The sequence below is a fragment of the Streptomyces sp. NPDC058469 genome, from assembly GCF_042721125.1.
In the GTDB taxonomy this organism is placed as follows: Bacteria; Actinomycetota; Actinomycetes; order Streptomycetales; family Streptomycetaceae; genus Streptomyces.
The window spans coordinates 1-42,057 of the sequence record NZ_JBHXME010000096.1 but is presented as its reverse complement, the minus strand read 5'-3'; the positions used below and the strand labels follow the sequence as shown (position 1 = coordinate 42,057).

At 66.9% G+C, this 42,057-nt stretch carries 31 protein-coding genes and 1 pseudogene; 14 read left to right on the top strand and 18 right to left on the bottom strand.

Going from position 1 to position 42,057, the window contains the following annotated elements; translation table 11 throughout:
• Positions 1 to 686 precede the first annotated feature (686 nt).
• The 3 genes from ACFWP5_RS33005 to ACFWP5_RS32995 form a co-directional block, all read right to left on the bottom strand.
• A complete protein-coding gene (locus ACFWP5_RS33005; protein ID WP_384164903.1) occupies positions 687 to 2,030 on the bottom strand; it encodes a tetratricopeptide repeat protein in 1,344 nt (447 codons plus the stop codon).
• Positions 2,027 to 3,907 (bottom strand): alpha/beta fold hydrolase, encoded by a 1,881-nt coding sequence (locus tag ACFWP5_RS33000; RefSeq protein ID WP_384164900.1) that lies wholly within the window; start codon positions 3,905 to 3,907, stop codon positions 2,027 to 2,029. The genes ACFWP5_RS33005 and ACFWP5_RS33000 overlap by 4 nt, the downstream gene beginning before the upstream one ends.
• A gap of 619 nt (positions 3,908 to 4,526) precedes the next feature.
• Positions 4,527 to 4,694 carry a hypothetical protein gene (locus tag ACFWP5_RS32995; protein WP_384164897.1) on the bottom strand — a complete coding sequence of 56 codons (168 nt, stop codon included), beginning with the start codon at positions 4,692 to 4,694 and terminating at the stop codon, positions 4,527 to 4,529.
• A 137-nt stretch (positions 4,695 to 4,831) separates the two neighbouring features.
• On the opposite strand from ACFWP5_RS32995, the gene fxsT reads away from it, so the two are divergent.
• Positions 4,832 to 7,417, top strand: a complete 2,586-nt coding sequence (gene fxsT, locus ACFWP5_RS32990; RefSeq protein WP_384164894.1) for an FxSxx-COOH system tetratricopeptide repeat protein — start codon at positions 4,832 to 4,834, stop codon at positions 7,415 to 7,417.
• A gap of 7 nt (positions 7,418 to 7,424) precedes the next feature.
• On the opposite strand, the gene ACFWP5_RS32985 is transcribed toward fxsT, so the two are convergent.
• A complete protein-coding gene (locus ACFWP5_RS32985) occupies positions 7,425 to 7,625 on the bottom strand; it encodes a hypothetical protein (protein WP_384164892.1) in 201 nt (66 codons plus the stop codon).
• A 335-nt stretch (positions 7,626 to 7,960) separates the two neighbouring features.
• Here ACFWP5_RS32985 and ACFWP5_RS32980 point away from each other — a divergent pair, with 335 nt between their 5' ends.
• Positions 7,961 to 9,583, top strand: a complete 1,623-nt coding sequence (locus ACFWP5_RS32980; protein ID WP_384164889.1) for a serine/threonine-protein kinase — start codon at positions 7,961 to 7,963, stop codon at positions 9,581 to 9,583.
• 159 nt (positions 9,584 to 9,742) lie between these two features.
• Here the strand turns inward: ACFWP5_RS32980 and ACFWP5_RS32975 are convergent, their stop codons facing one another.
• Complete coding sequence (locus tag ACFWP5_RS32975) at positions 9,743 to 10,663, bottom strand: hypothetical protein (RefSeq protein ID WP_384164886.1); 921 nt, start codon at positions 10,661 to 10,663, stop codon at positions 9,743 to 9,745.
• 408 nt (positions 10,664 to 11,071) lie between these two features.
• On the bottom strand, positions 11,072 to 11,623 hold the full coding sequence (locus ACFWP5_RS32970) for a hypothetical protein (protein WP_384164883.1): 552 nt from the start codon (positions 11,621 to 11,623) through the stop codon (positions 11,072 to 11,074).
• A gap of 731 nt (positions 11,624 to 12,354) precedes the next feature.
• On the opposite strand from ACFWP5_RS32970, the gene ACFWP5_RS32965 reads away from it, so the two are divergent.
• Complete coding sequence (locus tag ACFWP5_RS32965; RefSeq protein WP_384164881.1) at positions 12,355 to 13,080, top strand: hypothetical protein; 726 nt, start codon at positions 12,355 to 12,357, stop codon at positions 13,078 to 13,080.
• 538 nt (positions 13,081 to 13,618) lie between these two features.
• Here the strand turns inward: ACFWP5_RS32965 and ACFWP5_RS32960 are convergent.
• Positions 13,619 to 14,962 (bottom strand): hypothetical protein, encoded by a 1,344-nt coding sequence (locus tag ACFWP5_RS32960; RefSeq protein WP_384164878.1) that lies wholly within the window; start codon positions 14,960 to 14,962, stop codon positions 13,619 to 13,621.
• Positions 14,963 to 14,996: 34 nt separating this feature from the next.
• Positions 14,997 to 15,206 (bottom strand): helix-turn-helix transcriptional regulator, encoded by a 210-nt coding sequence (locus ACFWP5_RS32955; RefSeq protein WP_384164875.1) that lies wholly within the window; start codon positions 15,204 to 15,206, stop codon positions 14,997 to 14,999.
• A 1,360-nt stretch (positions 15,207 to 16,566) separates the two neighbouring features.
• On the opposite strand from ACFWP5_RS32955, the gene ACFWP5_RS32950 reads away from it, so the two are divergent.
• From ACFWP5_RS32950 to ACFWP5_RS32900, 11 genes are all read left to right on the top strand, one after another.
• Entirely contained in the window at positions 16,567 to 17,559 is a 993-nt protein-coding gene (locus ACFWP5_RS32950) for a hypothetical protein (RefSeq protein ID WP_384164872.1), read from the top strand.
• A 68-nt stretch (positions 17,560 to 17,627) separates the two neighbouring features.
• A complete protein-coding gene (locus tag ACFWP5_RS32945; protein ID WP_384164869.1) occupies positions 17,628 to 17,984 on the top strand; it encodes a pilin in 357 nt (118 codons plus the stop codon).
• Positions 17,985 to 18,367: 383 nt separating this feature from the next.
• The gene (locus tag ACFWP5_RS32940) at positions 18,368 to 19,921 is read left to right on the top strand and encodes a hypothetical protein (protein WP_384164866.1); all 1,554 of its coding nucleotides are present in this window, start codon (positions 18,368 to 18,370) and stop codon (positions 19,919 to 19,921) included.
• The gene (locus ACFWP5_RS32935) at positions 19,918 to 21,018 is read left to right on the top strand and encodes a PrgI family mobile element protein (protein ID WP_384164863.1); all 1,101 of its coding nucleotides are present in this window, start codon (positions 19,918 to 19,920) and stop codon (positions 21,016 to 21,018) included. The genes ACFWP5_RS32940 and ACFWP5_RS32935 overlap by 4 nt, the downstream gene beginning before the upstream one ends.
• 65 nt (positions 21,019 to 21,083) lie before the next feature.
• Positions 21,084 to 22,907, top strand: coding sequence for a VirB4 family type IV secretion system protein (locus ACFWP5_RS32930; protein ID WP_384164861.1), 1,824 nt, complete (start codon positions 21,084 to 21,086; stop codon positions 22,905 to 22,907).
• Between the two features lie 94 nt (positions 22,908 to 23,001).
• On the top strand, positions 23,002 to 23,805 hold the full coding sequence (locus tag ACFWP5_RS32925; RefSeq protein WP_384164858.1) for a hypothetical protein: 804 nt from the start codon (positions 23,002 to 23,004) through the stop codon (positions 23,803 to 23,805).
• Positions 23,720 to 26,350, top strand: coding sequence for a helicase HerA domain-containing protein (locus ACFWP5_RS32920; protein WP_384164855.1), 2,631 nt, complete (start codon positions 23,720 to 23,722; stop codon positions 26,348 to 26,350). Before ACFWP5_RS32925 ends, ACFWP5_RS32920 begins: the two co-directional genes overlap by 86 nt.
• Before the next feature lie 92 nt (positions 26,351 to 26,442).
• Positions 26,443 to 27,492 (top strand): replication-relaxation family protein, encoded by a 1,050-nt coding sequence (locus tag ACFWP5_RS32915; RefSeq protein ID WP_384164852.1) that lies wholly within the window; start codon positions 26,443 to 26,445, stop codon positions 27,490 to 27,492.
• Between the two features lie 6 nt (positions 27,493 to 27,498).
• Complete coding sequence (locus ACFWP5_RS32910; RefSeq protein ID WP_384164849.1) at positions 27,499 to 28,692, top strand: NlpC/P60 family protein; 1,194 nt, start codon at positions 27,499 to 27,501, stop codon at positions 28,690 to 28,692.
• A gap of 152 nt (positions 28,693 to 28,844) precedes the next feature.
• Positions 28,845 to 33,920 carry an AAA family ATPase gene (locus ACFWP5_RS32905; protein ID WP_384164846.1) on the top strand — a complete coding sequence of 1,692 codons (5,076 nt, stop codon included), beginning with the start codon at positions 28,845 to 28,847 and terminating at the stop codon, positions 33,918 to 33,920.
• The gene (locus ACFWP5_RS32900) at positions 33,917 to 34,771 is read left to right on the top strand and encodes a serine peptidase (protein ID WP_384164843.1); all 855 of its coding nucleotides are present in this window, start codon (positions 33,917 to 33,919) and stop codon (positions 34,769 to 34,771) included. The genes ACFWP5_RS32905 and ACFWP5_RS32900 overlap by 4 nt, the downstream gene beginning before the upstream one ends.
• A 77-nt stretch (positions 34,772 to 34,848) precedes the next feature.
• On the opposite strand, the pseudogene ACFWP5_RS32895 reads toward ACFWP5_RS32900, so the two are convergent.
• From ACFWP5_RS32895 to ACFWP5_RS32850, 10 genes and pseudogenes are all read right to left on the bottom strand, one after another.
• Positions 34,849 to 34,991: pseudogene (locus ACFWP5_RS32895) on the bottom strand (transposase); the annotation flags it as partial.
• Positions 34,992 to 35,081: 90 nt separating this feature from the next.
• Positions 35,082 to 35,582, bottom strand: coding sequence for a hypothetical protein (locus ACFWP5_RS32890; protein WP_384164840.1), 501 nt, complete (start codon positions 35,580 to 35,582; stop codon positions 35,082 to 35,084).
• A gap of 1 nt (position 35,583) precedes the next feature.
• The gene (locus tag ACFWP5_RS32885) at positions 35,584 to 35,823 is read right to left on the bottom strand and encodes a hypothetical protein (protein ID WP_200710602.1); all 240 of its coding nucleotides are present in this window, start codon (positions 35,821 to 35,823) and stop codon (positions 35,584 to 35,586) included.
• Between the two features lie 68 nt (positions 35,824 to 35,891).
• Positions 35,892 to 36,371: a hypothetical protein gene (locus tag ACFWP5_RS32880; protein WP_384164837.1), complete on the bottom strand. Its 480-nt coding sequence runs from the start codon at positions 36,369 to 36,371 to the stop codon at positions 35,892 to 35,894.
• Between the two features lie 259 nt (positions 36,372 to 36,630).
• Entirely contained in the window at positions 36,631 to 37,137 is a 507-nt protein-coding gene (locus ACFWP5_RS32875) for a hypothetical protein (RefSeq protein ID WP_384164834.1), read from the bottom strand.
• A 99-nt stretch (positions 37,138 to 37,236) separates the two neighbouring features.
• On the bottom strand, positions 37,237 to 37,542 hold the full coding sequence (locus ACFWP5_RS32870) for a hypothetical protein (RefSeq protein ID WP_384164831.1): 306 nt from the start codon (positions 37,540 to 37,542) through the stop codon (positions 37,237 to 37,239).
• Positions 37,543 to 37,611: 69 nt separating this feature from the next.
• Positions 37,612 to 38,058, bottom strand: coding sequence for a DUF4262 domain-containing protein (locus tag ACFWP5_RS32865; protein ID WP_384164828.1), 447 nt, complete (start codon positions 38,056 to 38,058; stop codon positions 37,612 to 37,614).
• A gap of 26 nt (positions 38,059 to 38,084) precedes the next feature.
• Complete coding sequence (locus ACFWP5_RS32860) at positions 38,085 to 39,269, bottom strand: DUF932 domain-containing protein (protein WP_384164825.1); 1,185 nt, start codon at positions 39,267 to 39,269, stop codon at positions 38,085 to 38,087.
• An 869-nt stretch (positions 39,270 to 40,138) separates the two neighbouring features.
• On the bottom strand, positions 40,139 to 41,080 hold the full coding sequence (locus ACFWP5_RS32855; protein WP_384164822.1) for a restriction endonuclease: 942 nt from the start codon (positions 41,078 to 41,080) through the stop codon (positions 40,139 to 40,141).
• A gap of 211 nt (positions 41,081 to 41,291) precedes the next feature.
• Complete coding sequence (locus ACFWP5_RS32850) at positions 41,292 to 41,837, bottom strand: hypothetical protein (protein WP_384164819.1); 546 nt, start codon at positions 41,835 to 41,837, stop codon at positions 41,292 to 41,294.
• Positions 41,838 to 42,057: the final 220 nt, after the last annotated feature.

Below are 42,057 nucleotides of genomic sequence, written 5' to 3'. Positions count from 1 at the left end.
CCCCCGGGCCATGCACTCGACAAGGGGAGGTAGTCATGCCAACTCCGAAGGCCGGTAACCCCGTTGCGGGGCTACGAAGACGGTAATGGGGGGGGAACGAACCCCCTGGCCACGAGGTTGGGGACTCAGCGGGCTCAGGAGAACTCACGGGATGTCGCACAGGCAGTGCGTCGCACATCCGGAGCATGTCCTGAACGACCGCCCCCTCGGCTGAGGCGCCGAGAGGCTTAGACCACCGTTAGCGCCCGTCCTCTGTCGATCACGCCCGAGAGCGAGAGCGACGGACGGTGAATATTCTGGCCAACGATTTCAATAACCGCTGCAACACTGTAGGTGGCTCCGCCAGGGCAGCGATACGCACCTTCGTGAAGGCCGTCAGTTAGCCAGCAGAACTGGAACCCAAACCGTGGGCCAGGTCAACCTGTCACCCAAACCTGCAGCAGACCCTCCATCACGCGCAGCCACAAACGGACACACCGACCCACACGCGCAGCCGTAACAGAAGGCTCCGAGCCGTGCGCGGCCGCTGGCGGGCCTCAGCCCACTCGCATATCGCTGCGGTGACGGCCGTCATATAAATACGATCAACGCCCGGCCGTACGACGGGCTGAAGCCCGGGCGGCGTCGACCTCACCGGCGTTGGTCAGGAGCCGCTCGCCTTGCCTAGAGCAAGCTTGGCCCGCACTTCAGCGCGGTTCTGTGACACGGTTCGGGTCGATATGGTTCTCAACTCCGCACGGACACGGCAGCAGGACCTGCCCGTCCGAAGACGGCCGTGGCCGCAGCATCCGCCAGCCTTTGCGGAAAACCGTGACGAATTGCAGGGCTGTTTTGGGGCTGGCGCCGGACTCATGGCGAAGGTACAGATGTGCACTGCGTAGGAGAATCTGCGGAACATGGGGCCACGCGCGCTGATAGATCCTCAGTCGCAGTAGTTCCGCCAAAAGCACCAGCTCGATCCGCGGCTCGCGGGTGGCGCGGGACTTTGCAACGAATCTCTCCAGGATTTCTTCTGCAGTCTGGACGTTCCCTTGACGCCGGTGGAAGCGTGCTCGCGTGCCAGCCAGAAGGGTCCTGCCGTTGCTGTCGTGATCGACTCTGTCGAAAGCCTGCTCGGCCTGATCTAGATGGTATGCGGTGTCTTCGAGGGTTCCATGATCGACGAGGATCTCCGCCACGCGCTGGTGGTAAAAGCCGTGGCTGGCGATGTAGCCGTCGTGTTGGCTGTCGGCTTCAGCGAAGAGCTCGATGGCCCGGTAGTGGTCGCCGCTGTCTGCTGCCAGTCGGCCTAGGTAGTGGTGAGCCGCGGCCATGGCCTGCTGAACGTGCGGGTCGTTGGGAAAGTCCCGCGCGCTCGCGACAGCGTTCTCGAAGTGCTGGCGGGCCATACGGGGATGGCTGTAGTAGTAAGTGAGGCCCAGGCTCCTCTCGAAGTCAGTGCGGAATATCTGCAGCTCCTGATTGATGAGAGGCCCGCATATCTGCAGAACCTTGCGCGCCTGCGCGTATTGACCGATGTCGACGTGGAAGCGGGCCAACGTCAGCAGGGCGGTGACTTGCTCTTGGGGTTGTTGCGCAGTGTCTACGGCACGTTCGATGTAGTGCCGACGATCGGCTGAACCGTTGAGCACGCCAGCCTGGAAACGGGCGGCGGCAAGGTACTGCGGGGAGACGCTTGCCCCGCGTTGTTCCAGGATGTCGATGAGCTGCAGGGCTTCTCGCAGGAAGTCGTTGTGTCCTCGAAATCCCTCGGTTTCGTCTTCAGCATCGTCCTGCTGCAGGCCGGCTGCCCCAATCGTCAACAGTGCTTCGAAGGAGAGATCAAGCAAAGTTGTCAGATCCTGCGTCTGGCATCGTCGCTGCACGACGAGCGCGAGTCTGACCAGGTTGACCAGTTCCATGAGTTCGGAGCGTTGCCGAAAGCGCTCGGGGGAAGCCATCGCCTGGTGGATCCGGTCGGCCCACTGGCGGCGTCCGGCATCTGCGATTCGCTCCGCCCAGCGCCCGGCCGCTGGGGTGTCGTCGCTCATGAAGCCACACCCTCCTGCTTGGGCACGATGTACTCGTACAACAGGCTGTGAATGGCGTAGCGCGTGTGCTTGGCCGAGGGCTGGACCAAGCCAAGGCGGTGGGCATGTTCCAGAACGTGGTCGAACTGCTCCTCGTCGAGGCCGGGGTTCTCCTCACGCAGCACGTCGTAGGTCAGCGAACCCCCTCGCCCGCGGGTGCAGAAGGCGAGCATGAGGTTGGAGGCTTCTTCTGGTGATGTGCGCAACGCGAGTTCGTCGAGTGACTGGTCGTAGAGCCAGTGCCGCACGTCGTTGCCCGTCCGGCGTGCGGCGTCGGTGAGTTCATCGATGATGCGCGGCAAGGAACGTGCCGTCTCTCCGTAGCGTCTAGAGATCAGCTTGACGAGGAAGGGATTGCCCTGCGTGATGTCGAAGATAGGGCGCAGCTCCTCGTTGCGAGCGTGCGCAAGGTCGGAGGATGTGTTGCCGGCCACGAGCCGGACCAGGTCGTAGGTGGTGGCCTCGTTCAGAGGTTTGACACGGGTGTTTCGCACGTCAAGGTCGGACCGGCTGGAGGTGGCTTCCCATCGGCTGGTCGCAACAATCTTGTGCGGTCGGCTCAGTCCGAGGGCGCGCAGCCGTTCGATAACCCGGTCAGCGGCATGGACGAGTTCCAGGTTGTCGACGATCAGGAGAAGGCGGTGATGCGGAGGCAGGCAGCTGATGTGCGTGCGGAGCTCCTCTTCGACGATCATCTTGTCGAGGAGTTCCAGACCCAGTTGAGCCGCGATCGTCTCAAGAACGTTGTGCCAATAGATGGAGCTGATGGCATTGGTTGTGGCGTCGATCTGCGAAAAATCGGTGTTCCGTGCCGAGGCCCAGATCACGGCCGTGAACGCTCCGGAGGCGATCGCTTGCTCGACGGCGGCGTAGGTGACGGCTGTCTTGCCCAGGCCTCCCGGGCCGGTAACAGCGAGGGCTGAGGGGGCGGCCGTGCTGGTCATGGAGGAGGCGATCTCACCGATCACGTCTTCAACGTTGATCAGTTGCTCCGGCATCATGTTGGTGTAGCTTCTCCAGCCGGTCAGGGCCCCAGGAGTCGCGGCTTCTGCAGCCACCTGGCGGCGTGCGCTGGTGATACCGCTGGCGCGCGGTGTGTCAGATCCTGTGTTATTTCGATCCGTTGGCCGCGCGGCGCGCACGGCGATCAGTTTTCCCCTCAGCGCCAAGTAGGAACGATGCTGAGGACTGTCCGGCTGGATAATGGAGAAGTGGTCGCCAGGCAGGACACTGACGTCGGGAAAGGAGCTGCGCGCTGCCGCCGGAGGCACGACGTTGTCGATCTCTCCCGTATACGCCATGACCGGGATAGGGCAGGATCCGCTGGAGACCTCGCGGGCGTGCACGATGCGGTTGATGACCGTTCGGTGCGCGGCTGATACATCCTCGTTGAACGGCTGCAGCGAGACCTGTTGCGGATTCCGCCGGAGCCAGGACCGTCTTAGTGACAGAGCGATCTCCGCGCCGGTGTTAGGACAGGCGAAGAGAACAACCTGACGAATGCGCTGCAGCTCGTGCCCGCGTTGTTCGTCGAGCATCCACTGCAGGTACCGCTGGATGATCAAGCCGCCCTGGCTGTGTGACACCAGCACGACGCTCTTGAAGTCTCCCGCTCTGTCGCTGAGATATCCGTCAAGGCTGAGGGCTACGTCCTTGTAGGTGGGTATCCGGCGCAGGGGGTGGGGACGAAGCAGCGGCGAAGAGTAGGCAAAGCGCAGCACATGTGCGAAATCCAGGTTCTGATCTGCGGAGATCAACTCTGCGAAGGGGTCCCATGTCTTCGACTGTGACAGAAAGCCGTGAACCATCACGACAGCAACAGGATCGTCTAGCGCCATGGCCCCCCACTTCACGCCTTGCGGTTTTTTGAAGGTACCTTCCGTAGCGGCGTTGCGTCATTCGTTGCGTCAGATCTGCGCTCCTGGCCACTGACGAACTCTCTGGAGAGCTCGTGGCAGCGCTGAAGGTGCTCCGCCGGAGCCGTGGTGGAAGGCGTCTTTCGGCGTACGGATTTCTCCGGCTCTGGCAAGATTTTCGTAGACGGAGATCATCTGGGTGCGGTGGTCGGCGTGACGGGCAGCCTTTGAGTGTGCTCCGTTGAACGGCGATCAGCACACCCCCAGGTCTGGCGCCACCGAGTCGGGCCGGTGCTTCGAGGGGCCAGGACACGGAGGTGGCACTGATGTCCGGGAAAGAATGAGCACGGACTGCGGGGCCATACCCCAGAGCCTTTGCCTGGATCGGAAGTCGGACGTTCCAGACGCAGGTCGATTAGGACCGATGCTGAGGGAACCGTGGCAGACGGGCAAGGCGCATCCCGAGGCTGCGAGCGGCCCGGGGAAAAGACGCCGCATTGACTGCCGGGGCCCCATCCGAGCCCGACGGTGCCACAGGCTAGCGACAGGCCCAGCCTGTGGCACGCCTCCGGGCCCGTGCTGCTGCCGGTCCTCACCCGCATCAGTGGCTTCGCCGGTCGCGGCGTGGCCGCCGCCGCAACCGCCGGTGCGCCAGCGAGCACGACACGTAAAAGCCGGCGGCCGCGGTCACGAAGTCCAGTAGCGTCGTGACCTGCGGAAGCGCCATCCAGATTGACTCTGCCCAGGACGTGATCGTCGTGAACGACATCGCGAGCTCCTTCGCTCAGGGAACCGATGCCTTTACGGTGAGTGTCGGAGCGGTCACCTTCGACTAACCTGGAAATCTGGACGCTGGACGCTCAATGACGTCTTCCAATCGGGCGACCGCCTCCTGGGGGGAGACGGATGCTCGACGACCTGAAGCGGCTGCGCGCTCTGGTCGGGTCCCCATCGCTGGAGACCCTTGCCCGGCATGCTCAGGCCGAAGGAGCAGCGACATCGAAGGCCACCTTCGGCAACCTGCTGAACGGCAGATCCACACGACTCGAAACGGTGGAGGTGTTCGTCCGGGCCTGCGCCCGGCATGCCCGGACCCGCCGTCCCCCCATCACCCTCGACCCTCAGGAAGTCCACCTCGGCACTTGGCGCGACCGCTACGCCGACAGCCACCCCTCAGGGGGTACACGCCGTACTTCGGCCACACCGCGCTGGGTTGACATCACCGGCTTGCCGCAGTGGCCACACCAGGTGGGAGTACTGCCTTTGCTGGCCGACTGCCGCCAGGAGCGCCCTGCCGACCACGACCTCGATGCGTTCATGGCTACCGGCAGCGGCACCGCCGTGGTGTGGCAGGTGTTGTCGGGAATGGGTGGCGTCGGCAAGACGCAGCTCGCCGCAGCCCTCGCTCACCGCACGTGGCGGGCGGGTCAAGTCGACCTGCTGATGTGGGTGACCGCTGCGTCCCGCGATGCCGTGGTCATCGCCTACGCGCAGGCCGCTGCCGACATCACTGGACTGCAGGATGACGACCCTGAGCAGGGCGCGGCGCGCTTCCTGGCCTGGCTGTCCGAACCGCATCGCCGGCGGTGGCTGATCGTGCTGGACGACCTGCAGAACCCTGCGGACCTCAACGGGCTCTGGCCTCCCACTGTGCCCTCCGGCCGGGCGGTGGTCACCACCCGCCGCCGTGATGCTGCCTTGTCGAGCGGGCGATACCTCGTGGAGGTCGGCCTATTCACGCCCGGACAGTCAACGTCCTACCTGAGTGCCCGGCTGGGCGGCGACGGCGATCTGCTCACCGATGACGACCGGCTCGCCGAGGATCTCGGACACCTCCCGCTGGCATTGGCCCAGGCAGGTGCCTACATCCTCGATCGGGGCCTGTCCTGCGCCGAGTACCGGCGCCGCCTGAACGACGCCCGCAGGCGCCTGGCGGACCTCACCCCCGAGCCCGAAGCTCTGCCGGATGAGCACCGAGCCACCGTCGCGGCCACGTGGTCCCTGTCCATCGACCACGCCGACACCTTGACCCCGCGAGGGTTAGGCCGCCCTGTCCTGGAGCTGGCAGCGCTGCTCGACCCCAACGCGATCCCCGCCGAGCTGGTTACTGCGAGCGTGGTCACCGCTTACCTCCGCGGCCGCCGCAATTCCCAGGAGCCCGTCGAAGCCGACGATGTGCACGACGTCCTGCACAGCCTGCACCGTCTCAGCCTGCTCACGCTCAATCCAGTCGACCCGACCATCCGAGTGCACGCCCTGATCCAGCGTGCGGTCCGCGAGTCTACGCACCCGGAACACGCCAACGCGCTGGCGACGACCGTGGCCGACGCCCTAGTGTCGATCTGGCCGGACATCGAATGCGACTCTTCCCGCGGGCAGGTACTGCGGGCCAACACAGCGGCCCTGCACGCCGCTGCAGGCCCAGCCCTGTGGAACACCAAAACAGGCGCCCACCGCGTCCTGTTCACCGCGGGCAACAGTCTGGGCGAGTCTGGTCTGGTCTCGGCGGCCGCCGCCTACTACGACGACCTGGGCTCCACGGCAGCGCAGCAGCTGGGCGCCGAGCACACCCACACCCTCGCCGTCCGCGCCGGCCACGCACGCTGGCGAGGCGAGGCCGGGGACGCCTCCGGCGCTTTCGCCGCCACCGAAGCCCTGCTGACGGACCGGCTGCGGGTGCTGGGGCCCGACCACCTCGACACCCTCACCACCCGGCACAACCTGGCCTACTGGCAGGGCGAATCCGGTGATCCCGCTGGGGCGGCGACCGCGTTCGACGCCCTGCTGCCCGACATGGTGCGGCTGCTAGGCCCCGATCACCCCGACACACTCACCACCCGCAACGACCTGGCCTGGTGGCGAGGAAAGGCGGGTGACCCGGCTGGTGCGGCTGCGGCGCTGCGAACGTTGCTCGGTGACCGGCAGCGGGTACTGGGGCCCGACCACCCGCATTCGATGATCACCAGGAACGACCTGGCCTGGTGGCAAGGGCTCGCCGGTGACCCCAGCGGCGCCGTCGACGCGTTCAGGGCCCTCCTCCCCGACCTCGTACGGGTGCTGGGCCCCGACCACCCACGCACCCTGACCACCCGGAACAACCTCGCCTGGTGGCAGGGCGCAGCCGGGGATCCCCGCCGTGCACTGGCCGCCCTGCAGGAGGTCTACGCCGACCGCCTTCGAGTGCTAGGCCCCGACCACCCCCACACAATGATCACCCGAGGCAGCCTCGCCTATTGGACAGCGATGGCAGGTGACCCGGACGGTGCGGTCACGGCGTTCGAGGCACTCCTGACCGACCGACTGCGAGTGCTCGGCCCCGACCACCCGCACACCCGCACCAACCGCCATCAGATCGCCTACTGGACCGACTACCCGGGCGACCAGACCACCGCCGGAACCCTGCTGACCGACATATTGCGGGTGCTCGGCCCCGACCATCCCGACACGCTCACCGTGTGGAGCCACGACTCCACGCAGGCCTCGCCACCCTGAGCCGGTCCTAGAGAGCGAGGTCGTCCACGCCCAGGTCGTCGATCTTGCTCAGTTCGAGCGCCAGGACGGCAGCGTCACTCGGATACATGTCGACGCCGAGCAGATCGGTCAGAGCGTGGCCCTGGCCGGGGCTGGTCTCGCTGAAGGCGCCCGTTTCCACGATCTCAAGAGCTTCTACACCTCCACACTCGGCGGCCCAGGCCAGCATGATCCGAAGACAGTCCAATCCCTCTCGCGTCACGCCCGGTTCACCGAAACCTGGGACACCTGTGCCCACCCGCCGAAGACTGCAGAAGGTCTGACGGTGACCGCTTTCGGCCAGGCATTCCACTCGATCCTGCAGCGGCCCAACGAATGTTGAGTGCAGCGCGGTCATCTCGTTCGCCGCGCGCCTGTGACCGAACACTGCGCTCTTCGTCACGGCCGGGCGGGCACACGACTGGGGACGGGATATGGCACTTGAGCCGCTCGGTGAACATCACGTCGATACGATCGCCCATCGTTGCGGCCGATGCGCGCCGTGAGCCGCCTGGGGGAGCCGTCGTGTCCAACCGCATTGAGCCGGTCCAGCCCGGCGATCCGCGCCGGGTGGGGCCCTACCGCGTCGTGGGACGGCTTGGATCCGGCGGCATGGGCACGGTGTACGCCGCTCTCACGGCCACTGGCGAGCGTGTCGCCGTCAAGGTCGTGCATCCGGCACAGGCCGCAGACGATGAGTTCCGTGCTCGTTTCCGGCGGGAAGTCCAGCTCTCCCAGCGCGTCACCGGGCCGTGCCTGGTTCCGGTCAGCGACGCCGACACCCAGGCCGCGACGCCGTGGCTCGTCACGCCCTACATACCTGGCCTCACCCTCGACAGGCACGTGACGGCCAACGGCCCCTTGTCCGGAGGGCGTCTGTATGCGCTGGCTGCCGGCACCGCAGCCGCGCTCGCCGCCGTGCACGCCCAGGGTGTCGTCCACCGGGACGTGAAGCCGCAGAACGTCATCCTGGCCCCGTCCGGCCCGCAGGTCCTGGACTTCGGCATTGCCCATGCCCTGGATGGCACTTCGGTCACCCGTACCGGGATGATGACCGGCACGCCCGGCTGGATCAGTCCCGAGCACTACCGCACCGGAGCCGTCGGCTCCCCAGGCGATGTGTTCGCCTGGGGAGCCCTCATCGCCTACGCCGCCACTGGCCAACTCCCCTTCGGCGGCGGCGCCGCCGATGCGGTGGCCTTCCGCGTCATGCAAGCCGAGCCAGATCTGGACGACGTGCCGGCCAGACTGCGGCGCCTGGTGGAGCAGGCGTTGTCCAAGGAGCCGTCCGAGCGGCCGAGCGCCGCTGAACTTGCGGGTGAGTGCACCGAGTTGCTGGCAGCCCAAACAACCGCCGTCCTCACGTCCGGCGACCAGCAGCCCACACTCATATCCGACCTCGTCAGCGCGCACTGGGACCTGACACCTGAAGTCGAACCCGCCTGGCCCACCCCGCCCGGGCGCAACAGCCGTACACGTTTGTATCTGGCGGTCGCCGTAGCCGCCGCCGTCCTCGGCAGTCTCGGCGGTGCCCTCGCGGCTGCCTCCCAGTCATCGAACAGCGCCCGCGGCCAAGCCCCCGCACCGAGCAGCGAGACGAGCGCCGCCACTGCCACCGCCACGTCGCAGCGGTCCACTCCTCCGACAACCAGCCCTGCTGCGACCTCTGCCTCGGCGCCAGCGACGTCGCAAACGCCTCAGCAGCCCGCTAGTGTCCCCTCTCCTGCCTACACCCGCAGCGACAACGCCCAGCCCAACGTGGACGAATGGGCCGCAGCCCGGCTGCCGGCCACGTCGGCCGAGAAGACTGCCGCAGAGCACCTGATCACGGACGCGGCGCCAGTCCTTCAGGGACAGCAGTACATGGGTGACACCGTGACCGTGACCTTCAATCCCGCGGCCCAGACCATGTTCGTCACCTTCGGCCCCGGTATCTACCCGGAAGGACAGGACTACCGTGACGACACCGGATTCACTGACATCGTCCGCGGCCTGATGTTCGGCAGCTGCTCCGAAGCCCAGCAGAACTTCGGCAACGACGCTGCCTGGCCCTACGGGCGTGCCGTCCTCGTATACCGAGAGTCCATGGCCAGCCCCACCATCGTGGACTACCGCGAGGTCACCCACATCGACAGCTGCCGTGTATAACCCCAACTCCCTTACGACTCCTAACAAAAGTGGTGGGCTTGACCTGGTGGTCCGGAAGCCTCTCTTCGTTAGGCATCGTCAGCTGCTTACGGTCGACGTCCGCAGTACGGCCCTTGGCGGGCATCCGTGCGATCCTGGCGCATGGTCGCGCCACCGTGTTCAGCTCCAAGGCACCTTGGTAACGTCGCTTACCCAGCCCCCGATACAGGTGAGGTCCCGGTAAGTTCCGGTGTATCCAAGCGAGTTGAGGATCAGCAACACGAGGTAGTGGCGAGCGAGAAGCCAGGCATCTCGCGTCAGCCCGTCTCGTCCATAGACCCGCTCCTGCGATTCTTGCGGGTGTACCAGCCGGTTCCTGACCCACGTGACGACGTCGGCCCCGTCGATGTCCTTGTTCTCCTTTGCCTTCACGTCGGCGGCGTACTGCGCGGCTGCCGTCAACAGGCCAGGGTTGATGACTACCAGAATCTGGGCGTCACGCAGCACTGTGCGCAACAGGTCGTGAGCTGGCCGCCGCTTGTACTCCCGCTCGGTCAGGGCACCGCTCAAGACGAGGTTCTGCCACATGATGTGCTCCAAGCCGGCTGTCCCCATGATGATTCGGGGCTCGACGAAGTCTCGGCTCTTCAAGGCTGAGATCGCGTACATCATCTGGAATCGCAGGGGCGTGAGCTTGTCCGGGTCGAGGGAGGCGGCGATCGCCAGACGCAGGAAGTCGCCGAGCGATTCGTGATCTTGGTCGTACCACCAGCCATCGCTGTTCGAGCGTGCGGGGCCACAGTGAACGGCTCGCCAGTGCTCCCAGACCACTCGACCATCGCCACCTTCTCCCACTGGCAGCATCGGGGCAGCCCAGCGACCAAGGGCAAACGAGATCCCGACGTGTAGCGCCGTCAGCAACGGGTCGGCTTCGTCGGCCGTAAAGACGGAACCATCGGCGCGACGCACCTCCATCACGTGCGTCATCACGTACACGTCGGTCTTGTGGAGTTCCTGCCAGATCTGCCGGTGGTCAGGACGAACGTCGAGCGTGATCTTCCATCCATTGGGCTTCGAGCAACCATCGGCCCGACCATTCATGCTTGCCGCGCGGAGTCTCCTCTACGAGTCCCAACGGTCCATGCCAGTTGGGCAGGTTGAACCAATGAACGAGGATTCGGCTCAAGGGAGTATCGGAGTTCCCGAAGACAGCTCCGTTCGACCAACCGCCATCGACGTTCCGGGGGAACCCAGGCAGGGTCATGTCGCCCATGGGACGGCGAAGCGTCAGGGGAATCTGGTCTCGGTTGGCGAAGCCCGGCGTCGCGCCACCGCCAACCTCCCACTCAAGGTTGAACCCGTTCGAGCAGGTCAGCTCAACGCGGCCAGGGACATCAGCTGTGCCGAGTCCAGCAATCGGGCCGTTATGCAGGAGGATGGCCTGGCCCGGTGTGTTGTACGGGTAGATCGGCGTAAGCGGTGGTCTTGCTGGGGGCGTGTTCATCGTGGTCAAGCGGTTCCACTCGCGGATGGGGTTGAGTTGTCCAAGATCGTGACGTCGTCGTATCGCCAGGAGTCGTGGTCAAGACCGTCGGCGGGCTGAGATGTCTTCAGGTGCTCTTGCATGTCGCTCACGTACACCGGGTGTCGGCTTCCCTTGACCGCGGTGAACAGCGGATGGATCTCAGCCGCGGCCAGGTTGGCCGGCAGAGATGGGTCCTTCCACATCGTGTTCAACGCGTGGGCCAAGTGCCGGAGCAGCAGTTGAGTCGAATCAGGGGTGAAGGCCACGCTACGCGCGAGCTGTGCTGCGCCATGCCCGGCAAAGTTCCTCAGCTTCGCGTACTGCGCTGGGGAGTGCGGCAAAGGCCTGGCTTGCGGATCAGCATGACCCTCCAGGTACCTCACACCCGTCCGCAGGACTTCGGTGTTGCCGCCTGTTCCGCGCTTGCCGCTGACGACCCGGCCAAGCAGTTCGGTGGCATCGATGGCAAGGAAGAGCGACCCGAGGTGGTAGTTGTGCTCGAAGTTGAGCCCAGAGGCCTGCATGAACTCGCGCATGACACCGCAGACGTACGAGGCCTTGCACACGTACGGATCTAGCCCGGTGATCTGTACGGCATCCTCCCACCGCGGCACGTCGTGGGTGAGTTGGACAGTGTGCTGAGCGAGGAGGGGACGGTAGTCCGTGACTCCATGGTCCGGCCGACTTAGGGCTTGGGCAACCTCTTCACCCACTGAACGGCGTCAAGGGCCGATCACTACCAAGCGCCAGCGGGTCACGTCCGAGCATTCCTGGGCATGACCCATCTCTGCCTCTTACCTCGGCCCCGGCTATGCGGCCTTGGCACCACGCTCGACTGCCGACAGGTGTCAGCTGCCCCACACCGCTGCTGACCGGCATTGAAGCTCTACCGCCTTTCGGATTCGGCGGCGGGCAACGGTGCCTGGCGGAAATTTTCCGAGACAGATCAGTTCAGCCGCTGTCACGCTTAGCCATGGCGACTGCATGGAGTTCATGGAGTTGGGACTGGCGCAGACTGGACTGCCTCGCTGGTTGCGGCGAGCTCGTCAAGCGCGCCCGCGACTCATGGGTGGAGATCGGCGGCACGCGCTCTGGGAGCTGGTTGATCGGAACACGCGTCGACGTAGGACGCGCGTTCTCGGATCCCCTTCCACCACCGAACAACGAACCGCTCTACATGTTGGGGGCAGTTCACCGAGCCTGCCTCGGAGCAGCTGTCCAACTCCTCCGCACAGGCAGAGCCCAACTGGCCGACAGCCTGACCACGATGGACGCCGAATCGAATCTCGAAGGCCAGGCCCACACGAACTGGATGGCCCCTCCACCGGGCCGTTGCCCCTTCTGCCAGGACTCACACGCCCAGCCCACCGACGAGGACGTCTACCCCAAGTGGCTCGTGCGCGAGATGAAGCGCCACGGCGTGCGGAGCTCTGACCCTAATCGGCGCCGTATCAACTGGCCGACAACGCCTGTCTGCCAGCACTGCAACAACACATGGATGTCAACGCTGGAGAACGACGTCAAGGACATCCTCGTACCGATGTTCTTCCACGTGAGATCGCTAGACGAGCACGCCCAAAGCCGACTCGCCCTGTGGGCCGCCAAGATGGCCATCCTCTTCGATGCGATAGGCAACAACATCGTTCCTCACGGCGCCGGGCAGGGCCTGGAGATCTTCCGCCAACCGCACCACGGGATGCAGGTCTGGATCGCCGCGTACCACGACATGAACCCGCTGACTGTGGTGTCGCGCCCGATCTACATGCCGGGGAACGATTCAAGTGACGACTTCCTCGGCCTCTGCGTCACCTTTTCGGTGGTCAAGGTCGCGTTCCAGGTACTCATCCCCTTCTACGAGGGAGACCTCGCTCCCCTAGAGGACTTTCACGGTTCTGTCGTGCCGATTTGGCCGCCGGCCAATCCCCTACTCGACTGGCCACCTCGATACCGGTTCGACACCACCTCCATCCAGGCACTCGCCGCGAGAACCTGACGATTGACGTGAATCTCGACGCAGCACAACGTGTGAGGGAAGCACCCCGAGAGGGCGGTTCTGCCAGCGAGTCACAGCGGACGGAATGACTTGCGCCCAGCCCCGCCAGCGGGGAGACACGCCGAACGATACTTTCGAAGACGCCCAAAGCGTCCGAGCTCGCTGACCGCTGACTTCGGGCAGCACCCGGCACCCAACAAGGGACCGATATGCCCTGTCCACCCCTTATCTACGGGACAGGATGCACGATACGAGCCGTATTTCTCCGCGCTGTCGCCCAGACGCACGGCCCGGATTCGACCCGGATTCGACCCGGCCGGTTTGTTCAACGGATAAACATGCTCTCTGACCTGCGGAAATAAAGAGCGGCAGACGAGTCGGGCTGTACGCCGGGGACAGTTCCGGGACTGCCGAAAACAGCCTCTGACCTGCACTGGCGTTCCGTCCGACGAGACGCCGTGCACATCGCGTGCACACCGCCCGGAACAGGCCTCATGGCAGCGCGGCCATCGGACTTCGGCTTGGCGATCATGGTCTGCTACCTCCCTGAGTTCTCGACGGATTCCGGCACTGAGCTGTCCCGTAGCCTTTCGGCCCGGGGCACGAGGGCTGTTTCCGGCAGCCCGGGCGGAGCTGGGAAGCCGTACAGCTCCTCGAAGGAAGCCGGCGCGTTCTCCCAGTCCACTTCCAAGGCGAAGCCGTACGTGTCCAGCGTTTCCGCGAGTGTGCCGTGGCGCATACGGGCCTGAACGCTCCGCGGTGGAACACCAGAGGCAATCAAGACGGCGTCCATGAAGTCGCGCAGATCCCGGAACGTGGCTGACTGGGGGACCATGACTCCCCTGGCACGCGCTGCCTCCTTGGCCAGGCTGAAAGCGCGGCACAGCGCGGTCTCGCGGACTGGCGTCCCGTAGCGGCCCACGGTCACAAGGCCGTCGTACTCCTCGGGGCGAGGGCGCCATCCCCGCTTCTTGCGGTGACGCACCACATCTGCGGAGGGCGGTGCCGTCCGCAGAGCCATGCGCGAGAGGTACTTGTCCACCAAGAACGAGCCGATGGGCAGTACGGCGTAGCTGTGCTCGGTCTTCAGCGGTGCGGCCTTGCCATCTCGCCGTTGTTCCTCGACCTCCATTTTCCTCAGCCGACACTTCATGTCGGTCGTCCGAACTCCGGCCGCCTCCATGCTCCGCAGGCCTTGGAGCGCTCCGTACCAGATCAGCATTTCGAAATCAGGGGTGATCTCCTCGGCCAGGGCGACGACGTGCACCCACGCCAGGCGAGCCTTCTGCCTGCGACCCTGAGGGAGCTTGATCCCGAGCACCTGATTGCCTGGCATCAGGTGCCCAAAGACCGGGTCATCGAGCGCTGCGGTCAACATCGCCGACAACGCCTTCTTCACCTGCGATCGGTGGGGATCGTGCATGCCCGCGACCTTGAGGTCCGCGAAGAACTGTTTGTACTCAGGCCGTCGAGGTTCGGTGATCGGCCGGTTCCCCAGGGCCGGCACCACGTGTCCGCGAAGTCGGTAACCGTACGTCTCCACGGTTCCGACCCGAGCATCGTGCCCCGCCAGGAACTTCTCCACATACTCGGCAATCGTCGGCACGGCCGCTGTTCGCCTCTCGCCCTTGCGTGGAACGAGCTCACGACCTTCCTCAACCGCGGCCCGCTGACTGCGTTGATAGGCGATGGCAGCCGTCTTCTTGTTCTTCAGGAAGTTCTTGGACTTCTGGCGGCCGTTCTTGTCCCGCCAACGCGCCTGCCATCGTTTGTCACAGCCGTGGTCCGTACTCGCGACCAGGCCAGGGTGTTCTGGGCACTCCGGTTCGCCGTCCTCCGGACGGGTCTTGTGCCAACGGTCGTACACCTCCTCCTTCGCCACGCCTCTACCTCCTGGAATCTGAACTCGTTATGCCTCAGGCGGCGCGCGACCGAGCTTCGATGTACTGGTCGACATCCGACTCTCGATAGCGCAGCGCCCTGCCGCCCATTCGGTGCGGCTCCGGCCCTCGGTGCTCCACGTCCCAGGTGCTGGCCCAGTTGTAGAGCGTCTTGCGTTTCACGCGGAGGCGATCGGCCGCCTCCTGTGCCGTCAGCCAGCGCTCGGTTCGTGGAGACTTCGTCATCGGAAATCTCCAAGTCGCAACTCGCGCGCATCGGAGGAAACAGAGCAAACGCCGTTGGGGGTTCGCGAGTTGGCCGCCGTCGGGCCTCTCGGGTCGACCTGCCTGTCCCACTGATGGTCACTGTGGGTAACGGAGGCAAGGGCACGGAAGAGCTTCAGAAGACCGCTCCACGAGACTCTCGCGCCCCAGTCCGAGTAGTGCGGATCGACGGGAACGATGACCTCGTCTAAGCGGCCGGGGCCGACTGCGGTCGGCCCACAGTGGCGGCCGACCGGTCGGTGGTCGGTCGGCACGGGACGGACCGACTCGGGTGGGAGTCGGTGCACCGACTGCTCTCCGATCGGTGAGATACCTTCAGCGGCGCGGGCAGCAACGTGGGAGTGGGCAGTGTGCGCATCGACGATGCGGGCGAGTCGGCTGACGGTCCCGACCGACTCGCCCGGTGCGAGCAGCAGTCCGTTGCCGGTCCGAGTGCCTGGAATGGCTCGCGAGCCAGAAGTCGGTACTCCTTGGCCAGGGGGAGAGGCGAGGCGCAGCACGCGGTCGCCGGACCAGGCGTAGGTGGCAATGGTCCGGGCGATCGTCTTCAACAGCCACGGTTCGATCAGACGGGCGTTCCGATGGCAGGGGTGCTGGGCGACCATCCAAACGGAGTTCAGGCATTGGGGATGGCGAGGTCGGCGTGAACGCGCGCCAGCGCAGCCGTTTGACGGTACGAGGATCAGCTGATGCCCCTTCAGCGGTGTGGAGTCGCGGGCGGGGAGCTGCGGACGGAACGAGGGGGACATGCCCACTCTCCAAATACGGTGGTTGCGTGGTGGTGCTGCGGTCACCGCAGAAGGCCAGGATTCGAGGCTGTTTTGGACACCATGTCGCGAGAATCGTTGGTCAGCCCGTCCCCTCAGCGCCGCTCCACCGGAACCCATTCGCACGTGATATCAGGGTCTCTCGCTTTCTCCGCCAGATTCCCCGGTAGCTCCGACAGGAGACGTGAGAGCGATTCACAAAGGCGCCGCTTCAGCGTCTTTTCCACACTGTTCCCGGACTGTCCGCGAGCTCGATAAATGACGCCACACCGCCGGGGTAGCGCGCCGGACAAGACACCTAAAGACTCACGGCGACGGCACTAAAGAAGCAGGTCAGCGAACACGCAGAGACCACTTGCACTCTGCCAGGACCCAGCCCTTAGCCCCGTTCATGCGACTGCTTAACCTCCACATCGGAACCCTTGTTTAAGTAGTTATTAGCAGCAACAAGATTCCTCCATGGCAATGCCTTGTCGTTTTCTTGCTGGTTTCTTGCAGGCCGTCTGGATTCCTTGAGGCGTCATTTCTTCCGCCTCGTGAAGGAGCCGTCCGGCATGGCTGTCAGACATGAAACGCACCGTGCTCGCTCCGTCGACCAGTCGCCATCGCCGTTGGACACCGCGCGGGAGTGCTTCACGCTGCTGATGACCGGCCCGCAGCCACTGTCCCTGGATGGCAGGAGCTTTTCGGGGCTGCCCAACCGGAGCATCCCGCTCGACGAGTTGAGGGATCGGATGCTGCGCCGCAGCTACCCACGGGGTACTCGCGACGCGGTCTGGGCGCACCTGGTGCGGCAGTCCCGCGAGCACGGCGCCACGTGGACGCTGGCATGCGCGGGCATGGCATTGCCGGCGTTGGCCGGGGTTGCGCGCTGGTTGACGGCCCGGTTCCCCGGCGAGGTGTTCGACCTGCACGCCGAGGTGCTCGGCGGGTTCCTCAGCGCGCTGGCAACGGTCGACGTGGACCGGCCGGGGGTCCTGGTCCGACTGCGCTGGGCGGCCTACCGGGCCGGGTTCGCGGCGCTGTCCGAAGCGTTGGACGCCCCTACTCCCATAGGCAGGGATTTCCGGTCGGCGCCGCCGAGGCAGCCGTGGGGCCACCCGGACCTGGTATTGGCCCGCGCGGTCCGGCAAGCGGTCCTGACCCGGACCGAGGCCGACCTGATCGGCACCACCCGACTGGACGAGACGCCCATCACCGACTGGGCCGACCACCACGAGATGAGCCACGACGCCGCCTATAAAGCCCGGCAGCGTGCCGAGCGACGTCTGGTCGCCTTCCTGCGCGAGCAGGCCACGACAACCAACCCCGACGACCCGGTCGCCTCCTACATCACCGACGAGCACGCCGTCGCCGCTCCACGACCCGGCCGGAAACGGTGGTCACCGTCCGTCATCAACGAGAGGCACGGCGGCCGAACGAAGCCGGACAGGGAATCCGCGACGGCGGTGTCCAAACCGGGCGCCAATCCCGGCCTTCTGAGATGCGGGGGACCTACGCCCGCCCTTCTTTCCACCAGGTCGCCGGAGGTGCCCCCATGCGCTTGATACCCCTCCCCATCCTCCATGGGCGCACCGCTGCCCGCGTCCATGCACGGCTACACCAAGCCTTCTTCGTGAGCCGACTGACCCGAATTCTGGGCTGCTGGCTACTGCTCACCGGAGCGGCCTTGCTGCTGGTGTGTCTCCTGGGCGCATCTCCAGCGCAGGCGGCCGAACCTGGGCAGGTCCTGGCGTTGGCGAAGTCGGTCAACGCCGTCCTGGACAACATCCGTAACTGGATCATGGGCATTCTGGCCGGGCTCGCCACCGTGTTCCTGACCCTCGGCGGCGTGCGCTACGTCATGGCCGGGAGTGAGCCCGGTGAGGTGGAGAAGGCCAAGACCTCGTTCAAAAGCGCCGGTTGGGGCTACGGGCTGGCCGCGCTGGCCCCTCTGGTCGTCCAGATCCTAAAAGGGATCGTGGGGGCCTGATGACCGCCCGTGTCTCCGCCTCCAAGGCGTTCGGTGGTGGTCCGGCCTCCCCTGGCCGGACCACCAGCGAGCGGCCAGCGATATCGAGCCCATCGGCTACGCCTCCCCGTCGTCGGCAACGCGGCTGGCGCCGGACCCTGGTACTAGCCACCGTGGCCTTGGCCGTGCTCGCGTCAGTGTTCTCCGCCTACGCCGACCCGAGTCCCACCCCTGGCCCGGCACCGACCGCAACCGCGTCCAGATCGCCGTCACCCCAGCCGTCGGGATCGGCGTCGTCGTGTGCGGGATCCGACTGCATCCCTCAGTCGAGCGAATCGGCCACCCCAGCACCGACGGCGGGGACTTTGCCGCCCGCTCAGGTTCCGAGTAGCGGCACCGGTGGCGTGTCCGGGTGGATCGCAAAAGGCATCAGCAGCGCGATCACGGGCTTCTTCAAGTCGGTCATCAAGTTCGCGCTCAACCCGCTGCTGGACCTCATCAGCGACACGCTGCTGACCACGCCGAATCCGACGTCGCTTCCGCGCGTCGGCGAGCTGTGGACGAACTCGTGGCAGATCGCGCTCGCCTGCTACGCGCTGCTGGTCGCCATCGCCGGGATCGTGGTGATGGGCCACGAGAGTGTGCAGAGCCGCTATTCGATCAGGGAGGTCGCACCGCGGATCCCCCTGGGGTTCCTCGCCGCCGCCCTGTCCCTGTTCTTCGCGGGCAAGGCCGTCGACCTGGCCAACGCCCTCTCCCACGCGGCCATGAGCGGTGGCGTCGACCAGGACACCGCCGGGCCCGCCCTGCGTGACTTCGTGCTGAGCAGCTTCAGCGCCTATGACGGCAACCTGTTCGGCGTCCTGATGTGGTTCGTGGTCGTCGGAGTTCTGGTGGCCTTGCTGCTGACCTTCGTGGTCAGGGTGGCCATGACGATGATGCTGGTCGTCGGGGCGCCCCTGGCCCTGGTCTGTCACGCTCTCCCCCAGACGGACCCCATCGCCCGCTGGTGGTGGAAGGCCTTCGGCGGGGTACTGGCCGTCCAGGTCGCCCAGTCCCTGGCCCTGATCACCGCGGTGCGCGTGTTCTTGACCCCCGGCGGGTTCGGTCCCAACGGGCTGTTCGGGGCCACCAACAGCGGGCTGGTCAACGTGCTCATCACGCTGGCGCTGATGTACATCGTCTTCAAGATCCCGTTCTGGGTGCTCGGTTCCCTCCGCTTCGGCCACGGCCGATCGTTCGTCGGCAGCGTGGTCCGCGCCTACGTGATGTACAAGACCTTCGGACTGCTCCGCGGCGCCAGTAGGACGAGCGCCGCTTCTTACGGTGGAGCACGTCGACCACCTCCTCCTACAAGGCCCGGCGGAACCACGCCTTCTCCGCCGCCCGCCGGCGGCTCCGGCCGTCCGGCCAGCGGCGGGAACCCCTCACCTCCGAGCTCAGGCCGGCCGCCCGGCGGCCGACGCCCACCGGGGGCGCCGCTGTTCCAACCGCCGACTCCCCCGGCTTCCGCGCCGACCCAGCCGACCGGCCCGGCCGCCGGACCACCTCCGATGCCGCATTTCCAGGCTCCCGGTGCGCCCCCAACCAACGCCGCTCCCTCAACGCCTGCGGCTCGGCCAACCCGTCCACCCGGCCCACCGGTATTCCAAGCTCCCGGCGGCACCCTGCCGACCACACCCACGAGCCGCCGACCCCCGGTGCCTGTCCGGCCGCATTTCCAGCAACCCACTCCACGGCTCCTTGCCCCTTCTCGGCGCACCACCCAGCCGCCCGCACCCGCGACGTTCCGAACACCGGTACCCCAGGCGCCAGTTACTCCGACACGTCGCCCTCCCACCAACGCCCCGCCCCCGGCCATCTTCAGCTCTCCAGCACCTACCACGCCCGCACAGCACGCTCCGCCCCCATCACCCCGCCCTACTCACAGCACGCGCCAAGGAGGTGACCCCTCATGACCCAGCCCGTGCGTATCCCCGCCGATGTCGACCGCGAGGACACCGTCCTGGCCAACCTGACCGCGCGCCAGCTGTTGATTCTGGCCGTCACCGGCATCGTGCTGTACGGGACTTGGTCCTTCACACACTCCTTCGTACCGCTGCCGGTGTTCCTGATACCGGTCGTACCCATCGGAGCCGGAGCAGCCTTCCTGGCCCTGGGCAAGCGCGACGGGATGTCCCTGGACCGGCTGCTGCTCGCCGCCCTGTGTCAGCGCATGACGCCCCGCTACCAGGTCGCCGCCCCGGAAGGCATCCACCCGGCACCGGCCTGGCTCGCCCAGCGGGCCACCGGAACCGGGCAGCTCACCGACGGCATCGCCCCGTCTCCCGTAGGACTCCCCGCCGAGGGGGTGAGCGAGACCGGCGTGATCGACCTCGGCACCGACGGGCTCGCGGTAGCGGCGGTGTGCAGCACCATCAACTTCGCCCTGCGCACCGCCACCGAGCAGGACTCCCTGGTGAGCGCGTTCGGCCGCTACCTGCATTCGCTCACTGCCCCCGTCCAGGTCCTCGTCCGCGCCGAGCGCCTGGACCTGTCCGCGCAGATCGGCGAGTTGCGCGGATACGCCCCGTCGCTGCCGCACCCCGCGTTGGAGGCCGCCGCCCGCGAGCACGCCGACTACCTCGTCCAACTCGCCCAGAGCGTCGACCTGTTGCGACGCCAAGTCCTACTCGTCCTGCGTGAACCGCTCGGTCCGAGCCTGCCGACCGATGTCCTCGGCGGCAGCTCGCCGCTGGCTGTGTTCACCCGGCGCAGGCAGAACCGGTCCGACGTTGATGATCACGCCCTGCGGCGCGCCGCGGAAGCGCGTCTGGTGCGCCGGCTCGGCGAGGCGGTCGAACTCCTGGGCCCCATCGGGATCGTGGTCACGCCGCTGGATGCGGGCCAGGCCACCTCCGTGCTGGCCGTGGCATGCAACCCCGGCAGTCTGCTGTCGCCGTCCTCCGCGCTCGCCGGCGCCGACGATGTCATCACCACCGCGGCCGGGGATGCCTGGTCCGACTCCGACGACCCGGCGTCGTACGGGACATCCGACGGGAGGGACGGGCGGTGAGGCGCTCCCGTACTCAGACAGCACGCCTGGCATCGGTCGGTGCCGGGGCGTTCAGCCCGGACTCCTTGGCCGTCGGCCCCCGGCATCTCCAGGTCGGGGCGGAGTGGGTGGCCTCGTTCGCGGTCACCGGCTATCCCCGTGAGGTGCACCCCGGCTGGCTCCAGCCGCTGCTGACCTACCCGGGCCGGGTGGACGTCAGCCTGCACATCGACCCGGTCGACCCGGTCACCGCCGCCAACCGGCTCAAGCGGCAGCTCGCCAAGCTCGAATCGGGCCGCCGCTACACCCAGGACCACGGCCGACTCACGGACCCGCAGGTCGAGGCCGCCGCCGAGGACGCCTACGACCTGTCCGCCCGTGTCGCCCGCGGCGAAGGCAAGCTCTACCGGCTCGGCCTGTACCTCACCGTCCACGCCGTCAGCCACGACGACCTGGCCCGCGAGGTCGCGGCCGTACGGGCACTGACCGCCAGCCTGTTGCTGGACGCCAAGCCCACCACATACCGCAGTCTCCAGGGCTGGGTGACCTGCCTGCCCATGGGACTGGACCTGGTACGGATGCGCCGTACCTTCGACACCGCCGCACTGTCCGCGGCATTCCCCTTCACCAGCCCCGACCTGCCGCCGCCCGACCCCACCTCGGCCGCCGCTCCCTCCGGCGTGCTGTACGGGTACAACATCGGCAGCCAAGGGCTCGTGCACTGGGACCGCTTCGCCCAGGACAACCACAACGCCGTCGTCCTGGGCCGTTCCGGCGCCGGCAAGTCCTACCTCGTCAAACTGGAGTTGCTGCGCTCGCTCTACCGCGGCATCGAGAGCTACGTCATCGACCCCGAGGACGAGTACACCCGACTCGCCTCGGCGGTCGGCGGCACCCACATCCACCTCGGCGCCCAGGACGTCCGGCTCAACCCGTTCGACCTGCCCATCCACACCCGGCCCGACGGCCGCCGTACCGCGCCCAAGGACGCCCTGATCCGGCGCGCCCTGTTCCTGCACACCGTCCTGTCCGTGCTGCTCGGCTCCACTCTGACACCCACCGAGCGGGCAGTGCTCGACCAGGCGATCGCCGCGACGTACCAGAAGCTGGGCATCACCTCGGACGCGCGGACCTGGACCCGACCCGCCCCGCTGCTGGCGGATCTTGCCGACACTCTGCGCAGCGCGAAGGACAAGACGGCGACGGACTTGGCGGCCCGGCTGCGCCCCTTCACCCGCGGGGCGTTCTCCGGGCTGTTCGCCGGCCCAACCACCACCCGGCCGGAGGGGCACCTCGTGGTGTTCTCCCTGCGCGACCTACCGGACGAACTCAAGCCCGTAGGAACGTTGTTGACGCTGGATACGGTCTGGCGTCAGGTCTCCGACCCAGCGCACCGTCACCCGCAACTGCTGCTCGTGGACGAGGCGTGGTGGCTGATGAAGGAGCCCGCCGGAGCGGAGTTCCTCTTCCGGATGGCCAAGGCGTTCCGTAAACGCTGGGCCGGACTGACCGTGGCCACCCAGGACAGCGCCGACGTGCTCGGCTCCGATCTCGGCAAGGCTGTGGTGGCCAACGCCGCCACCCAGATCCTGCTGCGCCAGGCCCCGCAGGCCATCGACGAGATCACCCGCGCGTTCGATCTGTCCGAGGGCGAGCGGCAGTTCCTTTTGACGGCCGATCGCGGCCAGGGGCTCCTGTCGGCCGGAACACAGCGGGTCGCCTTCCAATCCGTGGCCTCGCCCACCGAGCACTACCTGGTCACCACGGACCCGGCCGAGCTGGCCGCCTACGCGGACAGCGGCGTAGCCGCAGAGGCAGACGACTCCTTCCTGGACCTCGAAGCGGCCGACTCCCCCACCGACGCCTACGACGCCGTCTCCGGCGACGAGTTCGACCTCGACACCGACTGAGCGCCCCCTCCTCAACGTCTCCGCGACCACCCCGTACGCCGTCCTGCGCACACAGGTCGGTGTCTCTCCCGCATCTACTTTTGAGGGGCCATCCATGCCGTCTCACACCCAGATGCCCGCCCTCAATCCTCGACGGCCCTCGCAACTGCTCACCCAGAACCGCGAATTGCGCGCGATCGGCGTCTGGAACTGGACCCTGCCCGCCTGGGCCGGCCGCTTCCCGGACGGGAGGACCTACAACGCCTGTCCCTCGGCGGGGATTTGCCGGATCGTCTGCTATGCGCGCAACGGGACCTACACCTGGCCCACGGTGAAAGCCAAGCACCAGGCCAATCTCCGCTTCGTCCTCGACGATCTGCCCGGCTGGGAAGAGGCGATGGTCGCCGAACTCGGGAGGCGGAAGTTCCGCGGTATCTGGGTGCGGATCCACGACAGCGGCGACTTCTTCTCCGACGACTATCTACTGGCGTGGCTGCGGATCATCCGCGCCCGGCCGGAGTCGAACTTCTACGCCTACACCAAGGAAGTCGCCCGGTTCCGGGCTCTGGTGGCCCCGAACCCACCGGTCAACTTCCTCTGGGTCTACAGCTTCGGCGGAACCCAGGACGCGGCACTCGACATCGAGCGGGACCGCGTCGCGGACGTCTTCCCTGACGAAGCGGCCATCGCGGTCGCCGGGTGGCACTCGCAGGAGGCCAGCGACCTGCTGGCCGTCCTCGGACCGCGCCTGGTCGGCATCCCCGCCAACCGCATCCCGTACTTCCTCAAGCTGCTCAAGGGGCGCACGTTCCGTTCCTGGCAGGCCGAGGTCGATGCCGAACGCCGTCAACACCTGCGCGGCGCTGTCGAGTCCGGCCAACTGCCGCCTGCTGCGCACCACCACGGCCATGCTGCCTGACTCCCCGGTCGCCATCTCACCGCCGAAGGCCTCCGCCATGTTCACCGGCCAACTCCCGCAACCACCGTCCCCCCTCGCTGCCCCGACAGACACTGATTCCCCCCTGGGGAACTACCTGCGCGATCCCGCCGACACTCTGCAGGCGGTGGTGGCCCACGCCGCGCACTGGGTCATCGTCTGGTGGCCCGTGGCAGTTCCCGTCCTGGTGTTCGCGGCGGCCGGCATCAGCGGAGGGCGCTCGTGGTGGCGCCGACGCTGCCGCCGGATGCTGACCGTCAACGCCCGGATCGTCACGGTGCTCCCGCCGCCCATCGCCGACCCGGCAGGCGCCGAAGCACTGTGGGCGAATCTGCTGGGGCTGCTACGGCCGGCCTGGCGCCGCCGGCTGACCGGCCAGCCTCACCTGGCCTGGGAGTACGCCTTCGACCGGGAAACGATCCGCGTCCGTATGTGGGTCCCCGGTGGGATCCCGCCCGGCATGGCCGAGCGGGCGATCGAATCGGCCTGGCCCGGCGCCCGTACCCGCACCGCCCCGGCACCGCCGCCCACCCCCTTCAACAGGCGGTGCACCGAGGTCGCCGGGGGTGAACTGCGCCTGGCGCGCCCCGAGGCTCTGCCGATCCGCATGAACTTCCCCGACGACCCGATCCGTGCCCTGCTCGGCGCACCCGTCGGCCTCGGCCCCAACGAGCAAGCCGTGGTGCAGATCCTGGCCCGGCCTGTCACCGGCCGCCGAGTGGTCAAGGCCCGCCGGGCGGCGCGGCGTGCGCGCGCCGGGCAGTCCGTCCACCCCGTCGGTCTCTTGCTCGATCTGCTCACCCCGGGCCACCAAGCGCCGCGCTCACGCCATACCGCCCCCGTGGTGGACCGGCAGACGGCCCTGGAGACATCCGCCGAGGACAAAGTGATCGTCACCAAACAGCGCGGCGCCCCGTACGAAACCCGCATCCGCTACGCGATCACCGCGACGGTCCCCGAGACGCTGAGCACCGACAAACGGGCCGCGGTGCGCGAGCGGCTGCGCGGCCGGGCACACGCCATCGCGAGTGCCTTCGCTGCCTTCACCGAACACAACTACTACCGCCGCGACAGGCTCCGCCGACCTCAGCCATACGTCGCCGAACGACGCCTGGGCAAAGGGGACTTGCTGTCGATCCCGGAACTCGCCGCCGTAGCGCACCTGCCGTGGGACGAGGCCGTCCCCGGGCTGCAACGTGCCGGAGCCCGCGCGGTCCCGCCACCACCCGGCATCGCCACCACCGGCCCGGCCGTCCGGCCGATCGGACTCGCCGACACCGGGCACCCCCGACCCGTCGGACTACGCGTGCCGGACGCCCGCCAGCACCTCCACATCCTCGGCGCCACCGGGTCGGGCAAGTCCGAACTCATAGCCCGCATGATCCTCGCCGACTCCGAAGCCGGACGTGGACTTGTGGTCGTCGACCCGAAGGGTGACCTGATCACCGACATCCTGATGCGACTGCCCGAAGAGCTCGGGGACAAAGTGATCCTCTTCGACGCCGACAGCGGAGCCCGGCCGCCCGTCCTCAACCCGCTCGAAGGTGCCGACGCGGCCCGGACGGTCGACAACCTGGTGAGCATCTTCTCCCGTGTCTACGCCAGCAGTTGGGGACCGCGCACCGACGACATTCTGCGTGCCGGCCTCCTGACCCTGCGCGCGCAGCCCGGCACTCCGGTCCTCACCGACCTGCCCAAGCTGCTGTCCGTCTCGTCGTTCCGTCACCGGGCGGTCGACCAGGTCGACGACGACATTCTGCGGGGCTTCTGGTCCTGGTACGACGACCTCTCCGGACCGGCCCGCGCCCAGGTCACCGCCCCTCTCATGAACAAACTCCGCGGCTTCCTGCTGCGCCCTTTCGTCCGCGAAGCACTGGCCGGAGGGCCGTCGACCGTCGACATGGACCAGGTGCTCGACGGCGGGATCTGCCTGGTTCGCATCGCCAGGGACGCCCTGGGCACCGAGACCGCTCACCTGATGGGCTCGATCGTCGTCGCCCGCACCTGGCAGGCCACCACCCGCCGCGCCCGCATCCCCCAGGGGCAGCGCCAGGACGCCGGGCTGTACCTGGACGAGGCACACAACTTCCTCAACCTGCCCTACTCGCTGGAGGACATGCTCGCCGAGGCCCGCGCCTACCGGCTGGCCATGACACTCGCCCACCAGTACCTACGGCAGCTCCCGAAGGAACTGGAGGAGGGCATCAGCACCAACGCCCGCACCAAGATCTACTTCAACTCCTCCCCCGAGGACGCCCGTCACCTAGCCCACCACACCGAACCGCGGCTCACCGCCCACGACCTGTCCAACCTCGACGCGTTCCACGCGGTCGTCCGTCCGGTCCTGCACGGCGCTGAAGCACCCGCCTTCACCGCCGTCACCGAACAACTCCCGCCGCCCGTACCCGGTCGCGCCCGGCAGATCCGCGCCGCCGCCCGCCGCAATACCCGTTCCACCCGAGCCACGACCCGCGAAACGTCCACAGGGCAGACCGCAGACCCCCGACGGGCCGGCGCGGGCGACTGAACTCCCCAATCCGCAAGCGCCGGGCGGCAGTTGACAGCGCTGCCGCCCGACATCTCACCAACCGTTCCCGTTTCATCTGGAGGTGTACGGCCTTGATCACCAACCCCACCCCCCAACGTTCCCTGCGCGGGCACCAGCCCCAGCGCCTCAGCCTGCGCCACGCCACCACCAGCGGCCACCTCGCCCGACTCGCCGCCTCCCTCACCGATCGCGACCGGTGGCTGGCCCGCATGCTCTACGAGCACCGGGTCCTGACCACCCACCAGATCACCGAGATGGCGTGGCCATCGGTACGGGCCGCCAACATGCGACTGCTCCGGCTGTACCAGTGGCGCGTGATCGACCGGTTCCAGCCCTACCTCACCTACGGCACCGCGCCCATGCACTACGTCCTCGACCTCACCGGTGCCACGCTGCTCGCCCGCGAAGAGGGGCTCGACCTTCGAGACCTGAACTACCGGCACGACCGGGCGACCGGCATCGCCTACTCCCTGCACCTGGCCCACACCGTGGGAACCAACGACGTCTTCAGCGCTCTCGTCGCCCGCTCCCGCCGCCCGAACGCCACCGGCCAACTCACCGCCTGGTGGTCCGAGACGCGCTGCGCCAAACACTTCGGCGACATCGTGCGCCCGGACGCCTACGGCCTCTGGCACAAGTCCATTCCCACGCCGACAGCATTCGAGTGGTTCCTGGAATTCGACTTCGGCACCGAACGCCCGGACCGCCTGGGCGCGAAACTCGTCGGCTATGCCAAGCTGGCCACCACCACGGGCATCTCCACCCCGGTCTTGTTCTGGGTGCCCACCGCCCGTCGGGAAGCCGCCGTCCGCCGAGCCTTGTATGACGCGGTGAGCGCCCTGGACGACCCGTCGCTCGTACCGGTGGCCACCTCCAGCGCCGAGTTCCTCGGCAACCAGGACAATGACCCCGCAGCGGCCCGCTGGCAGCCATTGCACGCCCAACAGCCCACGCCGCAACGCCTACGGCTCGCCGAACTCGGCAGCGCCTGGCCGTACTTGCCGCCCCTGGCCACCTCGTCGACCGATTTCACTCAGGTCGCCGGCAGCGGCCGGATAGAGGGCCTGACGCCGCCGACTCCACTACCGCCCGCCCCTTCAGACCGTCGTCGACGGCGGTGAGCCACCATGGGAAAGATCGCGTCCGCTCTCCTGGCGCTGTTGGTGCTGATCGCCGTATTGGGCGGCGCCGGAGCCGGGAGCATGCTCTCCGCCTTCGGCAGCAGCGGCACCCAGCCCAGCGCCGGCGCCCTCACCGACATCCCGCCCGACTACCTGGTCCTGTACATGGACGCAGCCGGTACGTGCCCCGGCCTCCAGTGGTCCGTTCTGGCCGCCATCGGAAAGGTCGAGTCCGACCACGGCCGCTCGCCTCTCCCCGGTGTACACAGCGGCACCAACGAGGCCGGGGCCCGCGGACCCATGCAGTTCCTGCCGACCATCTTCAAGGAGGTCGTCGCCAAGCACCCACTACCGCAGGGCGGTGCGACTCCGCCCTCCCCGTACGACGCGTACGACGCCGTGTACGCCGCCGCCGCGTACCTGTGCGACTCCGGTGCCCGCGACGGCAAAAACCTCTCCGGCGCGATCAAGACCTACAACCGCGCCGACGGGTACGTCTCGGAAGTCCTCACCCAGGCCCAGGCGTATACCAGCGGTAGGGGCTTCGGCACGGACACCGCCCCCACCACAGCCGCCCTCCAAGCGATCAACTACGCCCAGGGCCAGCTCGGACTCCCCTACGAATGGGCCGGCAACGGACCCGCCACCGGCGACGCCGGATTCGATTGCTCCGGCCTCACCAAAGCCGCCTACGCAGCCGCCGGAATCGCCCTGCCCCGCACCGCGCAGACACAGTTCGACGCCGGACCCCAGGTCCCCGCTGGACAGCAACTCAAGCCGGGAGACCTGGTCTTCTACGGGAACCCCGACAGCGGGATCCACCACGTCGGCCTCTACGTCGGTGACGGACAGATGATCGACGCTCCCCGCCCCGGAAAAACGATCAGAATCGAGCCGTACCGGTACCAGGGAGACGACTTTGCGGGGGCCACTAGGCCAGGCCTAGCAGGGCGGGCAGATCCGAGCAGCAGCGGGCCGACAGTTCACGAAAGGCTCGGGTTAGGTGCTGCTCCACCGTGCGCACCTGATGAACAGTTGGCTGGCGATCTGACGGTTCGAACGGCCCGCGCCCGCGCAGCCACGGCGGCGACCGTGTCGAATCGCGACGAAAACATCGCAGTTGAAGTCGATCGACCACTAGGCTGCCCCAAACTCAAAAGGTCGCATTCCGGACCGGCAGAACGGGGGCCGAGACATTGACGCGAGCGCTCGTGGTGGGAGCAGGCCGGTTCGCCCCGGCAGCCGTCGGGGAGTGGACACCGGACAGGGCACCGACGTTCGGACAGCTGACATCGATAGAACCCGCCGTCGTCGATCTCGCCCGTGCCCTGACGCGGCTCAACGTCGTCCTGATGGGCGAGAAGCCTCTGTTGCACCCGGAGATCGACGACCTCCGCACCGCGTGGACGGCCACGCTCGACTCGGCGCGGGGTGAGCCTCTCATCGTCCACGTCGCGGGCCATGGGCTGCCGGCGCCGGGCGGAGACGACCGCACATCGCTGTACGTGCCCGTATACCGCAGCGACGCCCGGCAGTTGCCCCGCACAGCCATAGCCCTGCACCGGTGGCTGGAGGACGTCGAGCACACACCAGACGCCGCGCCCACACTGTTCCTCATCGATGCCTGCGGCTCGGGGCGTGCCGCGCTCCACCAGTTGACGCAGCGGCTGAACGACGCGAACCGCCAGGCCTGGGTGATCGCCGCCTGCACCCCGCACGAGAAGGCGTACGCCGCACGGTTCACCACAGCGGTCGCCCGTGTACTGCGGCAATTACGCAAGGGACGCCTCGATGTCGGCCCCGCCTTCTCGCACATACCCCTCGAGGTCATCGCCGCAGAGATCGACCGCGAACTCGCCCTGCTAGTCGAGCAGGATGGCGCGGCCTACGACCAGACCGTGTTGATGACCCCGCGGCTGGAAGCACGGCCGGCGCTCGCACCCTTCTTTCCCAACCCCGCCTACCAGGCGAGTCCTGCCGGCCGCTTCCGGGGAAGAGTCGACGCGGCACTGTGGGCGTTCGCCGCGGAAGCCGATCCCATGCTCGATCCGGTGCACTTCCTGAGCAGGGCAAGCGGCACCCGCCTCGGGCAGATCGCCCACGGGTGTCTGTTCACCGGGCGCAAGAGTCAACGGCGAAGGCTCACCGCCTGGTTGGATGATCCGCAGGGCGACGAACCGTCCCTCTTCGTCGTGACCGGCAGCCCGGGGGCGGGCAAGTCGGCTCTCCTCGGCGTGGAGGTCTGTCTGACCCATCCCCAGCTACGAGATGTCGCAGGAACCGTGCGCACCCGGATCGACGTGCGCCAACGCCCCCTGCTCAACCCGCTCCTGGCCGCCGTCCACGCACGTCAGCGGACCGGCCAGCAGGTCCTCGACTCCCTCGCCCGACAGCTCTCCCTGCACCTCCCCGAGGCTTCCCCGGGCTCATGGACTGTGCAGTCCATAGAGACGCAGCTGCGGCGGCTGAACAAGCCGGCCGTGCTGGTACTGGACGCCCTCGACGAGGCGACCGAGCCGGAAGACCTGCTGGCACAGGTCTTGCTGCCGCTCGCGAGCGCTCGGGTCACCGAGAAGGACGGTCGGGAACGCGCCCTGTGCCGGGTCCTTATCGGGACGCGTCCGTGGTGGGACCGGTTCTCCGCCTTGAAGGACGCGCTGAGCCACCCCGACGACCTGCTCGACCTCGATCTGGTACCGGACCGGGAACTCCGCACCGACCTCACGGACTACCTGGAGGAACTGCTGTGGAGCGCCCCGGCCTATCAGACGGATGCCGAGGCCAGACGCCAGGTGTGCGTCACGGCGGCCACCGAACTGATCGGGAGAAGACAGGACGGTGGGTTCCTCCTGGCATCGCTGTTCGCCGACTATCTGGAGCGGCGGCCCGACGCGCTCAACCCGGGCGAGATCGTGGACCTGATCCCCCGCGACCTCCCCGGCATGATGGAACTGCATCTGTCGGTGCTGACCGCCGATGAACCCTGGTTGCGCCCCGTTCTGGTGGCTGTCGCGCACGCGTACGGGGACGGGATGCCGCTGCGTCTCGTTCACGAGGCGGCACTGGGACTCCTCGACCGGGCCGACGCGCCCCGGGACCCGTCCACCGAGCCGGCGCTGGAAGACACCCGGCACATGCTGGAAACCGCCTCGTTCTACCTGCGGACGGCCACAGAATCGGACGGACGCCAGCTGTACCGCTTCTTCCACGCGAGCCTCAGCGAGTACCTGCGCAAACATCCCGTGGGAGGAGGCGTGCGGGACGCTACCGGAGACACCCAGGAGCACGTCTTCCGGCGGCTGGTCGAGCACGTCCCGGGGTCGGCGGGAGCCCGCCGTTGGAGATCCGCCTTGCCCTACCTGCGACGGCATGCCATCGATCACGCTCCCGCGGGCGCGGTCGACGGGCTTCTGGAGGACGCCGAGTTCGTCGTCCACGCCGACGTGGAGTACGTCACCGCCCATCTGCACCGGGCCGAAGGCACCGTGGGGAGAGCACACGCAGCCGTCTACCGGTCGGCGATCGCACACACACCAGGGCTGACAGATCCCGAAGCCCGCAGGCAACTTCTGGCACTCGACGCGATCCGTTGGGGGGTGCGCCCGTTGCTGACTGCGCTGGAGGCTCTGCGCCCCCGGACCGGCAACACGGCCGCCGCCGTGACAGTGCGGTGGGCGACGAACTCGGCGCTCCAGCCGGCCCTACGGCACACGCTGCCGGTGACGGACCGCTTCTCGGCTGCCGACCTGAGGCCGTTCCCCATGAGGGGGCACACCTACCTCTTCCACCCAGAATCCCGCGGCAAAGTCGACGTCTGGGATCTGACCTCGGGGCGGCTACACACCTCGTTGCACCCGGGGGACCAGGCGAAGATCCTCACGGAGCCCATCCCCCTGCCGAATGGCCGAACGGTGGTCCTCACCGCGGGTGCTCCCTACGACAGCACGGTCAGGATGTGGGATCTGGAGGACGGCAGCCTCTGCCGCTCGCTGGGGTCGCCCGGTCAGAAGACGCAGCCCGAGGTGCGTGTCGTCGCACTGGAGGGACGCGCCCACGCGGCCGTCCTCTACCCCGGCACGAGGACGGTGCGGATCTGGGAACTCGAAAGCGGCACCCAGCGGGACTGCATCGAGCACGATATCGAGGTGTCCTTCGCACACGTTGTGCCCGTCGACGGCCGTCCGCACCTGCTGACCGGATCCCGGCCGGGCGACCTCTTCGTCTGGGACCTCGCCGACGCCAGTCTGCGCTGCCGTATCGAGTGTTCGCAGGCCTCGGAATACTACGACGTGACCGACGGCGGCCGTTCGGTCATGGTGGAGGTCGGAGCGGGCACTGAAGTCTCGCTGTGGGACCTTTCGGACGGCACGCGATATCGGTCCGTGAACACGGGCGTGTTCAGCCACGAAACGGATCTGCTTGAAGGCGGCGGCCTGGATGCGCCGCTGTTGTTCGTCTGGACCGGACGGGACAGTGGCGACGTGTGGGATCTGGGCAGCGGCGAGCGCGTCGACACACTCAGCCACAGCCGCAACGCGCCGCCGTATGTCGTCGCGGGCGAGGCCGGGCCTCTGCTGCTGACGTCCGGTGACGTGATGTCCGGCACCATACGGGTGTACAGCCTCCGCGGACGTCGGCACCGCTACGCGCTGCCGAGCAGGCGCTGGCGCCAGATGCGGCCGTTCGACCACGACGGCACGGCTCTCGCGCTGACTGTCGGCGACGAGGGACAGGAGATGGTGCTGTGGGACCTCGACCGCGGCGTGGAGCGGCACCGGATGGCGCACGGAGCGGGTACTGCCATCGAGGCCGTGGGAGAGATCGACGGTGTGCCCCACGCGGTGACCTCCAGTAAGGCGGACGGGACCCTGCGGGTGTGGAACGTGTCCGACGGCAGACTTCGGCAGACGCTGCACCAGGGCGTGCTGCACGAAGCGGCGTTCGCGGAGATCGACGGCCACACGCATGTCCTGACGACAAAGCTTCAGGGCGCTCTGCGGGTGTGGGACGTCAGCGACGGCAGCCTGCGGCCGAAGGCGATCGCACGCACCTGGACAGATGTCGCGCTGGTGGAGGAGGAGCGGTGTCCGGCCGCGCTGGTGGTTACGGAGACCAGCGGCAAGGGAGACGCCACAGGCACGAGCACCGTGGAGTTCTGGGACCTCTCGGACGGCACCCTGCAGTGGAAACGGCCCTTCGGGTATGGCGCGAGCATCGTGGAGGTCGTGTCGGTCGCGGGGGAACCACACGTCGTGGCCATGCGGCACCACCTCCATCAGGCCGAGCTCGGCGTCTGGCCGCTACATGACCCGACGGCACTGCGCGTGTTCGAACCGCCGCTTTCCACGGAGGCGGACGTGCACGTGGTGGACCTCGATGGTGTCCCCTTCGTGCTCTCCTTCGTCGGCGTCGTCCCCCGCCGCAAGCTGGTCATGTGGGAGATCGGCACCTCGCGGGTGCACGCCGAGATGCATCACCCGGGTCTGCTGGTCGAGCTGCTGGTGGCCGAGACCCCCCAGGGCCCGATCGGACTGATCTCGTCCGCGGAAACGGTGCAGGTGTGGGACCTGCGGCAGGGGGCGCTGCTGCACACGCTCGTCCATCAGGGAACGGGACGAGTGGAGCCGACGGTGGTGATAACCCCGGCCGGACCCCGTCTGCTGACCGTCAACAAAGGGGCCGAGAACCGCGACGTCATGGTGTGGGAGCTGACGACCGGCTCCCTGCTGGCCCGCCTCACTCATGCGCACGAGCTCCAGATATGCCCAGTCACCCCGTCCTGCTCCCCCTTTGTGCTCACCGTCTGCCCCAAGACCGCCGAGGTGCAGGTATGGACGACGGAGGGTGAGGCGGGTCCCGTAGTGCTGCATCACGGCAAGGGGCCGACGGCCGTGGACGTGGCGACTTTCCCCCTCGACGGCCGCCCCCACGCGGTGACCTCCACCCCACGTCGCGAAGGTCCGCTCAGCCTCTGGGACCTGGCGTCCGGCTCGCTGCGGTGCACGACGGAACGGTCCTTCACCGGTCCGGTGACCTCACTGCTCGCCGACACGGGGCCCGGTCCGATGGTGCTGAGCTGCGACAGGAACGACCCGTCGGTGACCGTGTGGGACCCGCGTACCGGCGAGACCGTCGGCAGACTCGGCCACGGCGCCCAACGCGGCGTGAAGGTCGTCACCACGATGCACGACGGGAGGCACTTCGCCCTCACGTTCGGCGGCGGGACGTCCTGGGTGCGGCTGTGGGATCTGACGGACCTCGACTTGCGGCGCCAGCCCGTCACGCAGCGTTTCCCGGCTCCAGTGCAGGCCGTGTCCGTGGCCGACTCGGGCTACCTAGTCCAGTTCGGTTCGGAAGCCGCTTTCACACTGTGGCCGGCGCCGGAGGGCGACATAACGACGACAACGCGGCAGGAGACAACGGCATGAACGGTGTTCCGGTCCTGGCGGTCCATGGAATCGGCAACCTGCAGAAGGACCTCGATCCCGGCTCCGCCGCCCGCGTGCTGGCCGAGGAGTGGCGGAAGAGTCTGGCCGAGGGTTACGCCGCCTGCCGGCTGACCCACCTCACCGTGCCCGATCTCGTGGTCGCCTACTACGCTCATCACCTGAGCCCTGACGAAAGCCAGGACCACTCCGACACGGCCGAACTCGAACAGCTCACCGCCGGGGAACGCCGTATCGCGTGGGACTTCCTGCACGCCGCGGGAGCTCCCGTGCCGGCAGAGGAGCAGGGATGGCCGCTGGCCCCGTTGCGGCAGGCACTGCACTGGGTTGCGACCGTGCATCGCCGGCCCGCCGAGCTCCTCTCGCGCGTCGTCGTGGCCCTGGCCCGAGAGGTCTACACCTACCTGAGCTCTCCCGCCCGACGCCGACAGGCACGCACGGTTGTCATCGACGCGGTCCGCACCCACCGCCCCCGGGTCGTCCTGGCCCACTCCCTCGGCTCGGTGGTGGCCTACGAGGCTCTCCACGAGGCCACGGACCTACGCGTCGACCTCCTCATCACTCTGGGGTCACCGCTCGGTCTGCGCGGCGCCGTCTTCGATGCACTGGACCCCGAACCGCGGGCCGGGCGCGGCTCACGGCCACCGGGCGTCAACCGCTGGTACAACGTGGCGGACCCCGGAGACCTCGTGGCCCTGCCCAAGAAACTCGGCGGACGCTTCCCGGTCGACCGGCACGAGACGACGCACATCGGCCTCGTCGACTTCCACACGCTGGGCGGGTATCTCAGTGAAGGCACCGCCGTCGCGGGCTTGGCCGCCTACGTCTCCTGACCACATGCCGGGCAGGGACCCGGCCTGGTCAACTCAGGTGTCCGAATCCCCTGTTGATGTTGTGACTGCTGCACACCCCAGCGGGCGAAACGTTCACAGACAGTGTGCCCCGAGCCATAGCGCTCGGGTAGACCCCGCCGGGGCACCTCGGTCCGACGACCTGCCGGTGATCCCGCCAGGGCCGCCCAAGACCATCAACACCCGGCAGCGCAGGGGCTATCTATTCCCACGCCGCGTCCGTCAACTCACCACGACCCACCACAAGATCAATTATCAGACACGGCCTAGGCCGTCGATGTGAACGGCAGGGCTACAGGTTGGTCGGATCGACACCTTCCTGCGTCAAAGCGCGCAACACGGTCCGCCCCGGCGCTCGCTCACGGGGACGGACGAGGGCCGTGAAGACTTCAGGGTCGGAGAAGATCGGCTCGCCACTGGGACGGCGCATGTACGGAACGAAGCCGTAGTCGACGCCGTCGTGGGCCTCGTAGCTCATCCACGAGATGACTTCACGTTCGCCCTCGCGCAGCGGGTGATTGGACACCGCTCGTGCCTGAACCCGGTCGTCGGTTTCGACCCAGACCTGAGGGACGGCGAAGACGAATCGGGTGGTGTGGTTCTGCTTGGCCTTCTCGGCTGCGCGCTGCTCGAATGCCGCGGCCGTAGGTTCGTCGCGCAGGTAGTCGTAGTCGGACAGCACGAGAGTGCGGTCGCCTTGCAGTGCCACCACCGCCGGGCAGTCCCGTTCGAGGATGGCCCGCTCCAATCGGCCGATCACGTCGGACAGCAGGCTCTGCGTCTCCTGGTTCACGTCAGTGGTCGTTTCCCTGCTGTGGATCATCCCGGAGTTTGAAATCGTGGTAGACATCCATGATTTCCACCGAGACACGGTCACCGAGATGGGCGAGGCGCAGCAGAGTGCGGCTGGTGTGGCTGTTGAGGCGACGTGCTTCGCGGCTCGGTCTTTCGATCACGTCCGTTCCGTCCAGCGCTTCCAACGCCTCGGCCAGTTCCCGCACGGTGGCTCGGGCTTGAGTCAAATCAATCTTCACTGTCCCTACCTCCAGGCTCCCCGGCAGTCTCCCGCATTCAGGATGCCTTCGGTGCCCGGAACAGCAGGTCAGTTGCCACCTTGCTGGGTCTTGGCCTCGACGTAGTCCGACAGCTGGTGGACGCGGTGATTGGCCTGTTGGGCAGCCTCTCGCAGGATCGCGACGGCGATCTCGACGCTGGTTCCGCCGGGTGCTGGTTCGCCCAGCACGGCCATAGCCTCGGTCAGAGTCCCGAGCTTCAGCGGGCTGGGTGCCGAGATGTCGAGCAGCCAACGGTAGACGCCTTCGTCTCCGTCGTCCACGAACTCGAAGCTGATGGCCATCTCCTTCGGTTTGTCGATCACCCGTGCTGCTTGAGCACCCTTCACCAGAAGGAAAGCACCGTCCTCCTCGCCAGGCTCACGCGGGCTCCAGGCCATCCCGATCAGGGGAGAGTCCGGCGATACCAAGACGCTGTCGCCGCCGAAGCTCACATCGACTTCGTAGGCAACGACGAGTTCGGTCAGCCAGGCACGAGCTGCTTCCTCGTTCAGCGCAAAGGGATCCACGGACACTCTCCTTTCTGACGTTGGGGCCCTCCGTGTGCCGATGCCTTGCACGAGTACAGACATACGAAGGGTGATTCGTGGGCCCTGACTCGGGCAATTCCTTGGGTACTTCGGGTTCTGGAGCCTGGACGGGCCGGACGCGGAAAAGGCCCAAGCTGCCCGTTCGGCCACGCCGGCTGGGGCGCACAACTCCGAGGCCGGCTCGTACCTGTCGTGATCGAGCGCGGTGTCACGGTGTCCCGCGGGCACCACGAGGTGACTAGAGATCCGCCTCGCTGAGGGGCTGCTTGACGAACGGGTAGGCCAGCAGCGCCCCGTACTGCTCGGCGTAGATCAGACACAGGTCCGCACGACCCTGCCGGGTGAGGGCCACCGGAGGGTTCGCCGCCTGCTCGACGCCCACGGTGCGGTTGACCAGGGCGGGTACGTTGCCCTGGTCGATGTACACGGCGCACAGATCGCACGCCTTCCAACGGCCTCCGTCGGACCACACGAATTGGACCCTCGGGTCGCCGGCGAGGTCCGGCGGGACATCAGTGTCGATCGACAACGACCAGCGCGGGTCCGAGTCGTGGCAAAAGTCGCAGCCTGTGCCGTCGAACCGACCGCACAGGAGGACCAGGCGCGCGATCATTTTCTGGGCGTCGTTGTGCGTGACGCGCACGACGACATGGCTGTCCCACTCCGGCTCGCCCTCCAGGACCTCCGACCACAGGGCCAGGCCGATCGCGTCGCCGTCGTCCTGAAATTCGAAGGTGTGCCGCACTGGGCCTACCTTCTCGATCCAGAATTCGCGATCCGGTCCTGCGTCTGTTTCCTCTCTCACGTAAGTGTCGGAGAGCGCCATCCTTGATCGCCTCGATTCTCAATATCGCGTCTCATCAATGAAGTTCAGGTCGGGGTCGAACGCGACCCGGTAGCCCGCCCCGGTAAGCGCAGCGAAGACACGAGTGGCGCGGGCGTTCTCTTCTTGCTCGCTCAGGTCTGGCGGCAGTTCGAACCAGCGGTACGCCGGGGGTTGTTGCTGCTCGACGAAGCCGTGCTCCTCCAGCAGCGCCCGCACTGGTTCGGGTAGAGGCTCTTGGTCATCGCCGCCGTCAGCGATGACCGGGCCCTGCCAGCGCCGGAAGATCTCGACATGGCAGGGCTCGCCGTCTCGGCTGATGTGCATCGTGAAGTCACCTCTCTCGGTGTCCCGAGATTCGCCGTGCGGTGGATTCGGCGGTGGTCCCTGCCGAACTCACAACAGCGGTTGGGCGGTTGCGGGCAGGCTGTAGTGGGCGTCGCCGGGGAAACGGTCGTTCCGGTCGGGCCAAAGGGCTTGCCAGACCGGCGGGGTGGTGCCGTAGATCGCGTGGATGACACCAAGGTCTTCCGGGCGGCTGACCGGGCGCAGTCGCAGGCCGAGTCCTCCCTGGAGGAGTCCGCCGATCTCCAGTCCGTCTGCGGGCTCCACGCCGCGGTCGGCGAGCCCGATCGCGAGGGAGTTCAACACTCTGGTCGAGAGGTCCGGTGCCCCTCCGGTGAATGCGAGCTCGTAGGCGCGGCCAGGACGGGTGTGCAGCCCAACGGTGTATGCGAATGGCGGCTCCCCCATAGTCGGATCGCCGCCGACGTACTGCACTGCGTGCCCGTGTTCTGCGATGACCTCAGCCACGCGCCGGAGGTATGGGCCTTCCCAGGTCATGGCCTTCCTTTGTGGGTGTGGAGGTGTCAGCGCCGACGCAGGAGCATCAAGCGCCGATGAGCTGTGGACTTCACGTCGTCGTCGGTGCCTTCGAGCAGGCGCAGACCGCGTGCGGCCGGTTTGTTGCCCTTCAGGCCGGAGGCGGCGCTGGGGCGGATGGGCGCGTAGTGGTCCAGGTAGTCGGTGACGGCGCGCTCGGCGGCGTAGGCGGTGCGGCCGGTGCGCTCGGTCTCTTCGGCGAGCAACGCGTGGAGCCGGTCGCGACGAGCCTCGCGGGTCCGTGTCGAACGGGGTGTGGCGGTGTCGTCCGGCTCCCACAGCGAGTCGATCAGCTCGTTGAATTCGTTGATGGCGAGATCGGTGCGGGCGAGCGCGGTTTCCTCATCCGCCAACCGGTCGTAGTACTTGATCGACAGGCCGAGGGTACGGCGGGCTTCCTTGATGCGGTCGGTGGCCTTGCGGGTGTGCCGGATGCTCCAGCGGGTGAACGCGTGCTCCACGGCGAGGCGTTCGGTGTTCCCACAGACCGGACGCCAGGGGGTTGCTACGACTTGGAACGACGAGCTGCCGTCGTGGCTGTTGATGGCCACGATGAACGGGATGATGCTGTCGTTGATGCCGTCGGCATCGACGGTCACGTGCTGGGGCAGGCGCATGGCGACGAAGACCTTCTTGCCTCCGCGGAGCGCTCCGGCCGATTCCCAGATCGCCTCGTCGTCGTTGGCCAACTCCTGGAGGAACTCGAAGGCTCGGCGGTTCTGGATGATCTCGTAGCCGTTGCGGACCACGCCTAAGGAGGCCCCGGTGTCGGTGCGTACGGTGTGGTGCAACGTTGTATCGACGCGGGTTTCGCCGTTCCACGGGTATTGGGCCGGGACGCTCTCGACCTGGTAGTCGATACCGCCGAGTTCCAGGACCTTGTCGATGTCGCTGGTGCCGCCGGGGATGACGTTGCCGAGGGTGTGCCACGCCGGAACTGCCGTGTAGAGAGCCGCAGTTCCGAGAGACAGGTCGAGTCCGTGCTGCGGAACGCCCTGAGCGCTCAGGATCTCTCCGGCGTCCCACCCGGTCAGGACTCGGTAACGGCCATCAGGCAGAAGCTCCAACTCTCCAGCAGCGAGACGGTCTTGGAGTGCGCGTTCCCAGTCACGCGCAGCCCGTAACTGAGTCGCGCGCTCGTCCGCGAAGGCTTCGTTGACGTCGACAGACATGCCTGATCCTTTCTGTGAGACAGGGTGAGCGAATCGGTGGCTCACGGCTCGCGCCGAACAGGGCGCGGCCACTGGAGATTCGGACAGAAGAGGGCCCCCTCCTACGGAGAGGGTTGGTCAGGAGAGGGCCCAGCCCGCCCCGGACGAATGCGGGTACGGGGACCGGCGGCGGGGAATGCAGACAAAGCCGCCGCCGGAGTCTTGATCAAACGGACGAGGAAGCCCGAAGTCATGCTGCTGGTACGGCCGTTCGGCCACCTGGCCACACCGAGAAGCTGGGCGTCACCGTCGGATGCTTGACGACCGCACGGATCGAACAGCGGGCCAAGTCATATAGATACGGGTCACAGAAGGCCCCGAATACCGATCTTCTACGGTTCTTCGCGATCGCGGCGGCACACCTGCCCTTGAGCAGCGTTCTCCGGACGAGGACGACGACGGTGGACGTTCACCCGCGATCTGTGCCACGACCGTCGGGGCCGCCAGGACGATGTTGTTCCTCGTCCGGCGCAGTCGACAATGGACTGGAGGCACTCGGCTTCTCCAGGAGCTGCGCCTGCACGTGGGCGATCGCGGTGAACGGCGTGCTCGAAGTGCGGTCGTAGCCGCGGAGGACTACCGACCCTTGCTGGTGCCGGGCACGCTGGATCACCCCAAGCTCCCCCGTCAGGGGTGCTTGTGTATCCGCATGAGCCATCATCCGCGCCGCGCCGGCCACGAGGCCCACTGCCGGATGATGCTCCGTACTGCCAACGCTTGGACCGGGCAGAGCGGCTGTAGTACGTCAGCTGGCCCGAAGATGACCAAAGACCCCCAGTCCGTACTCTAAACACGTTCACGCGGCTCTGACGATGCTGGGCTACGCCTGCTCAGTCCGTATCGGAGAAGATTTTGGCGACCGGCAAGGAGCAGTGGCCTGTCTCGCTGGCGTGCCGCTTCTTGCGTCGAATGAGCTCGTCCAGGCGGATGCGCTGATCCAGCACGGCCATGAAGTCGAGACCGTCCATTGTGATGAACGGCGTGCTGAAGCTGTAGACCGCCAATGCGTCCGACGTGAAGCCGTTCATGCTGACGTAGAGGCCAAGGGTATTCTTCCCTTTGCGCTCGATGTTGGTCTTGAAGACGTCCAGCTCCCGACGGCCGATGCGCTCCTTCCACCACTTGGCTTCAATGACGTAGTGGTCGGTGTCGAACGAGAACGCACCATCGATCTGTTCATATTCCATGACATAGGACGCCCGCGGCTCCAGGTCGTAGAGGGCGAACAACTTGTTGATGAAGACCTCGAAGTCCCGGCCTCGCTGGTGCTTGTCCGCGGCCGAGTGCATGACGAGAAACCGTTGCTTCAGGTCATCATGGGCCTGAGCGAACGCCCGGCCATCCTGGGCTGTCTTGGCACTCTGAGCGATGGTGGCCGCGTGGACCTCGTGCTCCGCGATGACCTCACGCTGTTTAGCAGTCCAGCGCTTCACTTCAGCCACGGCGGCCGTTGCCTTGGCTATCTTGTCGGCACCATCCTCCTGGAATGTCAGGTTAGGGAAGGTCTCCATGGCGGCAATGTCGAGCATGAGCGCGACCGTCAGATCGAGGTATCGGGCTTCATTGGCTCGCAGGAGCTTGACCAGCTGACCAGACACTTCGCGCTTGGTCGCTCCGAAATCCAGCCGCGCCAGCAGCTCGCTGTGATCCTGAAGCATCCCCCGGACGTACAGCTCAAACGGCCCCTTGTTCCAGAAGATGAACGTCAAGGCCTCGATGAGCGCCAGGTAAGCACTCTGGTTCATCGTCTTCTTTCGGGCACTGTCCGGCATCCGTCCCCCTCCGCAGACCACCATGCACTCACGGTCACCGATCTATCACGGTACCGCGCGATCAGTCGATGACCAGCCTGTACGACAAGGCTTGATCCAGGGGGCGTTGATGACCCGTCATCCGAAGCGCGCCGACGAGGTGATGGCACAGGCGGATGGTAGGCAGTAGAAACGACTCGTCCTGGCCGTCATCGGGGAGGACTGGCAACGGTCACGCCCGGAAGTGATCCGCCACACCGTCAAGCATGTCCAAGTAGTCGCCCGCACCGACTAGACCACCAGACGCCTTGGAACCGTGCAGCGCTGCTGTCAGGACGATGCTGCGCAACTCGGCTGGCTGCTTGGGCTCTCCGTTCCTGAAGTGCCAGCGATTGCCGTGAGCACAGGCGTTACGGAAGTGCCGGACAAACTCAAGCAAGGGGTTTGTCCTGTCGCGTAGCCCTGCCCGCTCTACGGCATCCCCCAGGCGCGTAGCGCCATGCATCGCCGCGAAGTTCAGCAGGTCATCACCCAGTCCGGCCCCCGGAGTCGAGCTGGCCTTGGCGAAGATGTCCGTCAGCCGGTCCGCAGAGTGTGGCGTGCCGTCGTTGCGGTAGACGACCAGCGGCGACTCAATAGTCTGTTCGTACAGGTCGCGGTAGATGGCCATGAGCGGCTGGCGCGGATCAGCGAGCGGCAGTATGGCCAGATTAAGGCCGCAGAACCCAATCTTGAGTTCGTCAGCCATCTGCGCGATGCGTTCCGCCTCCATACCCATAGCCCGGCATGTTACGGCCTCCTCACTATGTGTTCCCCTGGCTACAACGAGTCGGAGGAACATCATCCGGGCCCAGCCAACCCGACCGATGGTGCGTCATCCGTCTACCTCTCGGCCTCCATCCCGCCGGCACGCTCACTGAGCTTCTTCAGCGTTGCCGCTCCAGGGTGAGGATGGCTTTGGCGATTGACGTCATGCGGTTGGGGCTGCAGCGGGATCT

Bases quoted from the DNA above. Each gene is read 5' to 3' on its own strand.
- ACFWP5_RS32870 (WP_384164831.1), bottom strand. From the start codon at position 37,542: ATGCACATCAGCCGAGACGGCGAGCCCTGCCATGTCGAGATCTTCCGG.
- ACFWP5_RS32935 (WP_384164863.1), top strand. From the start codon at position 19,918: ATGACCCAGCCCGTGCGTATCCCCGCCGATGTCGACCGCGAGGACACC.
- ACFWP5_RS32905 (WP_384164846.1), top strand. From the start codon at position 28,845: ATGGGCGAGAAGCCTCTGTTGCACCCGGAGATCGACGACCTCCGCACC.
- ACFWP5_RS32855 (WP_384164822.1), bottom strand. From the start codon at position 41,080: ATGCCGGACAGTGCCCGAAAGAAGACGATGAACCAGAGTGCTTACCTG.
- ACFWP5_RS32910 (WP_384164849.1), top strand. From the start codon at position 27,499: ATGGGAAAGATCGCGTCCGCTCTCCTGGCGCTGTTGGTGCTGATCGCC.
- ACFWP5_RS33000 (WP_384164900.1), bottom strand. From the start codon at position 3,907: ATGGCGCTAGACGATCCTGTTGCTGTCGTGATGGTTCACGGCTTTCTG.
- ACFWP5_RS32975 (WP_384164886.1), bottom strand. From the start codon at position 10,663: ATGAATGGTCGGGCCGATGGTTGCTCGAAGCCCAATGGATGGAAGATC.
- ACFWP5_RS33005 (WP_384164903.1), bottom strand. From the start codon at position 2,030: ATGAGCGACGACACCCCAGCGGCCGGGCGCTGGGCGGAGCGAATCGCA.
- ACFWP5_RS32955 (WP_384164875.1), bottom strand. From the start codon at position 15,206: ATGACGAAGTCTCCACGAACCGAGCGCTGGCTGACGGCACAGGAGGCG.
- ACFWP5_RS32860 (WP_384164825.1), bottom strand. From the start codon at position 39,269: ATGTCTGTCGACGTCAACGAAGCCTTCGCGGACGAGCGCGCGACTCAG.
- ACFWP5_RS32950 (WP_384164872.1), top strand. From the start codon at position 16,567: ATGGCTGTCAGACATGAAACGCACCGTGCTCGCTCCGTCGACCAGTCG.
- ACFWP5_RS32995 (WP_384164897.1), bottom strand. From the start codon at position 4,694: ATGTCGTTCACGACGATCACGTCCTGGGCAGAGTCAATCTGGATGGCG.
- ACFWP5_RS32850 (WP_384164819.1), bottom strand. From the start codon at position 41,837: ATGGGTATGGAGGCGGAACGCATCGCGCAGATGGCTGACGAACTCAAG.
- ACFWP5_RS32970 (WP_384164883.1), bottom strand. From the start codon at position 11,623: ATGCGCGAGTTCATGCAGGCCTCTGGGCTCAACTTCGAGCACAACTAC.
- ACFWP5_RS32965 (WP_384164881.1), top strand. From the start codon at position 12,355: ATGGACGCCGAATCGAATCTCGAAGGCCAGGCCCACACGAACTGGATG.
- ACFWP5_RS32920 (WP_384164855.1), top strand. From the start codon at position 23,720: ATGCCGAACGCCGTCAACACCTGCGCGGCGCTGTCGAGTCCGGCCAAC.
- ACFWP5_RS32865 (WP_384164828.1), bottom strand. From the start codon at position 38,058: ATGACCTGGGAAGGCCCATACCTCCGGCGCGTGGCTGAGGTCATCGCA.
- ACFWP5_RS32900 (WP_384164843.1), top strand. From the start codon at position 33,917: ATGAACGGTGTTCCGGTCCTGGCGGTCCATGGAATCGGCAACCTGCAG.
- ACFWP5_RS32925 (WP_384164858.1), top strand. From the start codon at position 23,002: ATGCCGTCTCACACCCAGATGCCCGCCCTCAATCCTCGACGGCCCTCG.
- ACFWP5_RS32985 (WP_384164892.1), bottom strand. From the start codon at position 7,625: ATGCTGGCCTGGGCCGCCGAGTGTGGAGGTGTAGAAGCTCTTGAGATC.
- fxsT (WP_384164894.1), top strand. From the start codon at position 4,832: ATGCTCGACGACCTGAAGCGGCTGCGCGCTCTGGTCGGGTCCCCATCG.